General features: G+C 56.1%; 37 protein-coding genes and 1 tRNA gene. 14 read left to right on the top strand and 24 right to left on the bottom strand.

The genetic code is table 11. The annotated features are described in order from the left end of the window. The 8 genes from ACW8F6_RS16635 to ACW8F6_RS16600 form a co-directional block, all read left to right on the top strand. Positions 1-732 (top strand): beta-keto acid cleavage family enzyme (locus ACW8F6_RS16635; RefSeq protein WP_491577006.1); only part of this gene is annotated, 732 nt, incomplete at its 5' end. An 8-nt stretch (positions 733-740) separates the two neighbouring features. Continuing rightward, a complete protein-coding gene (locus ACW8F6_RS16630; RefSeq protein ID WP_491577005.1) occupies positions 741-1,628 on the top strand; it encodes an SDR family oxidoreductase in 888 nt (295 codons plus the stop codon). After that, positions 1,629-3,224, top strand: a complete 1,596-nt coding sequence (locus ACW8F6_RS16625) for an acyl-CoA carboxylase subunit beta (protein ID WP_491577004.1) — start codon at positions 1,629-1,631, stop codon at positions 3,222-3,224. It abuts the gene before it with no gap. A 20-nt stretch (positions 3,225-3,244) separates the two neighbouring features. Beyond that, positions 3,245-4,405, top strand: coding sequence for an acyl-CoA dehydrogenase family protein (locus tag ACW8F6_RS16620; RefSeq protein ID WP_491577003.1), 1,161 nt, complete (start codon positions 3,245-3,247; stop codon positions 4,403-4,405). 3 nt (positions 4,406-4,408) lie between these two features. Beyond that, positions 4,409-5,263, top strand: a complete 855-nt coding sequence (locus ACW8F6_RS16615) for an enoyl-CoA hydratase/isomerase family protein (protein ID WP_491577002.1) — start codon at positions 4,409-4,411, stop codon at positions 5,261-5,263. Continuing rightward, on the top strand, positions 5,260-7,233 hold the full coding sequence (locus ACW8F6_RS16610) for an acetyl/propionyl/methylcrotonyl-CoA carboxylase subunit alpha (protein ID WP_491577001.1): 1,974 nt from the start codon (positions 5,260-5,262) through the stop codon (positions 7,231-7,233). The genes ACW8F6_RS16615 and ACW8F6_RS16610 overlap by 4 nt, the downstream gene beginning before the upstream one ends. A gap of 21 nt (positions 7,234-7,254) precedes the next feature. After that, the gene (locus tag ACW8F6_RS16605; protein WP_491577000.1) at positions 7,255-8,433 is read left to right on the top strand and encodes an acyl-CoA dehydrogenase family protein; all 1,179 of its coding nucleotides are present in this window, start codon (positions 7,255-7,257) and stop codon (positions 8,431-8,433) included. 70 nt (positions 8,434-8,503) lie between these two features. Continuing rightward, the gene (locus tag ACW8F6_RS16600; RefSeq protein WP_491576999.1) at positions 8,504-9,409 is read left to right on the top strand and encodes a substrate-binding periplasmic protein; all 906 of its coding nucleotides are present in this window, start codon (positions 8,504-8,506) and stop codon (positions 9,407-9,409) included. Here ACW8F6_RS16600 and ggt read toward each other — a convergent pair. After that, positions 9,406-11,100 (bottom strand): gamma-glutamyltransferase, encoded by a 1,695-nt coding sequence (gene ggt, locus ACW8F6_RS16595; protein WP_491576998.1) that lies wholly within the window; start codon positions 11,098-11,100, stop codon positions 9,406-9,408. The two genes, ACW8F6_RS16600 and ggt, sit on opposite strands and share 4 nt — an antisense overlap. Positions 11,101-11,247: 147 nt before the next feature. On the opposite strand from ggt, the gene ACW8F6_RS16590 reads away from it, so the two are divergent. Together ACW8F6_RS16590 and ACW8F6_RS16585 are read left to right on the top strand one after the other, a co-directional pair. After that, a complete protein-coding gene (locus ACW8F6_RS16590; protein ID WP_491576997.1) occupies positions 11,248-11,742 on the top strand; it encodes a 6-pyruvoyl trahydropterin synthase family protein in 495 nt (164 codons plus the stop codon). Next, positions 11,743-12,504, top strand: a complete 762-nt coding sequence (locus ACW8F6_RS16585) for a queuosine precursor transporter (RefSeq protein ID WP_491576996.1) — start codon at positions 11,743-11,745, stop codon at positions 12,502-12,504. An 11-nt stretch (positions 12,505-12,515) separates the two neighbouring features. On the opposite strand, the gene ACW8F6_RS16580 is transcribed toward ACW8F6_RS16585, so the two are convergent. Beyond that, positions 12,516-13,238, bottom strand: a complete 723-nt coding sequence (locus ACW8F6_RS16580) for an SDR family NAD(P)-dependent oxidoreductase (RefSeq protein WP_491576995.1) — start codon at positions 13,236-13,238, stop codon at positions 12,516-12,518. Between the two features lie 169 nt (positions 13,239-13,407). Here ACW8F6_RS16580 and ACW8F6_RS16575 point away from each other — a divergent pair, with 169 nt between their 5' ends. After that, a complete protein-coding gene (locus tag ACW8F6_RS16575; RefSeq protein ID WP_491576994.1) occupies positions 13,408-14,397 on the top strand; it encodes a transposase in 990 nt (329 codons plus the stop codon). Positions 14,398-15,124: 727 nt separating this feature from the next. On the opposite strand, the gene ACW8F6_RS16570 is transcribed toward ACW8F6_RS16575, so the two are convergent. From ACW8F6_RS16570 to imuA, 5 genes are all read right to left on the bottom strand, one after another. Further along, a complete protein-coding gene (locus ACW8F6_RS16570) occupies positions 15,125-15,472 on the bottom strand; it encodes a hypothetical protein (protein ID WP_491576993.1) in 348 nt (115 codons plus the stop codon). 276 nt (positions 15,473-15,748) lie between these two features. Further along, complete coding sequence (locus tag ACW8F6_RS16565) at positions 15,749-16,216, bottom strand: hypothetical protein (RefSeq protein ID WP_491576992.1); 468 nt, start codon at positions 16,214-16,216, stop codon at positions 15,749-15,751. 425 nt (positions 16,217-16,641) lie between these two features. Continuing rightward, complete coding sequence (locus tag ACW8F6_RS16560; protein ID WP_491576991.1) at positions 16,642-19,821, bottom strand: error-prone DNA polymerase; 3,180 nt, start codon at positions 19,819-19,821, stop codon at positions 16,642-16,644. Further along, positions 19,811-21,310: a Y-family DNA polymerase gene (locus ACW8F6_RS16555; RefSeq protein ID WP_491576990.1), complete on the bottom strand. Its 1,500-nt coding sequence runs from the start codon at positions 21,308-21,310 to the stop codon at positions 19,811-19,813. The genes ACW8F6_RS16560 and ACW8F6_RS16555 overlap by 11 nt, the downstream gene beginning before the upstream one ends. A gap of 4 nt (positions 21,311-21,314) precedes the next feature. Further along, a complete protein-coding gene (gene imuA, locus ACW8F6_RS16550; protein WP_491576989.1) occupies positions 21,315-22,055 on the bottom strand; it encodes a translesion DNA synthesis-associated protein ImuA in 741 nt (246 codons plus the stop codon). Between the two features lie 309 nt (positions 22,056-22,364). Here imuA and ACW8F6_RS16545 point away from each other — a divergent pair, with 309 nt between their 5' ends. After that, complete coding sequence (locus tag ACW8F6_RS16545; protein WP_491576988.1) at positions 22,365-23,294, top strand: GGDEF domain-containing protein; 930 nt, start codon at positions 22,365-22,367, stop codon at positions 23,292-23,294. 6 nt (positions 23,295-23,300) lie between these two features. Here ACW8F6_RS16545 and ACW8F6_RS16540 read toward each other — a convergent pair whose 3' ends face one another. The 6 genes from ACW8F6_RS16540 to ACW8F6_RS16515 form a co-directional block, all read right to left on the bottom strand. Next, positions 23,301-23,993: a hypothetical protein gene (locus ACW8F6_RS16540; protein WP_491576987.1), complete on the bottom strand. Its 693-nt coding sequence runs from the start codon at positions 23,991-23,993 to the stop codon at positions 23,301-23,303. 72 nt (positions 23,994-24,065) lie between these two features. Then, entirely contained in the window at positions 24,066-25,592 is a 1,527-nt protein-coding gene (locus ACW8F6_RS16535; protein WP_491576986.1) for an alpha/beta fold hydrolase, read from the bottom strand. Then, positions 25,589-26,296, bottom strand: coding sequence for a TIGR01621 family pseudouridine synthase (locus tag ACW8F6_RS16530; protein ID WP_491576985.1), 708 nt, complete (start codon positions 26,294-26,296; stop codon positions 25,589-25,591). The genes ACW8F6_RS16535 and ACW8F6_RS16530 overlap by 4 nt, the downstream gene beginning before the upstream one ends. Further along, entirely contained in the window at positions 26,289-27,002 is a 714-nt protein-coding gene (gene dnaQ, locus ACW8F6_RS16525) for a DNA polymerase III subunit epsilon (protein WP_491576984.1), read from the bottom strand. The genes ACW8F6_RS16530 and dnaQ overlap by 8 nt, the downstream gene beginning before the upstream one ends. Before the next feature lie 50 nt (positions 27,003-27,052). Continuing rightward, complete coding sequence (rnhA, locus tag ACW8F6_RS16520) at positions 27,053-27,490, bottom strand: ribonuclease HI (RefSeq protein WP_491576983.1); 438 nt, start codon at positions 27,488-27,490, stop codon at positions 27,053-27,055. 39 nt (positions 27,491-27,529) lie between these two features. Next, on the bottom strand, positions 27,530-28,411 hold the full coding sequence (locus ACW8F6_RS16515) for a class I SAM-dependent methyltransferase (RefSeq protein ID WP_491576982.1): 882 nt from the start codon (positions 28,409-28,411) through the stop codon (positions 27,530-27,532). 127 nt (positions 28,412-28,538) lie between these two features. On the opposite strand from ACW8F6_RS16515, the gene gloB reads away from it, so the two are divergent. Together gloB and ACW8F6_RS16505 are read left to right on the top strand one after the other, a co-directional pair. Further along, on the top strand, positions 28,539-29,318 hold the full coding sequence (gloB, locus tag ACW8F6_RS16510) for a hydroxyacylglutathione hydrolase (protein ID WP_491576981.1): 780 nt from the start codon (positions 28,539-28,541) through the stop codon (positions 29,316-29,318). A gap of 104 nt (positions 29,319-29,422) precedes the next feature. Next, entirely contained in the window at positions 29,423-31,006 is a 1,584-nt protein-coding gene (locus tag ACW8F6_RS16505) for a LysM peptidoglycan-binding domain-containing protein (RefSeq protein WP_491576980.1), read from the top strand. 136 nt (positions 31,007-31,142) lie between these two features. On the opposite strand, the gene ACW8F6_RS16500 is transcribed toward ACW8F6_RS16505, so the two are convergent. The 11 genes from ACW8F6_RS16500 to fadB form a co-directional block, all read right to left on the bottom strand. Continuing rightward, entirely contained in the window at positions 31,143-33,020 is a 1,878-nt protein-coding gene (locus ACW8F6_RS16500) for a SurA N-terminal domain-containing protein (protein ID WP_491576979.1), read from the bottom strand. A gap of 162 nt (positions 33,021-33,182) precedes the next feature. Continuing rightward, positions 33,183-33,458, bottom strand: a complete 276-nt coding sequence (gene hupB / locus ACW8F6_RS16495; protein WP_491576978.1) for a nucleoid-associated protein HU-beta — start codon at positions 33,456-33,458, stop codon at positions 33,183-33,185. Between the two features lie 242 nt (positions 33,459-33,700). Then, on the bottom strand, positions 33,701-36,109 hold the full coding sequence (gene lon, locus ACW8F6_RS16490; protein WP_491576977.1) for an endopeptidase La: 2,409 nt from the start codon (positions 36,107-36,109) through the stop codon (positions 33,701-33,703). Between the two features lie 205 nt (positions 36,110-36,314). Continuing rightward, complete coding sequence (gene clpX, locus ACW8F6_RS16485) at positions 36,315-37,613, bottom strand: ATP-dependent Clp protease ATP-binding subunit ClpX (RefSeq protein WP_491576976.1); 1,299 nt, start codon at positions 37,611-37,613, stop codon at positions 36,315-36,317. Positions 37,614-37,738: 125 nt separating this feature from the next. Then, positions 37,739-38,380, bottom strand: a complete 642-nt coding sequence (gene clpP, locus ACW8F6_RS16480) for an ATP-dependent Clp endopeptidase proteolytic subunit ClpP (protein WP_491576975.1) — start codon at positions 38,378-38,380, stop codon at positions 37,739-37,741. Positions 38,381-38,596: 216 nt separating this feature from the next. After that, positions 38,597-39,919, bottom strand: a complete 1,323-nt coding sequence (gene tig / locus ACW8F6_RS16475) for a trigger factor (protein WP_491576974.1) — start codon at positions 39,917-39,919, stop codon at positions 38,597-38,599. Positions 39,920-39,973: 54 nt separating this feature from the next. Further along, positions 39,974-40,058, bottom strand: a tRNA-Leu gene (locus ACW8F6_RS16470). Between the two features lie 158 nt (positions 40,059-40,216). Then, a complete protein-coding gene (locus ACW8F6_RS16465; protein WP_491576973.1) occupies positions 40,217-41,092 on the bottom strand; it encodes a TraB/GumN family protein in 876 nt (291 codons plus the stop codon). After that, complete coding sequence (locus ACW8F6_RS16460; RefSeq protein WP_491576972.1) at positions 41,093-42,439, bottom strand: hypothetical protein; 1,347 nt, start codon at positions 42,437-42,439, stop codon at positions 41,093-41,095. A 167-nt stretch (positions 42,440-42,606) separates the two neighbouring features. Next, positions 42,607-43,785 (bottom strand): acetyl-CoA C-acyltransferase FadA, encoded by a 1,179-nt coding sequence (gene fadA, locus ACW8F6_RS16455; protein ID WP_491576971.1) that lies wholly within the window; start codon positions 43,783-43,785, stop codon positions 42,607-42,609. Between the two features lie 15 nt (positions 43,786-43,800). Beyond that, positions 43,801-45,945 (bottom strand): fatty acid oxidation complex subunit alpha FadB, encoded by a 2,145-nt coding sequence (gene fadB, locus ACW8F6_RS16450; RefSeq protein WP_491577007.1) that lies wholly within the window; start codon positions 45,943-45,945, stop codon positions 43,801-43,803. Between the last annotated feature and the right edge of the window lie 72 nt (positions 45,946-46,017).

Below are 46,017 nucleotides of genomic sequence, written 5' to 3'. Positions count from 1 at the left end.
GCCTCGGTCATGCATGTTCACTTTCGCCGCCAGGAAGCCAACCAAGGTCACCTGCCCAGCTGGGAACCCCAGGTGGCCGCCGACATCGCCGACGCCATCCGCACGGCTTGCCCCGGTGTGCTGCTGAATTTTTCCACAGGCACCATAGGCCGGCAGCAACAAGGCCCCATCGATTGCCTGCGCCGCTGCACACCCGAAATCGGCGCCTGCAATGCCGGCAGCCTGAATTATTTAAAGGTTAAACGCGATGGCAACTGGGCCTGGCCACCGATGCTGTTTGAAAACACGGTAGAAAAAATTGAAGAACTGTTAAGCGTTATGCGCGAAACCGGCACCCGGCCGGAATTTGAGTGTTTTGACGTGGGCATCGTGCGCTCGGTGGCGATGTTTCAGCAGGTGGGCATGATTGGGCGCGCGAGCTTTAACTTTGTCATGGGCGTCGATTCCGGCATGCCGGCCGATGCCAATTTACTGGCCCTGCTGCTGAAATACCTGCCGGGCGATAACCCCTGGCAAACCACCCTGATCGGGCGCCAGGATATTTGGCCAGTACACCAAAAAGCGGCGGAACTGGGCGGCCACCTGCGCACCGGTTTGGAAGACACCTTTTACCTACCCAACGGCGAGCGTGCAAAACACAACGGCGAATTAATCCAGGCACTGGTCAGTTTGGCAGAAGACGCCGGGCGCACCATTGCCACCCCCGCCCAAGCCCGCGAACTATTTCTCTAGGACCCACTATGTATCAATCTGTACTTAAACCCGGGTTGTTTAACGGTCAAGTCATCATTGTGACCGGCGGCGGTAGCGGTATTGGTCGCTGCACCGCGCACGAACTGGCGGCACTGGGCGCGACGGTAATTATCACCGGTCGCAAGCAGGAAAAACTGGACAAAGTATGCCAGGAAATTCGCGCGGACGGCGGCCAAGTCAGCAACTGCTGTTTTGACATTCGCGATGAAGTGGCCGTGGTCCAGGCCATTGAATCTCTGACCCAGCAGCACCCGGTCATTCACGGCTTGGTCAACAACGCCGGCGGCCAGTTTCCGGCACCGCTCGAAATGATTTCCGCTAAAGGCTTCGAAGCAGTGGTTAAATCTAACCTGCTGGGCGGCTTTTTAATGGCGCGCGAAGTGTACAAACACAGCATGCAAAAGCATGGCGGCGCCATTGTCAACATTACTGCCGACAACCTCAACGGCATGCCCTCCATGGGCCACTCGGGGGCCGCGCGCGCCGGCATGGAAAATCTCACCAAAACCTGCGCCTGGGAATGGGGTTATTTTGGTGTGCGGGTCAACGCCGTGGCGCCCGGCTGGGTGGCCTCTAGCGGCTTCGACACCTATGACCCGCACTTCCAATCACTTATCAAAGGCGTGAAAGATCACGTCCCACTTAAGCGCCTGGCTTTTGAAGCCGAGATCAGCGCGGCCATTTGCTTTTTGCTCAGCCCCGGCGCGGCCTTTATCAACGGCCACACACTGCGTATCGATGGCGGCTCATCCATGGGGTCTGCGCCGGCCATTTGGCCCCTGCCCCAAGGAGCGGCGGTAAACAGCCATCCCTACAACGGTTTTCACCGCGCCGAACTGCCGGCCATGTTGCGCGACGACCCAGAGGACGCCTGAATGCCCGCCCTGCACAGTTCACTGCAAACCAACAGCGCCGAGTGGCGCGACAATGACACCCACCTGCGTGCGCAGCTAAATGAGGTCAACGCCCTGACCCGGGCACTGCGTGAAGCCGCCGAAGCAAAACGCGAAAAATATGCCAAGCGCGGCATGTTGCTGCCCCACGATCGCCTTGCTCTGCTGCTCGACGACGGCAGCCCCTTTGTGGAAATTGGCAGCTTGGCCGGCTACAAAATGTACGACGACAAAGATGGCACGGGCGCCGGCGGCGGCTGCATTGGCGGGCTGGGTTTTATTGCCGGAACCCTGTGCATGGTGCGGGTGGATAACTACGCGGTAAAAGGCGGCACCATTTCGCCGGCGGGCATGGAAAAAGCGCTGCGTCTACAGCACATTGCCATGGAAAATAAACTGCCCTTTGTGACGCTGGCGCAAAGTGGCGGCGCCAATTTAATGTATGCCAATGAAATTTTTGCGCCCGGTGGCCGCGGCTTTGCCAATCAAGCGCGCATGTCCGCGCAAGGGATTCCACAAATTACCGTAGTGCACGGCAGCGCCACCGCCGGCGGTGCTTACCAACCGGGCCTGAGCGACTATGTCATTCTGGTGCGCAACCAGGCAACTATGTACCTGGCGGGCCCACCCTTGCTGAAAGCCGCCACCGGTGAAATTGCCACCGACGAATCCCTGGGCGGCACCCAGGTGCACGGCGAAATCACTGGCACGGGCGACTACCTCGCCGATGACGATGCCCAAGGCATCGCGCTGGCGCGCGAACTGGTGGCGCAATTAAATTGGTACACACTGCCAGCGCTGCGCCCATCGTCACCGCCCAAGTACAGTACGGACAGCCTGCTTGGCGTAATTCCGGCCAATACAAAAACCCCCTTCGATGCGCGCGAAGTCATCGCCCGGCTGGTGGATGGCTCAGAGTTTTTAGAATTTAAAGGCGCCTTCGACCAACAAACCCTGTGCGGCCACAGCCGCATTCACGGCTTGCCGGTGGGCATCATCACAAACAACGGCCCAATCACCGCCAAAGGCGCCAATAAAGCGGCGCAATTTATTCAGCTGTGTGAACAAAGTCGCACGCCGCTGCTATTTCTCCACAACACCACCGGCTTTATGGTGGGCACCGATGCAGAGCAATCCGGCATTATCAAGCACGGCTCCAAAATGATTCAAGCCGTGGCCAATGCCAGCGTGCCCAAATTCAGCATTGTTATGGGCGGTTCCTACGGCGCCGGCAATTACGCCATGTGCGGTCGCGGTTTCGATCCGCGCTTTATTTTTGCCTGGCCCAACAGTCGCACATCGGTTATGGGCGGCGCGCAGGCGGGCAAAGTATTGCGCATTGTCACCGAGGCAAAAATGGCCTCGGCCGACCCGGCCATGCTCGACAAACTCGAGCAAGACACCGCCGAGTTTGTGGACGCGGCCTCCACCGCCCTGGCCTGCACTGCACGACTGTGGGACGACGGTATCATCGACCCGCGCGACACCCGAGACCTGCTAGGACTGCTGCTGAATACCGCAGCCGCCAGCGACGCCTTTCAACCAGCCCCCAACCATTTTGGGGTTGCCCGTTTCTAACCTAACCGCAGAGAATCGCCATGCAGTTTTCCGAGCAACACCAAGCCACGCGCGACAGCATTGCGCGCTTTGTAAAGGAACAACTCAACCCCCATGTCGACGACTGGGAGAAGGCCGGCCAGTTTCCCATGGGCGAGATTTTAAAAGCGCTGGCCAAGCTCGGCCTACTCGGCATTAGCAAGCCCGAAGCCAACGGCGGCATGGGTCTGGATTTCAGTTACGAAATGGTATTGGCCGAAGAGCTGGGCGCAGCCCACTGCGGTGGCGTACCCCTTGCAATTGGTGTGCAAACGGCCATGGCGACACCGGCACTGGCTCAGTTTGGCAGCGCCGCACTGCGCGAGGCGTATTTAAATCCGGCCATCAGCGGCGACATGATTGCCGCCATCGCGGTATCCGAACCCAATGCAGGCTCGGACGTGGCTAGCATTAAAACCAACGCAAAAAAAAGCGGCGACGACTACCTCATCAACGGCAGCAAGATGTGGATCACCAACGCCTGCCAGGCGGATTTTTTCTGTGTGCTGGCCAACACCTCGGAGGACAAACCCCACCAGAATAAATCGTTGATTATCGTACCGGCCAATCTGCCCGGCGTCAGCGTGGGGCCAAAGTTAGAAAAAATGGGCATGCGCGCCTCCGATACCGCGCCTGTGTATTTCGACAATGTCCGGGTACCGCAAAGTAATCGCATTGGCGACGAGGGCGCCGGTTTTCTCTATCAAATGCTGCAATTTCAAGAGGAGCGGTTGTTTGGTGCAGCGCTCTCACTTAAGGGCTTTGAAGTGTGCGTCAACAGCACCATTGATTACACGCGCGAGCGCCAGGCCTTTGGCAACAGTTTGCTGCACAATCAAGTGATCCATTTTGAATTGGCGGAGCAGCAAACAGAAATTGAAGCGCTGCGCGCATTAATTTATCGCGCCACCGAAAATTATGTGGCCGGCCAAGACGCCACGTTACTGGCCTCTATGGCGAAGTTAAAGGCCGGGCGCCTCTCGCGCACCCTGCCCGATAAATGCCTGCAATTCTGGGGCGGCATGGGTTTTATTGAATCGACGCTTATCAATCGCCTCTACCGCGACTTCCGCCTGACCTCAATCGGCGGCGGTGCGGATGAAGTCATGCTGGGCATTATTTGCAAACTGATGGGCATACTGCCCAAAAAACCCAAGGTGTAAACCATGCTGCCGTCTTCTTTTAGCGCCTTCGATACATTGACCGTCAAGCCAAATCGGGTGGGCGTTACGCTGACTTTGAATCGCCCACAGGTTCGCAACGCCATCAACGCCAAAATGCTCGAAGAAATCAATAAAGTGTTGACTTGGGTAAGCGATAACAGCGCCATTCGGCTATTGATTTTGCAAGGTGCGGGCGGCCATTTTTGCGCCGGCGGCGACCTGGCCGATATGCTGCAAGCGGCAAAGGACTTTGAGGCGGGCGATACGCGCGCCTTCTACCAGCTCAATTACCAATACGGCCAGCTGTTGCTGAACACCCTGCGATTGCCCTGCACAACGCTAGCGCTGCTTGAAGGCAGCGTCATGGGCGGTGGGCTGGGCTTGGCGGCGGTGGCCGATATCTGCCTGGCCAAGACCGATGCCAAGCTCGCCATGCCGGAAGCCTCCCTCGGTTTGCCACCGGCTCAAATCGCGCCCTTTGTGGCCGAGCGCATTGGGCTTCAAAAAACACGACAGCTCGCGCTTACCGCGCGCCGGTTAACGGCAGCACAAGCCCTGGAACTGGGGCTGATCGATCAGCTGGCCGACAGCGAACAAGCACTGCAAGCACTGCTGGATGCTGAAATCAATGCGATTAATCACTGTTCGCCCAGCGCGCTGCGCACCACCAAACAATTGCTGCTGTTGCAATCGCGCTTTCATCCACAGCACGAAGCAGCCTGCAACGCTCAGCTCGCCGCTGCCGCCGAGGCCTTTAGTCACGCGGTTACTGCTGGCGATGGCCCGGAGGGCACCCGCGCCTTTATGGAAAAACGCCTGCCCCACTGGGTGCAGCGCGCGCCGGAGACACCCGCATGAGCCAAAAAATTCGTCGTTTACTGATTGCCAACCGGGGTGAAATTGCCTGCCGAATTATCAAAACCGCTAAAAAAATGGGCATTGTGACCCTGGCAGTCTACAGCGAGGCAGATGCGAGCGCACTGCATACCCAGCTGGCCGATGAAGCTATTGCCATCGGGCCGGCTGCCGCCAGCGCATCTTACCTCAACATCGATGTATTGGTGCAAGCGGCACTAAAACACGGCGCCGATGCAGTACACCCAGGTTATGGTTTTCTGTCGGAAAACGCCGATTTTGCCCAAGCCCTGATCGATAAAAACATAACATTTATCGGCCCCTCTCCCACCGCGATTCGCACCATGGGCGACAAGCGACTGGCCAAAAACATTATGATCGAGGCCGGCGTGCCAGTGCTGCCCGGCTATTCGGGCAGCGATCAATCCGATGCGCAGTTTATTGCCCAGGCAGCGCAAATTGGTTACCCGGTTATGGTCAAAGCCGCCCACGGCGGCGGTGGCCGCGGCATGCGTCTGGTCACCACGGCCGAAGCCTTACCGGATGCCGTCGCCAGTGCCCGCAGCGAAGCCCAAAGCGCCTTTGGCAACGGCGAGCTGCTATTGGAAAAAGCGCTACTGCAACCGCGCCACATCGAGGTACAAATTTTTGCCGACAGCCATCAGCGGTGTGTGCATATCGGCGAGCGCGATTGCTCGATACAGCGCCGCCATCAAAAAATTGTGGAAGAAGCGCCCGCCATTGGCCTGAACGATGACCTGCGCGAAGCCCTGGGCAGTGCCGCGGTAAAAGCGGCACTGGCTGCCGACTATCGCGGCGCCGGCACCGTGGAATTTTTAGTGCAAGACGACGGCTTTTATTTCCTCGAAATGAATACCCGCTTGCAAGTGGAACACCCGGTTACCGAGCAAGTGTTTGGCGTTGATTTGGTTGCCTGGCAAATTACCGTCGCCGAAGGCGCGGCCCTGACAAAAACGCAGTCCGAGCTTTATCCCCACGGGCACGCCATTGAAGTACGCCTATACGCTGAAGACCCAGCGCAAAATTTTCTGCCGCAAACGGGCCAGCTACAGCACTGGCATAGCCCAATTGAAGAGGCGCGCGTGGACCACTGGCTAAGTAACGGTGCCACTATTGGCAATTGGTACGACCCATTGTTGGCTAAAATTATTGTTTGGGGCGAGGACCGCGCCCAGGCCCTGCAACGCCTGCAGGCGCAATTGAGCGACACAGCGCTGTTGGGCATTAATCACAACCTGGGTTTTTTACGGCGCATTGCCAAGCACGAAACCTTTCTTGCAAGCCAGCCAGACACCGGTTTTTTAAACAGATACGCGCTGGCTGAGGCGCCCGCCCAAGAAACCCAGGTGGCGCTGATGATGGCGGCTATCGCTCGCTTTTTGACGCAAACAACAAGCGCTACCTGGCCCCTAGGGCTATCGCACCTCAGTCATCCCAAGCGGCAATATTGGCAATTAGGTGACCACAGCTACACGCTGACGGTTGATGCCCGCCAATGGGCGCAGCAGCAATTGCGCATTCGCACAGCCGCTGGCGATGAGTGTATCGCCACAGACATTCAGCTCGATCGGCAGCAGCTGCAGGTGCGCCTGAATGGCTGCCGATACCAAGCCTTTGTCGCAGTCAGCGAGCAGGCTGTGTGGGTGCAGTTCGCCGGCGATCACCGGCGCGTAGAATGGACTTCAGCCCTGCAACGCAATTCTGCGGCCGGTTCAGACAGTCACCACAAGGCACCTATGAACGGGCTGGTAGTGGCCGTGCGCGCGGAGAACAACAGCCAAGTAAACGCAGGCGACACATTACTGATCATTGAAGCCATGAAGATGGAACTGCCCATCAAAGCCCAGTGCAGCGGGCAAGTTACATTGCTCTGCGCCGTTGGCGACCAGGTTGCCCAGGGCAACCCGCTCGTACACATCGACACTAGCGCCTGTGAAAACGCCACCCACTAACATTTGCATTCAGAGGCCACCATGTTGCAACGCGATGCCATTCGCTTTACCAGTCCCCAAATCACAGCGTCTCATACAGCCTGGCGCGACACGGTGCGCAAGTTTGTAGCACAGCGCATAACGCCCTTTGTGGACGAATGGGAAGAGTCAGGCCAACTACCGGAATCCCTCTGGCAGCAGGCGGCAGATATTGGCTTGTTACAGCTTGGCTATCCCGAGTCGCTCGGTGGGGTTTGCGAGGGCACCGACCTCAATCACATGATTGTGGCCGCCGAAGAAATTTCTGCCTGTGGCGCCGGCGGCGTCTACGCGACGCTATTAGTACACGGTATTGCCCTGCCCCCACTGATCCACTACGGCTCGGCGGATCTACAGGCCGCCGTTGTACCGCAGGTGTTGAGTGGCGAGCGACACATCAGTTTGGCCGTTACCGAGCCAAGTGGGGGCTCCGACGTGGCGAATCTCAGCACCCAGGCAAAGCGCGAAGGCGACCACTACATTGTTAATGGCAGCAAAACATTTATTACCGGCGGCATGCGCGCCCACTGGTACACCACGGCGGTGCGCACGGGCGAGCCGGGTTTTGGCGGCTTATCGCTACTGTTGATACCCGCCGACGCGCCCGGGGTGAGCCGCACTCCCTTGGCGCGCAAACAGGGCTGGTGGTGTTCAGATACGGCCACAATTTATTTTGACAATGTGCGCGTACCGGTAAGCCAGCGCATCGGCGAAGAGAACCAGGGTTTTTTGCCCATAGTGCACAATTTTAACAACGAGCGGCTCGCGCTCACTGCCAGTTCATTAGAAGCCGCGCGCGTGTGTTTTGAAGAGGCCTGGCAATGGGCCAACGACCGCACCACCTTTGGCAAGCCGCTCATTAAGCATCAGGTGATAGGCCATAAGTTTGCGGAAATGCTGCGCCACATTAACGCCACACACGGTTATATGGACAGCTGCATCTGGCAAATCATGCAAAATACCAGCAAGCCCGCCGATGTGGCGCTGCTGAAAGTTCAAGCCACCCAAACTCTGGAGTTCTGTGCCCGCGAGGCCATGCAAATCCTGGGCGGCGCAGGCTATTTGCGCGGTTCTCGCACGGAGCGCATTTACCGGGAAGTGCGCGTGAACGCCATCGGCGGTGGCTCCGAAGAAATCATGCGCGACCTGGCCTGGCGACAACTCATGGCCGCCACCCCCTGAACAACGCACCTGCGGCCTAATTAACTGCTAGACTGATGGCAGCGATAACCCTCTTAACCACTGGATTGTTATGCGTTTAGTAGCCCTTGCATTTCTGACCCTGTGTTGCGGGTTTTCCACAGCCGAAGGCCCAACCCACGCCGAACAAACGGCCGCGGCACAACAGCTGATTACCGTGCGCGTTCCCAAAGACGAGCTCAGCAGCAAGGGCCACACTAGCTACCTGACAACATTACTGCGGCTTGCGCTGGCGCGATCGAAAGCGCCCCACGAAGTAATCAAGCTGCAACCCATTGAAGAAGATTTTACCCAGGCGCGATTAATTTCCGAGTTGCAACGCGGCTATTCCGTTGATGTAATTTGGACGATGACCTCGAAAGAGCGAGAGGCTGCCATGCAGCCCATTCGGGTACCGCTACTAAAAGGGTTGCTGGGGCATCGCGTGTTTTTAATTCGCGAAGATCAACAAGCTAAATTTGCAAATATCCAAACGCTTGAAGAACTGGGGCAATTGATTGCCGGCCAGGGCGCTCACTGGCCAGACACCGAAATATTGCGCGCAAACGGCCTAAAGGTATTGACCTCAACGCAATACGAACTGTTGTTTTCCATGCTGCGGGGTGGTCGCTTTGATTATTTTCCACGGGGCGTTAATGAGGCCTGGGTTGAACTCGCGGCCCATGCCAACGAGGGCCTGGTGGTGGAACCGCACTTGATGTTGTCTTACCCAGCGCCTATGTATTTTTTTGTCCAGACAGGCAATGCCGCCCTGGCAAGGCGGTTAGAACAGGGGTTGGAGGCTATGATTACCGACGGCAGTTTTGACGCACTCTTTGAAAGTCACCCAAGCTTGATTCACTACCTAAAGCAAGCTGATGTACAGCAGCGCCGCGTGTTTCGTCTACACAACCCGGCGCTTCCCATACTCACCCCGCTCGATCAGCCCCGCTATTGGCTACCGGTGCACGGCCGCTAATCTTTATTGCGGGCCTTGAGACGAGGTTCAGCCACGGCAATCAATTTTCCATCAACTTTGACTATGGCCTGTGTTGAACCATAGGGGCCCATCTCCTTCAAGGCGTGGCCTTTGTTTACCAGTATTTGGCGAATCCCTGCGGGCATATTGGCTTCCACAAACAACATATCGGGTCGCCATTGTTGGTGAATCCGGCTCTTTGCCAGGGCGGCGTCGAGCGGCATCCCCAAATCTAAATGATTAATAATCGCCTGCACAACCTGGGTAATAATGGTTGGCCCACCTGCCGCGCCGACGGTCATCACGGGCTCGCCATCTTTCAAAATAATGGTGGGCGTCATGCTCGACAGAGGACGCTTACCGGGCTGTACACTGTTGGCCTCTGTGCCCACTAAGCCGTAAATATTCGGTACACCCGGCTGCGCAGAAAAGTCATCCATCTGATTGTTCATCACCACGCCGGTGCCAGGAATGATGACCTTTGAACCAAAGTCTGTATTTACCGTGGTGGTAATAGCAACCCAATTGCCCCATTTGTCTGCCGCGGCAATGTGAGTGGTATGTTTGGCAAACAAATCAATGTCCACATCCGCGGGCGTCCCTGGTCCCGTCACATCCAGCGCGGCATCCATACTGATGCGCGCCGATTGACGCGCAATATAGTCGTGCTTGATCAAGCCCTTGGGTACTTTGGTAAAGGCCGGGTCACCCAGCCAGTAGGCGCGATCGGCAAAGGCGAGCTTCATGGCTTCGCCTATTACGTGGTAGCGATTGCCATCGTTGAGCGCCTTTAAGTCAAAGGGTTCCAGCATGCCCAATATTTGCGCTGCGTGCACGCCGCCAGAGCTTGGCGGAGGGAAGCCCACCACCGTATAGCCGCGATAGGGCATCAAAATCGGTGCCCGCTCTACCACCTGATAGCGCTCAAAATCCTTGGCCGTAAGTATGCCGCCATTCGCGGCCATCCACACATCCACCGCTTTTGCAAAGGGCCCTTTATAAAAATAACTGCTGCCCTCTTCGGCGATCGCGCGCAAGGTGTTGGCTAGCTCGGCTTGTACCAGCCGGTGGCCCTTGGGCCAGGGGTTGCCTTCTGAATCGAGCAGCACTTTAGCACTGCCGGGGAATTGGCTTAATTTGGGTGCCGAACGCGCCAGCCTTTGGGCGAAAATCCCATCGATGGCAAAGCCCTGCTCGGCCAATTCTGCCGCAGGCAGCAGCGCCTTGGCATAGCTCAGTGCACCCGCCTTTTCTATCGCCAACTCATAGGCCGCAATGGAGCCGGGCACGCCGGCCGCCAACGGCCCTATCTGGCTGAGTGTTGTGTCGGCAACGCCTTCAATCACGTACATGTCGCGATGGGCAGCCATGGGTGCGGTTTCGCGACCGTCGAGCGCCAGAAGCTCGCCCTTAGCCGTGCGAATTAACACAAACGCACCGCCGCCAATACCCGAATTATGACCATCCACCACACCCAGCGTAATGGCGGCGGCAATTGCCGCATCCACGGCATTACCACCGGCAGTCAACGCATTCACGCCCGCTTGCGTCGCCAGCGGGTGCACCGTGGCCACGGCGCCGGTTTCAATGGTCTGTGCATAAGGGGGCGAATCAGTTTCCGCGAATACCTGGCTGACGGATACCGCAAAAAAACAACTCACCAGCAACAGACTGTTGACCACATGCTTCATCTGATCCTCTCCTTTACGCGTATTTAGGCAGCATACTCTGTCTAAGGATCAGTTCAAAGGAACAGGGTACAAATTTCGCGCCCCCAACCCTATACTGATGCCAGTAACCACGCCCCACGTGATCAAATTATAACCAACGGAATCTGGATGAGCAGCCTGACCACCATCGAAGTCAATAAAGAGGACATGAAGTTCTCTGCAGCCCATTTCACAATATTCTCTGCTACGGAGCGAGAGCGGCTGCACGGCCATAATTTTCGCGTGTCCATGAGCATCAGCTCGCCGGCAAATCGCAATGGGCTGGCTTTCAGCTACAAGATTTTAAAAGACAAAATGCGCGCACTGTGTGATGAACTGGATGAATACACCCTGCTGCCAGCCAATTCGCCCTATATGACCATTGCCGAGCAGGGGCTCCACTACCGGGCCGAATTTAATGGCGAGTCTCTGCTTTTTCTGAAAGCTGACTGCAAGCTGCTACCCATTCCCAACACCACTGTAGAGGCCTTTGCCGACTACCTGCTGGATCGCTTTTTACACGATGATGATTTCGTCAGCCGCTACGACATTGCCCATGTGGAAATGAAAGTTTCATCGGGCCCGGGCCAATGGGGCTCTTGCCAATGGCGCGAGGATTGCTGATTGGCTGCTGAACTTACACAAGCGGCGCTGAACTGGCGCCGGGAAAAAGTCTTTCTACTACTGGCGGGCTTTTTCTTAAGCGCCATGACACTGCTCAATGTCATTGGTATTACGCGTTTTATTCAATTGGGCCCCATGGCGCTGGCCGTGGGCGTTCTACCCTACCCACTGACCTTTTTGTGTACCGATTTAGTCAGCGAATTGTATGGGAAAAAGCGGGCCAATTTTATGGTTACCGTGGGTCTTATCATGAATCTGTTTGTGATAGCAGTTTTGTGGCTTGGCAGCCTCGCGCCTTCGGTAAGCCCAGAGACAATGCCGCCCTGGCAGGCGCTGAATTTATCCAGCGAGGTCATTCTGCCCGATGGTACGCTGGTGGCGGGCACCATCGAACTCTACCAATTAATCTTTGCCTGCACCTCCGGGGCCGTTGTTGCCTCCATGCTAGCCTATATGGCAGCGCAGTACTGCGACGTGTATCTATTCCATTTCTGGAAACGCCTGACTCGCGGTAAACATCTGTGGTTGCGCAACAACTTATCAACCTTGGTGAGTCAGGGTGTCGACTCCTTCATGGTCATCAGCGTCACCTTTGGTGCCGCCTACTTTGCAGGCGCCATTACCTTGGCACAACTGCTAGTGCTCATGGGCAGCAACTACCTCTTTAAAATGGCAGTTGCCCTGGCAGATACCCTGCCCTTTTATGTGGCAGTGCACCGTCTCCGTCGTTATTTACACATTGACAACGAAGTAATGCATTAGCGCAATTTTGATTAACGTTCCACTTGCCCTAAATTGGCATGTAGTACCGCGCCGTTAAATACCGGCTGTGTCGCCGCAGCGTAAATTGCGTTGGCCATTTCTTTAACCTGTATCAGCCGATTAAAGGTAACACCACTGGCAATGCTGTCCAATATGGACTGGTCGCCACCTACGTGGGCACGCAGCATTTCAGTGTCGGTAAAGCCTGGACAGACACAATTGGTATGAATACCCTGACCGGCTAAATCCTGACAGGTGGCACGCATCAAACCAACCAGGGCGTGCTTAGAGGTTACGTAGCTGCAGGTATTTGCGACGGCTTTTTCACTCAAAGTTGAACCCACGTACACAATGGCCGAACCAGGCGCCATGGCGGGCAACAGCAATTGATTCAGCTGGCTGGGCGCGATGACATTTAATTGCAGTACGCGACTAAACTCAGCGGCGTGCACATCACTAGCGCGGTCTTTTTGCATTGCCGCCGCATTGTGCACCAATACCACCTGCCCCTTGCCCTCAGGAAAGGCCTGGGCTACCGCACGGCCCAACTCGGTTTTAGCTTTTTCGGCCCAGCTTAGCTCACTCATATCCAGCGCGAGATTAGTCACCTCTGCCAGCGTACAGGGCGAGCGCGATATATTCAGCACCGCAAAGCCATCCGATAAAAAGCGTTCGATAACAGCTCGACCAATACCCTTACTGCCCCCCGTAACCACCAGTAATTTTTGCGCCATGATTCTCCCCCGCACTGTGATTTAATTACCCGGATTATATAACTGGGACAGCCACGTTAATACAATATAACCAACAAGCCCACAAAGAATCATACTAATTAACGCTGGGCGACACAGACCAATTGCAGTATAACTACAGTCAATTGGCAATACCCTTCGGTGATCAAGGATGACAAAGCCGCGCAAACAGCTCATTGATGCTGACACAACCCCCTACTACCACATTGTCTCGCGCTGCGTGCGCCGTAGTTTTCTGTGCGGGCTTGACACACAGGGCAACAACTTCGAACACCGGCGGCAGTGGATAGAAGACAAAATCCTGGCCCTGCCTCAGATCTTCGCCATTCACGTCTGTGCCTATGCCATCATGTCCAATCACTACCATCTGGTATTGGAAATTGATACAGCACAATCTGAAGCCTGGACCACAGAGGAGGTTATCCAACGCTGGCACCAGCTGTTTAAAGGCAACCTTTTTAGCCAACTATTTATCAAAGGTGAACAGCTTGCGCGTGCAGAGCAAGAGGTATTAGACAGTTGCGTGTCAGTCTGGCGCAGTCGGCTAACCGATATCAGCTGGTTTATGCGCCAAATTAACGAGCCCATCGCCCGCGAGGCCAATGCAGAAGACCAGTGTACCGGACGTTTTTGGGAGGGCCGCTTTAAATCCCAAGCCCTGTTGGACGAAAAAGTCCTGGCCGCCTGCATGGCCTATGTAGATCTCAATCCCATCCGCGCCAAGATGGCGAAAACTCCAGAAGAATCCGCCTATACCAGCGCACAGCGACGCACTCACAAAGCTAAGCGCGCCCACAACCCCAACCACACACAGCAACAAGCCAAGTCACTTAGGCCCTTTGCCGGTAATCCAAGGCAAGACATGCCCGCCGGGCTGCCCTTTCGGCTAACGGATTATTTAGAATTACTGGACTGGACGGGTAAACAGGTGCGCGCCAATAAACGCGGGGCCATCTCGGCGGAACTGCCCCCTATTCTGGAGCGACTTGCTATAGACCCAAAGCACTGGCTCTACAGCACCACGCAATTTGAAAGCCGGTTCAAAGGCCTTGTGGGTGGGGTGTACAAGCTCAAGCAAACCTGTGAAAAATTAGGTTATCAACGTACACCAGGCCTGGGCAGCTGCCGACTGCTGAGTTAAACCGCTCATCCGCTGTTAATTTCTTTAACTGCCACCGGCAGGACACACCAATGCCTCAAGTGTCGATTATTGTCGCGTAAACTCTTATTGATAGACCTCACCAAGATTCAAACTCATCTCGCAACAAAATAATGGACACTTTTCCGATTGATTTTTTGTTTTGGATGTCCTGATTATATTATATTATATTGTGTATATTGTGGATGTCCTGATTATACTGATTATACTGATTATAGATTTGATTATAGATTAGATGACATCAACAATGATGAATACAGCGCCGTAAGTTTCATCTGACCCCACTTTCAAAGCGGTTTAGGGCATCGAAGGTTTGAGAAAAACAGGGCTATTGGTTAGAAAGGCTTAGTGTGGATGTCCCGTTAATTCGATAAAGGCTTAGTGTGGATGTCCCGTTAATTCGATGGAAACTTTTCCGAATGATTTTGCGGTGGATGTCCTACCTATCTTTATCTATAACGAGAAAGCCGACATCAACAATGATGAATACAGCGCCGTAAGTTTCATCTGACCCCACTTGACCCAGCGCCGTAAGTTTCATCTGACCCCACTTGACCCGTTGAAGAGATCGCCAGCGATATCATGGCCCGTATTGTCTAGGCTAATGGGCGACCCCTTTATCTTATCTATAACGAGAAAGCCGACACCAACAATGATGAATACAGCGCCGTAAGTTTCATCTGACCCCACTTGACCCCACTTTACTCAGTTAATCCTCAAGCAACTCACCTTGCACGCCAAACTCCTCTACACCGCAAACCTCGAATACGCGCTTAAGGGAATTGATACGCTCACTTATGGCGCCACCGTCAAATATGTCGAAGCGAATGGAATTGCCGTCCATTCTAAAGTTGCTAAAACTTGGCTGCCCGGTATAGCCATCCCAATCATCCAGCATAATCTCAGCAGCCGATTCAGCAGCCGGGCCAAAAGCAGCGATGCGCTCCTCGAAGTAAGCACCGAGCTCACCATTGCACATCCCCTCAATCAATACAGACCACTGATCTCGCATAGCCGAAGGGATATGTACGAAGAGCGTTAAATTATAATCGGACATTTATTCACCTTTTGACTCCTGTTGAATTTCCTGCCACCGCGAGCCTATTAATGATTGCTTATCGAGACTCTCAAATTTATCTCTAAACTCTGCCATCAACGCTTTTTGCAACTTCCCATCTCCCACGTCAACTTTCGGACGGTAATTCAATATTTGTCGCATTATTTCGGAAAGTAGAATATAAATACCCTCACCATCACGAAACGTATCAGGTTCAATTTTAGTAAGGAGGCTAAATAACAAATCTCGCCTATGGAAGATTAATCCACTACCCCCCTACCCAATAAATCTTGAGGCACAAGCAAATATCGACTTCACTTTTCTTTTAAAGTCAACTTCAAACCCATCCAGCCAGAAAGGTTTAACATTTCCTGTAGCGCGCGAAGATCTATCCCCATGAAAATAATCAAAATATCGCAAACTGGCTTCAAGATCTCCAAATCGATCAAACTTTCCATTGATTGACTGGTAGTACTCTGTGTGAAATAGGACTGAGGGGTTTTGGGCCATATATTGAAATACATAGTTCCATCCCTCCGCATTCATGAGAGGAAAATACGACATTTTTGCTGAATCACTGAGCTCCAACTCAGGCAATCGCTCACCGGTAAAAAAATAGTGCCTAAGCTGCTCCAACTCTTTTTTCCTTAAGTCTGTTTTCAGCTCTTTAGCCCAGGGCTCCCACACACGGGTGCGCGCTTCTATCCAGGCGGGGTCTTTGGTAAAACTGAGGTCTATGGTCATAATTTATCCAAACAGGCTATTTTGGGGCGCTGAAACCGTGATCGCGATGGTTCTTTTAATGTACCTTCAGGCTATTTAGTACAATCCACCCGCTAGCCGCCAAATCACAATTAACACTCGCGCTTGCTTCCTTATCATTATCCGTTTTCGTGGGGTCATGCGATAGCATTTCGGTCGTCAAAGGCAGGATCACCAGCGGCCTCTTTATCAGGCTGAATTTTAAGCAGAGCTGGGAAATCATATCTCTTAATTGTTAATGCAAACAACAATATTCAGCGGCTTACTATTTTCAAACGCTCTACTTTATGGCTAAGAGTAAAGATCGGCACAGGCCACTTAATTTGGCCATTTTGATACTCAGCTTCAAACCACCCGCTATGCGCGTTACCGGCTAGGCCAACACTCAGCCTGCAACTATTTTCCATTTAATGAAAATCCCGGGAGCTAAGTAACAGCTCTGGCATTAATGCGGAGTGGTCTTCTATGTGCCCGGCCACCAGGTGCACCACCCTGCCCTCGCGCTCCACCACCCCCTTGACCAGCAGCAACTTGCCGGTGAGGATGGCGCGCCGGCAGCGTTCCTGTAGCGATTGCCACACCACCACATTGGTGTTGCCGGTTTCGTCTTCGAGGGTCATGAACAGTACGCCCGAGGCGGTGCCCGGCCGCTGCCGCCCAGTCACCAAACCCACGGCGCGTACAAAACGGCCATGCCTGCTAGCCAATAGTTCCTGCGCACTTTTACAACCTTTGAACAGCGGCTGCTGGCGCAGCAGGCTGATGGGATGCTGGCCCAGGGTGAGCGTATGGGTCTGGTAGTCGAGCACCAGGGTATCGTAGCTGCTGGCGCTGGGCAGTTGGGCCCGTTCATCAGCGGCTTGTTCCGCCGCGGTTTTATTTTTCGCGGTATCGACTGGCGAGCCCCCTGGCGCGCGCGCTGCCTCGTCGCTGACGGGGCCATCGAACAGCGGCGGCTGCGCCAAATCCAGCACCGCCCACTGGGCGCGATAGCGGTCCGGCTGAAAGGCGTTGAGCGCACCGCAGGCCGCCAGCTGTTCCAGTTCGGCGGTGGACAAGCCCGCGCGCCGCTGCAGGTCTTTGAGCGAGGCAAAGGGCGCGCACGCGCGCGCATCAACGCAGCGCTGCACTGTGTCGGCGCGCAAGCCCTTAACTAAACGAAAACCCAAGCGCAACGCCGGCTGCGCCTCGACGGCGGCCTCGGCCTGTAGATTTTCCAGCTGGTGATCCCAACTGCTGGCGCGCACATCCAACGGCAAAACGGCCACTTGATGACGGCGGGCATCCTGTACTAATTGCGAGGGCGAATAAAACCCCATGGGCAAACTGTTGAGCAGGCCGCAATAAAACGCCGCCGGATAATGGCACTTAAGCCAGGCCGAAACGTACACCAGCAGCGCAAAACTGGCGGCGTGGGATTCGGGAAAGCCGTACTCGCCAAAGCCCTGCATCTGTTTAAACAAGCGCTCGGCAAACTCTTGGCTGTGCCCGCGCGCGGCCATGCCATCCATCAATTTATCGCGAAAGCCGTACAAGTTGCCGTTGCGCCCCCAGCTGGCCATGGCGCGCCGCAGCTGGTCCGCCTCGCCCCCGGAAAAACCCGCCGCCACCATGGCCAGCTTGATCACTTGCTCTTGAAAGATTGGCACGCCCAGGGTGCGCGCCAACACCTGCTTAATGGCGTCGTTGGGATAGCTCACCGCCTCCTCGCCGTTGCGACGGCGCAGATAGGGGTGCACCATGTCGCCCTGAATTGGGCCCGGCCGCACGATGGCCACCTCAATCACCAAATCGTAAAAGGTGCGCGGTTTTAAACGCGGCAACATGGCCATCTGCGCGCGCGACTCCACCTGAAATACGCCCACGCTGTCGCCCCGGCACAACATGGCGTAAGTTTTTGGATCCTCTTGCGGTATCTGACTCAGGCTGATGGGTGGCGTTTGGTAGCTGTTAATTAACGCCAAGGTTTTGCGAATGGCGGTGAGCATGCCCAGCGCCAGTACATCCACCTTGAGCAAACCCAGCGCTTCGATATCTTCTTTATCCCACTGAATCACCGTGCGCTCGGCCATGGCGGCATTTTCCACCGGCACCAGGGTGCTGATGGGGCTTTTAGTAATTAAAAAACCGCCCACATGCTGCGACAAATGCCGGGGAAAGCCCAGAATCTCGTGCACCAAGGTCACACATTGCTGCATCACCTGGCCGTCCACCGGCACTTGCGCCTCTTGCAGACGCGCCAGTATCTGCGCGGGTTTATCCCACCAACTGAGATTAGCGCTGATTTTTTCCAGCAGCTGTGCATCCAAACCCAGCGCCCGCCCCACGTCGCGCACGGCGCTTTTCGGCCGATAGGTGATAACCGTGGCGGCCAGTGCGGCGCGCTCGCGGGTGTATTTTTGATAAATGTATTGAATCACTTCTTCGCGCCGCTCGTGTTCAAAATCCACATCGATATCCGGCGGCTCGTTGCGCTCTTTGGAAATAAAGCGCTCGAACAATAAATCGCTTTGGGCGGGGTCCACCTCGGTAATGCCCAGGCAATAGCACACCGCCGAGTTAGCCGCTGAGCCGCGACCCTGGCACAAAATATTCCGGCTGCGTGCAAAGCGCACCAGGTCGTGTACGGTTAAAAAATAGTATTCGTAGGCCAGCTCTTTAATGAGTGCCAACTCTTTGACCAGCTGTGTTTCCATCGCCGGTGTCGTGCCCTGCGGCCAGCGGCGGCGCGCACCCTCATAGGTTAACTGGGCCAGGTACTCGCTTGCAGACATTGCCTTGGGCACCACTTCGGGCGGGTATTCGTAGCGCAACTCGGTCAGGGAAAATTGACACAGCGCCGCCAGGTGCACACTTTCCTGCAACAGCGCTTCGGGGTAAATTGCCTGCAATCTTTCCAGCGGCCGCAAATAGCGCTCGCCGTTTGACTGGCGGCGCGCGCCCAGGGCCATCACCGTGCAGTTGTGCCGGGTGGCGCTTAACACATCCTGCAGGGGTTTACGGGTGGACGCATGCATGTGCACATCGTTGCAGGCCAGCATGCTCACGCCCTGCACCTGCGCCAGGGCAACACACTGCAAGTAGTGCTCGCGATCGTCGCCAACGCCCAGCAACTCAACCCCCAACCACAGGCGCCGCTTAAAAAAGCGGCGCAACAATGCCAGTTGGCCAGCCTGCTCATCCGCCGTGTGCCTGCGCTCGGGCAAGAAAATGGCCAGGCATTGCTGTGTGCCAAATTGCAGATCCTGCACAAACAATTGGTAACTGCCCTTTGCCGCACGCCGCCGGGCCCGGGTAATTAACGCAGAAATTTCGCTGTAAGCGGTGCGGTTACTGGCCAAAAGCACCAGCTTGCAATTTGCCAATTGGCCCTGCTGATCGGCGAGCTGAAATTCACTGCCCACAATCAGATGCAAGCCCAGGGCACTGGCCGCCACATGGGCTTTCACAACGCCGGCCAGCGAGCACTCGTCGGTTATCGCCAGCGCTGTGTAGCCCAAGGCGTGGGCCCGCTGCACCAACTCCTCTGGCCGCGATGCACCGCGTAAAAACGTAAAATTACTCACGCAGTGCAGCTCAGCAAACATAGCAACCCGCCCCAAACCACTGCCGCCGACGGTGGCAAAAAAACACGCGCAGATAGCGGCAACCAACGCGCGCAATAAAATAGTCCCGCCGCTCGCGCTGCGCCCACCAGTGGCTGTCTATGCGCTCGGCCAGGCTCACTAACTCCAAAGGTTCACCCCGCCACAACAGTGCGTCGCCGCGCACCCTTAAGGGCTCTGGCGCCGGGTAAAGCCAGGGACTCAAGAGGGTCGACGGAGCGCCGGCCGGCGCCACCTGCGCCGGGCGCGCGCCCGCACGCATCGCGCGCTGCTGCAGCTCGGGCAGATGTTCGTCACACAGCTGGTAGCTGAACAGTTGATCGGGCGATAGGCGTTGATACAAGCGGTCGATCAGGCGCGCCATGTCGTCGCCCCGATCGCGCAGCTCGCGAAATAAACTGGCCGCCACCGGTGCCGCCGCCGTTAAATCCAAGGCCTGCAAGGCCACCACTTCAATGGGCGCGGCAGCGTCAAAGGTCTCTAGTTTTAGTTGGCTAAGTCGCAAGAATTCGTCGGTATCGGCATGCGCTCGCTGCACCGACACCGGCAGCTTATGCACGGCGCGGTGCACATCCACAAAACGCCAATACAGCGTGCGCGCAATCAGCTGCCGCTGCTGCAAAAATTGCCGCAGCTCTGCCAGCAGCTGCACCATGGGACGCTGCAGGTGCGCTGCATTTGTTAAGCCGTACATAAAGGCATAGCTGCGATCAAATTCGGGCGCGGGTGCAAAGGTGGGCGCCAGCTCGGGCAGCGCGCCCTGCAACTGCTGCAGCAACTGCACTAAGGCTTTATCAAACCGGCGCCCCAGGCTCGCAAGCGGCACGGCCAGCAGGGGTTTTACAGTGGTAAAACCCGCGCGCGCCAAGCGCTGCACCTGCGCCTTGGGCAAGCCCAGCCGCGCCAGGGGTTGCGCCGCCACCCACTCGCCCCAGCGCGCCTGGGCCAGCGCGTCTATCTGCTGCGCCAGACTCGGCTCACCCGTCTCCGACAGCGCCTGCGCCAGCACCCGCGCCGCCGCCGCCGTGGGGGCAACCCCCAGGGCGACAGTGCAACCCCAGGCCTGCAACTCGGCCTCTATGCGCGCCAGCAATGCGGGCAAACCGCGAAACAGACGCTCGCTACCCGAGATCTCTAGCAGTAGCCGGCGCGGCGGCTCGGGCATGACCAAGGGGGTAAAGCCGTAGGCCCATTGGGCCAGGGATTGCAACAGCGCCTGCGCCTGCTCGGGCTCGTGGGCACGCAGTGTGATGCTGGGCAGCAGTGCCCGGGCACTGGCCAAGGTCATACCGGCCGCTATGCCGGCGGCCCGGGCCTGCGGACAGCACAGCACCAGCTGCTGCCCCTCGTACAGGCCCAGCGCCGGAGGCTCTACCTGCTGACGCTGCCAGTGATCTATTGCCAGGGCCGGAAAATACAGGCACAGCCAGCGTTTGCCCCCATCCAGCCAACGCGGTGTTGCAGTCGCCATCACACTAACCGTTCACCAGCGAGGCCAGCACCGCCGGCCGCACGGGCATGGCGCGCTGGGGCAATTGCGGCAATGGCTCCAGGTGCACCGGCCAATCTGCCAGAGGCGCCAGCTGCCGATCGCTCAGCGCTGGCCACAGGGGCAATACCAGCTGCTGCCCAGCCCAGCCCCCGCGCTGCTTAACAATGGTCAAGGCCAGCCCCTTGGCCACCGGCTCGGCACTGAGCCGCAGCGCCGCCGGCGCCGCCTGCTGGACTGCCGCCGGCGATCTGACCAACACATGCCAACTGTCGCCGCGGCTGGCGGCCTGTTGCAGCTGGCGCAAATCCCGATCGCCGACACCGCGATCGGGTAACCACTGGCACACCAGCGCGCAGCAACCCGCGCGCAAGACCTGATCTGCAGCCCACAGACTGTCGTGCAAGCTGAGCGCACGCATGACCAACAGCTGTTCCGGCGCCACCCCTCGATCGGCGAGGTAGCGGGCGCTGGGGATCAGCGGCGGGTTTATCAAAACCACATAACCCGGCAGGCGAGACACCAGCGCCGGCATTAACAGCGGCCAGTTCAAACCGCTGGCTAACAGCTCGGTGCTGGCCCCCAACGGCCAACCACCATCGTGCAACTGGCTATCCAGGGCCTGAAACCCCGTGGTCAGCACCGGCCGGCTGCGGATGGCAGACCGCGCGCGCCAGACATCGGTGCGCTGGCTCAACAGCTGCTCTAACGGCACAGCCCTACCCATACCCACCTCCAGGACCAATTATTGATGAACGAGCCTGTTAGAATACTGTATATTTATACAGTTTCTCAAGCGGCAATAAATCGCCGCTTACCCCCGCTGCGCGGGAAAGATTGCCGGCAGAGCGTCAAAAATTTGTTCAAAAAAGCGACAAGCGTATAAAAAATCGGCCTAAGTCACTGTTTTATAAATGGTTTTAAATAGATAGAAAAAGTGGCATGAAATTCGCTGAGCCTGCTTATCAGCACCGTAAACAGCTACGGGCCAGATCACTTGCACGGCCAAGGCCGACAGTCACCCGAGGGGTACACCATGCAGGAACCCAATCACGTTACGCAGCTGCACACCCGTGCCGCCAACAAGCGCAAGCTGACCCGCATTGCCATTCAGGACGATCCGGAGCTGCGCCACAAATTGGTCCACGCCTTGCAAACCACGCTGGACCTGCAGGCGCTGCTGGATATTTTCATTAAGTACCTGGATCGCCAGGTCGCCATTGGCGGCCTGAATTACCGGCACCCGGCGCGCGGTATCCACCTCTCGCTGGGCAAAGAAAACCTGCACCACTGCGACTACCGGCTAATTACCCCCAGAGACAACCTGGGCGAAATTCGCTTTAACCGCGCCAAGCGTTTTAGCGAGGCCGAAATGGCCTGCATTGAATCGCTGCTCGGCACGCTGATCTACCCGCTGCGCAACGCCCTGCAATACCAGGATGCACTCAAGGCCGCACTGCACGACCCACTCACCGGCACCGGCAACCGGGTTGCCATGGACACCGCCGTCAGACGCGAATTGCAGATGGCGCAGCGCTACGGACAAAGCCTGTCGCTGATGATGGTAGACCTGGATTACTTTAAGCAAATCAACGATCGCTACGGCCACGCCGTGGGCGATGAAGTACTCCACGAAGTGGCACAAACCATCATGCAGGTGGCGCGCGCCACCGATATGACATTCCGCTACGGCGGTGAGGAATTTGCCGTGCTGCTCAGCAACACAGATTTAGAGGGAGCAGAAATTATTGCGGAGCGCGTGCGCGAAGCGATTGCCGAACTGGACATTCAACAGGGCGATCAGCGTCTGCAGGTAACCGCCAGCCTGGGACTGGCGCAGTGGCAAACGGAAACCAGTGCCAAACAGCTTTTCGAGCAAGCCGACAAAGCGCTGTATCAAGCCAAACACCTGGGACGCAATTGCGTCGCCACCAGCCGGCCCATCAGCACCGCCATCCAGGCATAGCGGGGCTTATACAAACAGGTCTAACTGCTCTTCATCCACTGCCGGGCGCGCTCGGCCGCGCTTGTTGGCTGAGCGGGATTTAGGCACCACCGCCGCAGTTTGCTCTGTGCGCGGACTCTCGTCAAAACAAGGCAACACGGCGGTTTGAGGTGGCGAATGGTGCGGCAGGCTAGCAGGGGCTGATTGAGGCCGCGCTTTGGCTGAGCGCTTTCGCAATTTGGGCCGCACTGCCCCTTCCACCAACGCCCCCGAGGCCGTATCAGGCTCGCTGATCGGAGGGGATGCCTGCAGCGGCTGCCCCGTCCAATCAATTCCCTCGCCCTCTTGCACCGCCGTGGCAAGCTGCCCCTCAAACGGTAGATAGTCGGCCCAGGCTGCCGCCGCATCGCAATAGGCAATGCCCTTGAGGTAGCGAATACGCAGCGCCTGCTGACGCAGCCAATCAGCACTGAAACACACCGCCACCCCCGGCTGCTCACCCCAGGCCTGCACAGTGGCTTCAGTAGCCACCAAAAACCAATGCAGCGATGCGCCGGCCAACTCGTTTGCCAAGCCCCGAGCACACAAGCCGTCCACCAGATTGCGCAGCGCAGGGTCTTGCGCCTCGAGACGACTTTTTACCAGTTCACCACGCAGCGGCGCCAGTGCCTGACGGGCCAGGGTAGATGTTTGGGCTCTGATTGCTACAACGAGATTCATGCTTGCTACAACGGAAAAAAGGCGGCAATTCTAACGACAATTACGCCATTACAACAACCGAAAAACGGCAAATTATTGGATCTGTTCACTGTGCTGCAAGGCAATGCGCTCGGCCGTACAGGCACCGCCCGACAACTGCAATTTTCGCTCGGGGCGGCGTATAAAATTGGCCAATAATTGTTCGGCGCAGACATCGCTTGCAACCACCGCATGGCCCACCTGCTCAAAGCGAGCCGCCTGCCAAAGCGGCAGTGAATTCTGCAGCGGCACCACCCACTCCACGGGCGTAATGGGATCTAGCGCACCGCTAAGCATTAGCACCGGCGCCGACACAGTGGCCGGCAAATCGAGCGACAATTGCTCGGCGCCACGAAGCCCGGAAAAAAGCTCCGCACCACAGACATCCCACTGCATTTGCCCTTCCAGGTAACGCCGGTAATGCGGACTCTGCGCCAACGCCGATTGCACGGCCTCCGACGCAGACGGCGCATTGTCTTTGCACTCGGCGGCATAAAATACCAATTCGGAAAACAGCGGATCAAAGGCATTGTTGATAAAGTTTTCAGCCAGTGTACGCAACGCCGTTTCATTGCGCACGGGCAATTCCTGTAGCGCCTGACCAATATCCGGCCACAGGTACTGGTCGTAAATTGCACTGAAAACAATCTGTAAAAAGCGCTGCCCGTTGACCGTTAGCGTATAGGGTGCCTCGCCATACCAACTGGGCAACGACAAAATCACAGGCCGGCTATCCAGAGCCGAAAGCACCTGCTGAAAATTCTGTTCGCTATTCGCGCTCTGAGCAATGGCGACGGGCAGTTCGCGGGCGCATTGGTGGCGATCGCACCAGGAAAAAAAGCGCTGCATGGCACTGTTCATCAGCGCCGGCCACTCCTCGCTTTGCCCTCGCCCCGGCGGATAAATGGAATCCAGCACCAGCGAGGTGAGTGGTCGCTGGGCAGCCACTGACAGTGCCAGGCGCGTTCCGTACGACACACCCCACACATGCCACTGTGCATAGGGTAAGGCGTCCATCAAGGTGAGCATGTCGCGGGTGTCTGCTGCCGTACCCAGCGCCGACACGGCAATGCGTTCGACCTCTGGCTGCGGGCTTAGGTGCTGATCAAAACAGGCCGTCATCGCCTGAAAAATCAAATCATTTTCGCGGTGCGCGGGTAAATTTTTCGCTAGCGCGCGCCGGTACTGTCGCCGAAACACGTCGCACTGCAATTGCGGTTGTGCAAGCCCGGTGCCCCGCCGATCTACCAACACTAAGTCGGCATCAAGTGCCATACGCTGGTATTGCGCCTGCCAATAAATCATATCCTCGGCCGATAAAAAGGCGCTGCCACCGGGGCCACCCGACAAATACAACACAGCCGATTGCGCCGGCTGTGTTGCGCGCAACACCACCACGGGCAATTGAAACTGTTGCCCTACCTCAGTCACATTTAGGTGATAGCAATCGGCGGGTACTTCCGCACTGAACCAGCAGGTTTGCGCCACCAACTCGATGCCGTCGGCCGGTAAATTCGGCGACCGAGGCTCGCAGGCCGCCAGTAGCATCGCCGACAATAGCAGAGGAAAAATCAACTTCATAAACGTGCGCCGTCAATGTGTTGCGGTAACTGTGGCCACGCCAGGGCACCGGGTGTGTGGTAGTGAGCCAGAGCATCTTGTGCGGCTGGCGCGAGAAAATGCTCGCCCACCGAAGGCTGCACAGAAAAGGACCACGCCCTGCCCGCCAGAGTAAAATTTAACTGAAACGCGTGCAGATAACCGCGGTCTGCCGGCCCGCCACCGTACACATCATCGCCTAGCACCGGGGAACCTAAACTTTTCAAGGCCACCCGCAACTGGTGTGTTTTGCCGGTATGTGGCTTCAGTAGATACAAGCGCCGCCCCGCCCCCAACCCTTGCGAAAAAAATTGAGTGACAGCGGGATTGTCGGCAGAGGCCAAAAGCTTCCAGCTTTTGCGACGACTGCGAACCATGTCGCCGAGGATCAAGCCCTGCTTTTTTTTTGGTTTTCCCTGCCCGATAGCCAGGTAGAATTTATGCATTTGGCGGCGGGCAAAAAGTTCACTTAGCTGACCTGCCGCCGCCACCGAGCGCGCTAACAACACCAATCCCGAGGTCATTTTATCCAATCGATGTACGGGCCACAGGGGTTCACCTAAGGCGGCACCCACCCTAGCCGCCAGGCCGGGCACGCCGTTGTCGGTATGAAAGTCGATGCCAGGTTGCTTATCAACCACAACAAAGGCGGCCTCTTGGGCCACCCAGGAAAAGCCGTCAGTCACCGGATTGCAACCACAGGCACTGCCCGCTGATTTTCTGCAACTTTTCCAGCTTTTGCTGGTGCGCTGCTAGTTCGTCTGCGGCAGCGGCAATCACGGGCAAGGGCGTCCGCTGGCTGTCCAGGCGACGAATCCCCTGGCTGCCACCGGACGACTTCTGCTCACTCGCGCTGGCGAACGACAAAGCCTCTTGACCACCGGTCATTAACAAGTAGACGTCGGCCAAAATTTCGGCGTCGAGCAGTGCGCCGTGCAGATCGCGCTGAGAGTTATCTACGCCATAGCGTTTACACAGGGCATCCAGATTGTTTTTCTGGCCTGGGTGCTTGGCTCTGGCCAATGCCAGGGTATCGAGTATGCCGCAATAGTGTTCGATATTTTGTTTGCCGTCGGCCAGCAAACGAAACTCGTGATTGATAAATCCCACATCAAAGGGCGCGTTGTGAATGACCAGCTCGGCGCCGTCCACAAAGGCTAAAAAGTCATCGGCCACCGCGCGAAACAGCGGCTTGTCGGCGAGAAACTCGTTGGTAATACCGTGCACATCAATGGCGCCCTGCTCTACTTCGCGATTGGGGTTGATGTATTGGTGGTAGTGGCGACCGGTGAGTTTGCGATTGACCATTTCGACACAGCCAATTTCAATAATCCGGTGCCCTTGATTGGGATCGATACCCGTGGTTTCTGTATCCAGTACAATTTGGCGCATAACAATACTTTTTGTGCAGACTAAAACTCTACTAACGCATACAAAAGGCGTCAGCGACTGATTTGTTCAATGCCTAGGTTGGCCAGCTCATCGGCAATCTCGTTTTCGCGATGCCCTGAGTGCCCCTTTACCCAGGCCCAGGTGATGGTATGGCGACCGGCCTGTTCGTCGAGCGCGCGCCACAAGTCTTCATTTTTTACAGGCTGCCGGCTGGCGGTTTTCCATCCATTGCGCTTCCACTTGGCCATCCAGCTGGTAATCCCCTGACGCACATATTGCGAATCGGTGGTCAGCACGACCTCGCAGGGCTCGGTCAGGTGGCGCAAGCCTTCGATGGCCGCCATCAGCTCCATGCGGTTATTGGTGGTATGGGCTTCGCCGCCGCACAGGGATTTCTCTTTATCGCCGTAGCGCAGTAACACGCCCCAGCCGCCGGGGCCGGGATTGCCTTTGCAGGCGCCGTCGGTGAATAGCTCGACCTTTTTCAAACTGGCGTTCTCTCTGCTAAAACCGCAGAGGATACCAGATCAGGATTCTGAGGGCGGGTTTTTGTAGCCGCGATTGCGCTGATGCCCGGCACCGCGCCGCGCAATTTTATTGGATTTGGGCAAGGTGCGGGCCCCCAGGCCCTGCAGCACTTCGCTGGCGGCCCACATTGGGCGCACCGGCGTTAACGGCGTTACCTCTTTGCGCGCCACCAGCACATAGAAGCCGCCTCCCTGCCACTGCCAGCGCTCGCACCAGCTGTCCCAGGTGTGCAACAGCGCCAGTGCCCGCTGCCCCTGCAGTGGCGGGCGGTAAAAGCCACGGCTGAGGCTGGTGGCCTCGATGTCCAGCAGGCGCAGCCAATCCGTTAAACGCCGCACCGACAGCGCCTGATAGCGCCAGTGGGGATCGCGGCTCCACTTGGCCAACATTTTCCAGGCACCCAGCAGGCTCCAGGGGTTAAACCCGACGATCACCAAATGACCGCGAGGAATCAACACCCGAGCCGCCTCGCGCAGCACCTGATGCGGCTTGTTGGAAAATTCGAGAATATGGTGCAGCAATACCACGTCGGTGCTCTCGGCGGGCAGCGGCAATTGCTCGGGCTGCGCCAGGGCTGCGGGGTTGTGGCCCTGAACGGCCTCCGGGGCCAAGGGGTTCAGGCTAAAGCGATGCAATATACGGCTGGTGGCCGTTAACTCTAAATTTCGGCACACGCTCATCTGGCAAAGGTGGTAGCCAAACAGGCATTGCAGCACCTCGTCCACCTGCTGCAGCTCGCGGCTTAACATCTCGCGCCCCACCGGCGTTTTAAACCAGCGCTCCATGGCCGGCACCGCTTCCGACAGCGGCGGCAGGCCCCGGCCCCAGTGGGTCAACCCGGGCAGGCGTTTAAACCGTTCAGGCGGTGTCAGATAGCTCATAGCAACTCCAGCCTGCGCCCTAATCTAGAGCGCGCTTGGTAAACGAGTGGCGCGACTTTGTTATTATGGACACAGGCTCCGGCAGATTGCCACTCCCCACCCACCGTCCCAAGAAGGTCTTCTCACTATGCTGGATATCACCCCTATTCGCGCTTTTACAGATAATTACATCTGGGCCCTGAGCGACAATCAACACTGCTGGGTGGTCGATCCGGGTGACGCCGATCCAGTGGAGCGCTGGCTGGACAGCCAGCAGCTCACGCTGGCCGGGATTCTGATTACCCACCACCACAACGACCACATTGGCGGTGTGGACGCCCTGCGGGCCGGGCGACCAACGCTGCCCGTGTACGGGCCCGACAGCGCAAAGATCCCCCAGATTACCGAAGTACTGGCCGCCGGCAGTGAATTACAGCTGGGACCTTGGACGCTGACAGTACTGGCTGTGCCGGCTCACACACTGGATCATATCGCCTACTACTTGCAGCCCGATACGCACCAGCCAGGCGCGCTATTCTGCGGCGATACCCTGTTTGCCGCAGGTTGTGGTCGACTCTTTGAGGGCAACCCAAGCCAACTCCACAAGGCCCTCGAGGCCTTTAAACAATTGCCACCCGCCACGCTGATTTGCTGTGCCCACGAGTACACACTGGCCAATCTCGCTTTTGCAGCTGCCGTCGAACCAGGCAATCCACAGATCGAGCAGCGCATCACGCAAGAGCAATGCAAACGCAGCGCCGGGCTGCCTACGCTGCCCTCCACACTGGCTCTGGAGCTGGCCACCAACCCCTTTATGCGCACCGACCAACCAACGGTGCAGGCCAGCGCCCGGCAACACGCCCAGCAATTGCTCGCCAGCCCCGCCGACTACATGGGCGCGCTGCGGCGCTGGAAAGACACCTTCTAAAGCAAAAAGTTATTATGGTGAACTAGATTTATGATCGTTTGTTGACCAGCTATGCCGGCATCCCTACAATTCGGGGCAATTACGCAGATAGTTTCCGGCATCAGATGAAATTTACGTTGAAACCCTTGGCCGTGGCACTTGCTGCGAGCGGCTTGCTGTTAGGTTGCAGCCAGATCCCCACCGAGGCCCAGAGCCTTGTCAAAACCCAGAAAACCCAAGTGCTGGATGCCTACTGCCCGGTGGATGAGGCGGCCTGGCTGGTATTCGCACCCGAAGAGCACCCCGACCTCTGGCAGCGCATACGCGCAGGCCTGGAAATACCGCCCGTTCACAACGAGCGGGTCGACACCTATATCAAATGGTATTCAAAAAATAACCGCTATATGGAGCGAGTCGCAGAGCGCGCCAACCGCTATCTGTACCACATAGTGGACGAGCTCGAAGCCAACGACCTGCCTCTGGAGCTGGCCTTGCTGCCCATTGTGGAAAGCGCCTTTGACCCCTTTGCCTACTCCCATGGTCGCGCTTCAGGCATCTGGCAATTCATTCCCGGCACCGGCAAACATTACGGTTTGAAGCAAAATTGGTGGTACGACGGTCGACGGGACATTGAGGCCTCTACCGATGCCGCGATTCGGTATCTGACCAACCTGAACAATCAGTTTGACGGCGATTGGCTGTTGGCGCTGGCCGCCTACAACACCGGCGGCGGCAATGTGCGCAAGGCAATTCGCCGCAATAAGCAAAAGGGCCGCCCCACAGATTTCTGGTCGCTGAAATTACCGCGCGAAACCAGCGCCTATGTGCCCCAATTGCTGGCGTTAGCGGAGCTGGTGCGCAACCCCGACGAGTACGGACTGAGCCTGCTCGAAATACCCGACACCCCCTATTTTGAGCGCGTAGACCTAGATGCGCAGATGGACCTAGCGCAGGCGGCCGAGCTGGCCGATATGTCGCTGGAAGACCTCTACCACCTGAATCCCGGCTACAACCGCTGGGCCACCGATCCCGAAGGCCCCTACCACTTTCTGCTGCCCCTAGAGAACGCCGCAGTATTCAAAGAGCGCATCGCACAGATGCCCCCGCGCGAACGCGTCAGCTGGGCGAATTACACCGTAAAATCGGGCGACAGCCTGAATCTGATTGCCAAGCGCCACCACACCAGCGTCAGCGCGTTAAAAGCGGCCAACAGCCTCAGCTCCAACATGATCCGCAAGGGCCAAACGCTGGTGATTCCCGTGGCTAGTCAGCCTGTGGACAGCTATGCCTACAGCCAAGATCAACGGATCAAAAGCAAACAGGCCCGCTCCAAGGGCAAGGCAGGCAGCCAAAAAGTGTCCTATGTGGTAAAACGCGGCGACAGCCTGTGGAAAATTGCCAATGCGCATAAAGTTAGCGTCAGAGATGTAGCTCGCTGGAACGGCATGGCGCCCAAAGACCCCATCAAACCCGGCCAAAAGCTGGTGCTTTGGTCTAAAACCACAATTGCCAGCAGCACCACCAACAGCAACGGTGTGATTCGCAAAGTAAACTACCGCGTCAGGCGTGGCGACTCACTGGCCCGGATTGCCGGTAAATTTAATTTGCGCGTGGCCGACATTCTGAAGTGGAACACCATGGATACCCAAAGCTACATTCATCCCGGCCAAAAGATCACGCTGTTTGTGGATGTCACGCGGGTGAATTAAAGCGCGCGAATTAAGTACTGCTATACAACAAGCAAACCAAAAAAAACCCGCTAGCGCGGGTTTTTTTTAGTCTGTCAGCCGCGTATTCGCACGGCATTAACGGGCCGGCAACACACCGCTACCAGCCCGCACTGCATCAATAAATCGTTATCTCCGCCTTTTCTTTCAGCGCCGCTTCAAAGGCAGCCACTTCAGCGTTGGCAATTTCATAACTTAAACGTTGGGACAGGGCCTTGCGCTCTTCTTGCGTTAGCGCGGCAAGTTCTCCGTCTACCACCTTAACCAATTTTACCAACACCAGATCGCCGTCTTTGTTGTAGGTCTGACCAAAGGCAGGAGCATCGCCGACTTGTTGCAAGTCAAACACACCCTTCAACAATTCGGCATCATAGCGTGCATCGCTGCGCTTAACGGACTGACTCACCTGCCAATCGTAGCCGGCTGCTTGCGCCAGTGTTTCAACATCGGCGCCAGCGCGGAGATCGGCCAGTAGCGTCTCTCCCTGCTTGGCCAACTGGGCCTTGGCTTTAACTTCTGCCAACTGCGCGCTAATCAGGTCAGACACCTCGCCCAACGGCTTAACTTTTGCCGGAAAGTGCTCGGTTACCTTCAGAACAGCAACGCTGGTTTCGCTCAGCTCAAGTACGGGACTATTGTGGCCATCTTTCAAAACATCGGCCGAAAATGCCGCTTCTACGACGCGGGGATCGGCTGCCAGGCCAGCGCCGCCAGAGCGGGAAAATGCCGGCAGTGTTTGCACAGAAAGCCCCAGCGTCTGCGCAACTTCATCGATGTTTTGATTGTTGTAAGCCTCTTCTTTCAAGCGCTCCAATTTTTCAACAAAAGCCTGCTGAGCTTGCGACTCGGCCAAGGCCATGCGAATCATCGGCGCCTCTTCTTCCAGTGTGGGAGGCTCGGCTTGATCCAGAGCCACCAACTTAATGATATGCCAGCCCGCATCGGTTTCGACGGGCTCGGATACCTGACCAACGTCCAGTGCCGCCAAGGCCGTCTCAAAAGGCTCGGGAAAGGTATCGCCCGATGTAAAACCAAGATCACCGCCTGTCTCACGGGTACCTAAATCATCGGACAAGCGCGCCGCTACCGCCGCAAAATCTTCGCCTGCAGACAGCGCTTCTTGCACTTCAGCTAACTTTGCCTGAGCGGTATCTGCATCTTCCGCTTCCACCAAAATATGCGCCGCCTGGCGCACGGGCGCCGTCTCGTAGGACTTCATGTTTTCGGCATACTGCGCCGCAATTTGCTCGTCGGTGACCTCTACGGTGGCCGCAATATCTGCAACGTTCAGCTCGATCAGTTTTGCCGATACGCGCTCGGGAACCTGGAACTTATCCTGATTTTGCTGGTAGTAAGTTTCGATTTCCTCGTCCGCCACTTCTGTTGCAGCCAAAACCGGCGCCAAGGGCAAGGTGACATAGTAAAAGTCACGGGCTTGCTCACTGAGGCTGACATATTGCGCCAGCTGCTGTTCGGTCACAAAGCCGGTTAAGCCAACAGCGGATACGTATTGTGCAGCAATAATTTCCTGGCGCACCATTTCGCGGTAGCCCGCCAAGGTGTAGCCCATTGACTGCACCATGTAGGTGAAACGCTGGGCGTCAAATTTGCCATCGACCTGAAACGCGGGTGCATTGACGATGAGCTCATCCAGGGCTTTATCGCTAATGGTCATACGCCCCGCTTTAGCGCCCTGTACGCGCAATTGGCGATTGACCAAATTGTCGAGAGCCGGGCCGCGCAGGCGTTCATCGGATAAAAAATCTGTGGGCAACTGGTCGCCAAAACGCTGGGTCAGCTGGTCGCGCTGCATGCTGATGGCACGTCTTAGCTGATTTTCGGAAACAATGTCATCGTTTACTTCGGCCGCTTTACCGGACTGCGTGTCGCCGGTGAACAGGCTATCTACACCAAAGAAGATAAATGGCACTGAAACCAGCAGTACCAAGAACATCGCAACGGTTCCTTTAAGGTTGTCACGAAAAGATTGCAGCATGGTCTACCCCAGCATCTGTCTAACCGCTAAACGCGGTACATGGTCTTGTAAATCCGGCGTTTATCAGTAGCCGGTGATATGAAAAAGGCGCATCAGGGATGCGCCTTTTTCGCGATTGCATGATTGGCGCCTGGCCAATCATCGCTCTGCCTATCGCAGAAATTAACCGTTTACAGCATCCTTCAGCGCTTTACCGGCTTTGAAGCCCGGTACTTTAGCTGCAGCGATCTGAATCTCTGCACCCGTCTGTGGGTTGCGACCGGTACGCGCTGCACGCTCTTTAACTGCGAAAGTACCAAAACCTACCAATACAACCTGATCACCTTCTTTCAAAGCACCAGTGATTGAGTCAACCATTGCATCCAACGCACGGCCGGCAGCAGCCTTTGGGATATCCGCAGAAGCGGCAATCGCTTCGATCAATTCAGATTTATTCACACTAAACCCCTTTTATTATTACAAGTTCCACTATTTACAACGAAAACTGTAACGACTAATGAAAAAACAACGTCTGTTCAAGCCGCGCTCTGCCTGACCATCGCGTAACGAATTGCGATTTATACCAACTGAACCAAGGGCGGTCAAGGCATGAATCGCAGATTTGGCGCGGCCTGCACGGGATTTCACGGTTTTTTTCCGTTCCGCGCAAAGCCTCGCCACAAAGATCAATAAATGATCAATCAATGCGTGCTAATTCGCTTAGCACTGTCCTGCGCCTGCTGCTCCAACGCACGGTATTCCTCATCGGAATACGGCTTGGGAACGTCCTGCAGGGCAATTTCCAAGACCTGGTCTACCCACTTCACCGGCAATATTCGCAAATCAGCTTTGATATTGTCGGGGATATCTCGCAAATCCCGCTCGTTATCGGCGGGGATTATCACGGTTTTAATACCGCCGCGGTGTGCTGCCAGTAACTTTTCTTTCAGACCACCAATACGCAGTACCTCGCCGCGCAGGGTAATCTCGCCCGTCATGGCTACATCCGAGCGCACGGGAATATTGGTGAGCACCGACACCAGTGCCGTGCACATGGCAATCCCGGCACTGGGGCCATCTTTGGGCGTGGCGCCCTCGGGTACGTGAATGTGGATATCGGTCTTTTCGTGGTAGTCGGGCGCAATACCCAACACTTGAGCACGGGACTTCACTACCGTCAGGGCCGCCTGGATAGACTCCTGCATGACGTCGCCCAGCGAACCGGTTTTCACCATGCGCCCTTTACCTTTCACGGCGGAGGACTCGATAGTAAGTAATTCGCCACCTACCTGGGTCCAAGCCAAGCCGGTCACCTGGCCGATTTGATTTTCCGCATCAGCGCGCCCGAAGTCATACTTCATGACCCCCAGATAGTCTTCCAGATTTTTTTCATCGACGGTGACACAACCGGTGGTTTTCTGTTTAACGTGCTCGGTCACCACCTTGCGGCACAGTTTCGCCATTTCGCGATCCAAGCCGCGCACGCCGGCCTCGCGGGTGTAATAGCGTACAACGCCCAAGATAGCTTCATCGGTGACGTTAATTTCCTGCTCTTTTAACCCATTGGCTTTCAATTGCTTGGGCACCAGATAGCGCTTGGCAATATTGAGCTTCTCGTCTTCGGTGTAACCCGGAATTCGAATAACTTCCATGCGGTCCAATAGCGGGCCGGGAATGTTCATGGAGTTAGAGGTGCACACAAACATCACGTCAGACAGGTCGTAGTCAACTTCCAGGTAGTGGTCATTAAATTTTGCGTTTTGCTCGGGATCGAGCACTTCCAACAGTGCACTGGCGGGATCACCGCGATGATCCATGCCCATCTTGTCAATTTCATCGAGCAAAAACAGCGGGTTTTTGACGCCCACTTTCGACATTTTTTGCACCAGCTTACCGGGCAAAGAGCCGATATAGGTGCGGCGATGACCCCGTATTTCCGCTTCATCGCGCACGCCACCCAAGGCCATACGCACAAATTTCCGGTTGGTAGCTCGCGCGATGGATTCACCCAGAGAGGTTTTACCCACACCGGGCGGGCCCACCAAACACAGAATTGGCCCCTTCACTTTTTTGACGCGTTTTTGTACGGCAAGGTATTCCAGAATGCGTTCTTTCACTTCCTCTAGGCCGTAGTGATCGGCCTCTAAGATTTCTTCGGCACGCGCCAGATCGTGGCGCACTTTGCTGCGCTTGTTCCAGGGAACATTCACCATCCAGTCGATATAAGAGCGCAGTACCGATGCCTCTGCAGACATGGGCGACATCATTTTCAGCTTGGCCAGTTCAGCCTTGGTTTTTTGATCGGCATCCTCAGGCATTTTGGCATCGGCAATCTTGCGCTCGAGCTCGTCAAATTCGTTGCCCTCTTCGCCAATATCACCGAGCTCTTTCTGAATGGCTTTCATTTGCTCGTTCAGATAATACTCGCGCTGGCTTTTTTCCATTTGCTTTTTCACGCGGCCGCGGATGCGTTTTTCCACCTGAAACAAATCGATTTCCGCTTCCATTAACCCCAGCAAATGCTCCAGTCGCTCGCGCACTGAAACCATCTCGAGAATGTCTTGCTTTTGGGCAAGCTCCAACGACATGTGAGCCGCCACAGTATCCGCCAGGCGACCCAGATCGTCGATGCCCGACAGCGAGGTCATTACCTCGGCCGGAACCTTTTTGCTGAGCGTGACATACTGTTCGAACTGGGTCATCGCCGAGCGCAACAGCACCTCGGCCTCGCGCTCGGGAACTTCGTCTGAAGGCAAGGTGGCAATATTGGCTTGGTAGTAGCCGCCCATGTCGGTAATGTCGTTCAGACGCGCGCGTTCGCCGCCCTCAACCAACACCTTAACCGTGCCATCGGGCAGCTTGAGCAGCTGCAAAATGGTGGAAACCGTACCAATGCTGTACAGGTCTTTGCCATCCGGATCATCGTCGGCCGCGTTTTTCTGCGCCACCAACAAGACTTGCTTGTCGGCCGCCATGGCCGCTTCCAGGGCTTCGATAGACTTTGCCCGCCCCACGAACAGCGGAATGACCATGTGGGGGTATACCACCACGTCGCGCAGGGGTAACAGGGGTAAGTCAGCGTGCGTCTCTGCAGGTGCTTGGTGATCCATAAGGTGCCTCTTTAATCTATGCCGTCCGTTGAACACGGCTTGCAATCAAGCCTAGCAGCTCTGTAAGTGAGTCAGCGGTACAGTCGTAATCGATTTTACGTTAATCAATCAGTGGGGGCGATGTCCACTGTTTACAAGCAAGCGATGGCATCACACATAAAAAAAGAGCCTGAACGGCCCTTTTTTTATGCTTTTTGATGGCTTTTTAGTCTTGCGGTGCCACCTTTGCCGGTTTTTCCTGATTCTCGTAAACCAGCAACGGCTCAGATTCGCCGCGAATAACCGATTCGTCAACCACTACCTTTGAGACACCCTCTTCCGACGGAATTCGGTACATGGTGTCGAGCAGCACGTTCTCCATGATAGAGCGCAGGCCGCGCGCGCCGGTTTTGCGGTCCATGGCTTTTTGCGCCACAGCGTCCAGCGCATCGGGTCGGAAATCCACCTCGACGCCTTCCATTTCAAAGAGCTTGGCATATTGCTTGGTGAGCGCATTGCGGGGCTCGGTCAGAATGGTGATCAAGGCCTCTTTATCCAGCTCTTCGAGCGTGGCAATGACTGGCAAACGACCGATAAACTCGGGAATCAGACCGTAGCGCACCAGATCTTCCGGTTCTACGTCACGCAGCACTTCGCCCACGTTACGCTTGTCGTCTTTACTCTTCACCTCTGCGCCAAAGCCGATACCGCCCTTTTCCGAGCGATCGCGAATGACCTTATCCAGGCCGGCAAAGGCGCCACCACAGATAAAGAGGATGTTGGCGGTGTCCACCTGCAGGAATTCCTGCTGCGGGTGCTTGCGACCACCCTGTGGGGGCACAGAGGCCACCGTGCCTTCAATCAGCTTCAACAGCGCCTGCTGAACACCCTCGCCGGAAACATCGCGGGTGATCGACGGGTTGTCTGATTTGCGGGAAATCTTGTCGATTTCATCAATGTAAACAATGCCTTGCTGGGCCTTCTCTACATCGTAATCACATTTTTGCAGCAGCTTCTGGATGATGTTTTCAACATCCTCACCCACATAGCCCGCTTCGGTCAGCGTGGTGGCGTCGGCGATGGTGAACGGTACATTCAGCATCCGCGCCAGGGTTTCGGCCAGCAGCGTTTTACCGCTTCCGGTGGGCCCCACCAGCAGAATGTTACTCTTGCCTAGCTCGACGGGCTCTTTTTCCTTGCCGGCCTTTTCGCCAGTGCGCAGGCGCTTGTAGTGGTTGTAAACTGCCACAGCCAGCACTTTCTTGGCGATTTTTTGGCCAATGACATACTGATCGAGGGTTGCCGCTATCTCCTGGGGCGTCGGCAGCTTGCCGCTGTCACCCTCAGCTACAGCCTCTTGAATTTCCTCGCGAATAATATCGTTGCAAAGATCCACGCACTCATCACAGATGAATACGGACGGACCGGCAATCAGCTTGCGAACTTCATGCTGACTTTTGCCACAGAAGGAGCAATACAACAATTTACCGTTGTCGTCTCCACCTTCTTTTGTGCGATCGGTCATCGACCCACTCCACTTACCACAGTTCTAATGATACAAGATGCAAGCTTTGCCTTGGATTTTCAAGTGCAAAGGCCCTCTTTAAGGGAGTTTAGCCCCCGAGGGCGCATTGATCCTGCCGTTACGGATTATTTTTCAGCCTTTGGCCGGCTGGACAGCACCTTATCGATCAAACCGTATTTCATGGACTCTTCAGCGCTCATGAAGTTATCTCGCTCGGTATCGCGTGCAATCTCCTCCACTGTACGGCCTGTGTGCTCGGCCATAATTGTGTTCAAGCGCTCGCGGATTTTAAGGATTTCCTGCGCCTGAATATGAATATCACTCGCCTGACCTTGGGCACCGCCGCTTGGCTGGTGAATCATGGTACGGGCGTTTGGCAAGCAATAGCGCTTGCCCTTGGCACCGGCGGCCAGCAGGAACGAACCCATGCTGCAGGCCTGACCCAGGCACATGGTGCTGACGTCTGGCTTAATAAATTGCATAGTGTCGTAGATAGACATGCCCGCAGTAACGGAGCCACCGGGCGAGTTAATATACAAATGGATATCTTTATCGGGGTTTTCCGCTTCCAGGAACAATAGCTGCGCAACCACCAGATTCGCCATATGGTCTTCCACCTGGCCCACCAAAAAGATCACGCGCTCCTTCAACAGGCGCGAGTAGATGTCATAGGAGCGCTCGCCGCGTGCGGTTTGCTCCACCACGATGGGGACCAGGCTGTTAGTTACAATGCCCGAGGCACTGTTGGCTGCATCAAAACTTGCCATCTTGATTGTCAATTCCTTGTTCAGTCTGAAATATTGCCTTGGGAAACGAGGCTGCAGCTACCTATACCAGTGATCATTTTTTGACCGGAGTAGCGATTCTGGTTTCCATTGCACTGGAGCTTAACCCGAGATAAGGGCGCCTGCCAACACAACAAGCATAGCTAAGAAAAGAAAGCCGCGAGTTTTACGTCGCGGCTCCGTCTATCAGATCAATAATTAGGCGTCTTTTTCAGCCGGCTTGATGACTTCGTCATAGGTGCTGGCCTCTTCTTTCACCTTACCTGCAGCGAGCAGGAAGTCTACCACCTGATCTTCCAGCACTGCAGACTCGACGCTGGCGAGCAGCTCGCGGTTGCTGTAGTAGTGGTTAATTACTTCTTCAGGCTCTTGATAAGTGCTGGCCAATTCCTCCACCATGGTGCGCACGCGATCGGCGTCCACCTTAATTTCATTGGCTTTTACAATTTCACCCACAACCAAGCCCAACTTCACGCGACGCTGAGCTTGCTCGGTAAACATATCGTCGGGTAACAGTGACGCAAAATCCAGCTGCGCGTTGTTGGCTGCACCGCCAAAACGCTGCACCATCTGATTGCGCAGCGCGCCAATTTCAGACTGCACCAGCGCCTTGGGCAAATCAACTTCGTGCTTGCTAACCAGCGCATCCATAACCTGAGTTTTGACTTTGGCTTGCGCTGCATTTTTCAGCTCGCGCGCCATATTGTCTTTTACTTCGGCGCGGAATTTTTCCAGACCGCCTTCAGTAACACCGTATTTTTCAAAGAAAGCGTCGTCCAGTTCCGGCAATTTCTGCGCCGACACGCCATTCACTTTCACGGTGAACTGCACGGCAGCGCCGCGCAAGGCTTCAGCTTGATAGTCCTCGGGGAAAGTCAGATCCAAGACGTGCTCTTCGCCAGCTTTACAACCGATCAGACCCTTTTCAAAACCGGGGATCATTGAGTCTGAGCCCAGCACCAGGAACTGGTTTTCAGCTGAACCACCCTCAAAGGGCTCGCCGTCTTTGGTGCCCACGTAGTCGATATTTACGCGATCACCTTTTTTCGCTTTGCGCTTAATTTCTTCCCAGCTCGCCTGCTGCTTTTGCAGCACTTCGATCATCTTGTCGATATCGGCGTCGGTAACCTCTGCGGTTAAACGAGTAACTTCCAAATCGCTAAAATCGGACAGGGCAACTTCTGGGTAAACTTCGAAAGTGGCCACGAACTCAAGGTCTTTGCCCTCTTCCATCTGCTTGGGCTCAATGCTCGGCTGGCCGGCAGGCTTCACGTCTTCTTTTCGAACAGCGTCATAGAAAGAGCGGCTCATTACTTCGCCCACAACTTCCTGGCGCACACCGGCACCAAAGCGCTGCTTAACGACTTTCAAAGGCACCTTGCCTTTGCGGAAACCGTTAATGCGCACGGTTTTGGCTGCTTGCTGCAAACGCTTGTTCACTTCGCTGTCAATTTGATCGGCGGGAACGCCCACAGTCAAACGACGCTCTAGACCGGAAGTCGCTTCGATAGAAACCTGCATTTTTATCCTCGTGAAATCTGGGAGGATGCGCACGCATCCCGGTATCTCAAAATATGGTGCGGAAGGGGGGACTCGAACCCCCACACATTGCTGCACCAGAACCTAAATCTGGCGTGTCTACCAATTTCACCACTTCCGCATGGTTAGTTCAGCACTAATTAGCAGTGCTTAAACTGATCAAATCTTGCGCTAACTCTTTGTTTTTACTGGATTAATTATAAAAATAAACCAGTGGCCGCGCTCAAGGGGTGCTGATTGTGCCACAGTCGATTGCACGGTTCAACAAACTTGAAACAACTAAAGCGGGTTAACACTAAAGCCCTGTGTGCGCAGTAATGAAGGCAGGCCGTCATTGCCCAACAGGTGCCCTGCCCCCACTACTACAAACGTCGTATCGTGCACCTTTGCCAATTGCGCGATGCGCTCGGCCATGGCCTGATTACGAACAACAAATAGCGACTGATAGAGGCTGGCGCCGCCCGCACCAAGCCGCACCGGCTCGAGCACCAATTCGCTCAGCACAGCATCGTCACCGCGACGCCAGGCCTGCACCATATCGTCTAAGTATTCCATAGAAGCCTGGGGCTCCATCAAAGTGCTATCCAAAAGGTGTTGCTGCGCTACCTGGGATAAACCGGCAAAAATACCCATTTGGCGCTCTAGCGACTCCAGCTCTACCAGTGTCTTATCACCCCTGCGGGCCAGAAAATAGCGATCCACGCCCAGTGCCGGCTGGTATTCAGATTGCGCCATTAAATGGTTGGTAATTTGCAGCGATAACAACCAAGGGCGCATGCGCTGGCGCTCAGCGGCCGGTGGACACACCGCATACAGTGCGCAAAAGTCTTGTAATTTGGCGGCCAGAGCGGGTGATAAGCCCTCGTTAAGCCCGGCCTGCCCCGGCGCAAAAAAACCCAAGCGCTGCATCAGCGCAGCCACCGGGGCTGGCTCCAGCTGGGTGATATCAAGCTCTACTGCCAGCACATCCGCACTGCGAAAGGCGCGCTCCAGCGCCGGGGCCAAAGGGTAAAAAGACGCGGTCCCCAGATGCACACTGCCCACCAAGTAGACCTGCTGCCCCGAGGGGGATAGCGCCAGCCACGCCGAAGGGTTGGCACCGGCCCAACAGCAACCGGCACTCCAGCACCAAAAAAGAAGGAGTAAACGCGCCATTTAGCGCGGCACCGACACAAGTGCCACGGCGGGCTCGGCGCCGTCGTTATGTAAGGTAACATCCTTGCAGGAAGCCGCGACAAAATGCGCCTCCGAAGCCGGCAGCGGCCTATTGGCCAACTGCAGGGAACCCGTCACACCCATAATCAAGCAATAGCGACCTGCCAGAGAAATTGTTAGCCCGGCACCCGGCTGCAGCTTAACGCGCTCGACGGTAAAGTCGTCAAATGCCACCACCCGCTCGCGCCGACAGCCGGCGTGTTCGTCCAACAGTGGCAGCGCTTCGGGTACAGGCGCTTCCAGGTTGACCGCCGCCATCGCCGCCTCGGTGTCCCAGTGAGATTGGGTCAAGACCTTTTGCGCGAAAGATAGAATCTGGCGCTCATACACGGGGGTTTGAAATTCAACGGTAGTCACGCCGTGCAATAGCGAGTGCGGTGTATAACAGGGCACGCGCACCACATCTCCCACCTTGAGCGGTCTTACTGCGGCAAAGCTATCTAGCTGCGCGCGCAACTGCTGCTCCTGCTCGGCCAGCGATTGCGGTATATCTTTCAGCCAGGCCTTTAGTTGTCCCGCGGGAACAGCGGCGTCTAAGGCGATACCCGCACGCAGACGCCGCTGATCCAACAGGCCATCGATCTGGTTGCGCACGCGCTGGTAGTCCCGCACCGCTGCCAAATACGCCGACTTAAATGCCGCATCGCCGTCGTATTCCGCGCGTTTAGCCTGGCAAAAACCCAAGCGTATGCCGCCCTCGCCGCTAGGCCAAGACTGGGCGTCTACATGGGTCACCACATACACCTCTTGTTTTTGCTGATGCATTTCGAAGTAGAGGTCGCCAAAAACCGGCTCGGGAAGCGGGTCTAATATTTTAAGCAAAGTGACGCTGCGAGGCTGGCCAGCCGTCAGAAACTCCGGCAGTACCGCCAGCAACCAAGGCAGCGGTACACAGTGACCGCGCGCATCGCGCACGCCCGACTGACCGCGACTTTCGATGCCGGTAAACCAGATTTCCCGCCCCCAAGGCTTTGGAATGTGGACGGGGCTCAGCACCAAGGGCCGGGTAAGGTCGATACAAGCCAGCTCGCGCGCCTGGGCCCAGTCGCTCAGTGTTTGATGGTTCACTGGCACTGAGTCCAGCGAAAACCGACCCGCCTCAAACACGACAACGGCCACCGGTAAACACCGACGATGGGCCAACAGCGCCATTAACTGAATGCTGGGGGCACCGGGTAAATAATAGGGATCGTGGGCAATGCGCAGGCACACGCAGCCATCATCGCGCGCTGTTTGAGCGGCCAACCACTGGGCTGCATCCTGATGTATGTCTGTTGGCGCCGGCAAACCACTCTCCACCCTGTGACCAAATAGGCACGGCAGTTTATCAGATCGCCCACGCCACGCCACGGCGAATCCGCCTGGCAAATCGTGCGCCCATAAAAAAGGGCCCGCGCAACGGGCCCTTGGGTTCAGCTACGCAGGTGCTGCGCAGCGAATAACGCCAGTATCGTTTAATTAAGCCGCTCGATCACGGTGGTAATCCCCTGCCCCAAGCCGATACACATAGTCGACACGCCGATGGCGGCATCTTTATTTTGCATAGCCGTGAGCAGCGTGCCCGTAATACGCGTACCCGAGCAGCCGAAGGGGTGCCCAAGCGCAATGGCACCGCCAAACAGGTTTACCTTTTCATCCATGACCTCTAACAGCTTCAGGTCTTTCAACACGGGCAGCGCCTGTGCCGCAAAGGCTTCGTTAAGCTCGACCACCTGTACATCGTCGATGGTCAGGTTGGCCAGCTTTAATGCCTTCTCGGTGGCGGGCACAGGGCCATAGCCCATGATGCTGGGATCAACCCCAGCAAGCCCCATAGAGGTGATACGCGCAATGGGCGTTAAACCCAGGGCCTGGGCTCGCTCGGCGGACATCACCAGCATAGCCGAGGCACCGTCCGACAATTGCGACGAGGTCCCGGCAGTGACTGTGCCATTGCGCGGATCGAATACCGGGCGCAATTGTGCCAGCGCTTCCACGGTGGTATCCGGCCGAATAGTTTCGTCCTCTGTTACAAGCACCGGAAAACCCTGGCTGTCGTGGCCTGGCACCGGAATAATTTCACGATTGAAAATACCCGACTGCGTTGCGCGGGCGGCCAATTGATGGGAACGCGCACCGAAGGCGTCCATTTGCGCGCGAGTAATGCCATGCAACATAGACAAATACTCTGCGGTCATACCCATATTGCCCGCCGCTTTTGCCACCGAGAGCCCCAGCAAAGGATTTGGGTCTACCGATTCGTACATAGGTAAGTGGCCCAAATGTTCGACACCGCCCACCAAATACACATCGCCTTGGCCCGCGCGAATATTCACCGCCGCCGTGTGTAACGCACTCATAGACGAACCACACAGCCGGTTTACGGTTTGTGCCGGCACCGAGTGTGGTAAGCCCGCGCGCAACACCACATTGCGTGCGATATTAAAACCCTGCTCCTCGCGCTGCAGCACGCAACCCCAAATCACATCGTCAATTTCTGCGGGATCTAATTCCGGATTGCGCGCCAATAGCCCCCGAATAACCACCGCCGATAAATCGTCGGCCCGCACATTGCGAAAACAACCATTTTTTGAGCGCCCCATGGGGCTGCGACCGTAATCTACGATAACTGCATCTTTCGGATGTAAGCTCACTCTGAATCCCTCGCCTTATGCGTAGTATTTTTTGCCAACCAACGCCAGCATACCGGGCGTTGGCTCGTACAATTCACCCAGTGCACGATGCTCATTGGCCATGGCAATGACCGCATCGATACCCACACTGTCCACCCAGCGGAAAACACCGCCCCTGAAGGGCGGGAACCCCAAGCCATAAATAAGCGCCATATCGGCTTCGGCCACAGAATCGACAATGCCCTCTTCCAAGCAGCGCGCCATTTCTGTGACCATGGGCACCATCATGCGCGCCACAATCTCTTCGTCGCTGAATTCGCGACGCTCTGCGCAATGGGGTGCCAGTAACTCATAAGTCTGCGGATCGACGAGCTTGGCGGGTTTGCCTTTTTTGTCGGCCTCGTAGCGATAAAAGCCCAAATTATTTTTTTGGCCGTAACGCTTGGCCTCGTACATGATGTCGGTGCAAGCTCTAAAAGTTTTGCCCATGCGCGTGGGAAAGCCCTCAGCCATTACTGTTTCGCAGTGTGCCGCTGTGTCGATACCCACCACATCTAGCAAATAGGCGGGCCCCATGGGCCAACCCCAAGCTTGCATTACCTTATCTATCTGCTGGAAATCGGCGCCGTCGCGTAGCAACATTGAAAAGCCCGCGAAATACGGAAACAGCACTCTGTTCACCAAAAACCCAGGGCAGTCTTTTACCACAACGGCTTTTTTGCCCATGGCATTGGCGTAGGCCACTGTGCGAGCCACCGCGGTATCGGAGGTTTTTTCGCCGCGTATCACTTCTACCAGGGGCATGGCGTGCACGGGATTAAAAAAGTGCATGCCACAAAAATTTTCCGGGCGTTTGAGCGCCTCTGCCAAGTGAGTAATAGAAATAGTCGACGTGTTCGACGCCAAAATGGTGTCGTCTGTCACCTTGAATTCAACGTCCGCCAATACCGCGTGTTTTACCTTGGGGTTTTCAACCACCGCTTCAACCACCATATCCACCTGATCAAAGCCGTCGTAGCTCAAGCAAGGTTCAATGCGCGTTAGTACTTCAGCCATTTTGGCCGGGTTCATGCGCCCTCGCTCAACCTGTTTGGTTAACAGCTTGGCGGCCTCGTTCAACCCGAGGTCAATACCCGCCTGGGCGATATCTTTCATTTTTATGGGCGTACCCTTAAGAGCCGATTGGTAGGCGATGCCACCGCCCATAATGCCCGCCCCTAAAACCGCCGCACGCTCAATTTTTTTGTCGGCCTGTTTTTCCCAACCCTTGGCCTTTTTGCCGATCATTTGGTCTGACAAAAACAAACCCACCAGCGCTGCAGCTTGTGGACCCTGTGCGAGATTTGCAAAGGTGCTGGCCTCCTCTGCCAGGGCCTCCGCCCGATCGCCCTTTGCCGCTTTTTGCATGGCCTTAAGTGCGGCAATTGGCGCTGGATAATTTTTACCCGCCTGCGCTGCAACAAAGGACTTTGCCGTCTCAAAGGCCATTAATGCCTCGGTATCGTTGAGCTGCATAGGGCCGGTTTTCTGTTGTCGACGAGAGCGATAGTCGAGCTTACCGTCGATACATTGTTTTACCGTGTGCAGCGCGCACTCGCGCAATTGTTCTGGCGCCACCACCGCATCCAGTACGCCGGCTTTTAGCGCCGCATCTGGCCGCTGCTCTTTCCCCGATGCTATCCAGTCAGCCGCCGTGTCAACGCCTGCAATACGCGGCAAGCGAACCGTACCACCCCAGCCGGGGATCAATCCCAATTTTGTTTCTGGCAAGCCAATTTTTGCAGCACTGCTGGCCACGCGGTAATCGCACGCCAGGCAAAACTCCAAACCTCCGCCCAATGCAAAGCCATTGATGGCCACCACCACGGGTACCGCCAAATCCTCCAGGCGATTATTGTTGTCATTGTTCTTTCGCAGGTGCTCAACAACAGCCTCTGGACCACTGCCAAACACACTGCCAAATTCCGTGATGTCAGCACCGACGATAAACACCCCTTTAGCCGAGGTAGCAATGACACCGGTCAGGCCGGGCGTCGACTCTAAAGCGCTAATGGCTTCAGCCAGCTCATGTACCGTCTGCAAATCAAACTTATTGACCGACTCGCCCACCGCGTCAAAACACAGCTCGGCAATACCTGCCGCCAGCTGGGTAACCGATAACGATTTGCCGTGGTAGATCATGGAACGTCTCCAATTTCTCAGTGCTGACATTGCATGCGCCTGACGTCTCACACTCTGTCGCCGAGACATTAA

The organism is Simiduia sp., assembly GCF_058345725.1.
The sequence above is the reverse complement of the archived record's forward strand: the minus strand, read 5'-3'. Positions and strand labels throughout refer to the sequence as shown.

What these genes read in the sequence shown, in the direction of transcription:
- ACW8F6_RS16630 (WP_491577005.1), top strand. Translation starts at nt 741, where the DNA reads ATGTATCAATCTGTACTTAAACCCGGGTTGTTTAACGGTCAAGTCATC.
- ACW8F6_RS16625 (WP_491577004.1), top strand. Translation starts at nt 1,629, where the DNA reads ATGCCCGCCCTGCACAGTTCACTGCAAACCAACAGCGCCGAGTGGCGC.
- ACW8F6_RS16620 (WP_491577003.1), top strand. Translation starts at nt 3,245, where the DNA reads ATGCAGTTTTCCGAGCAACACCAAGCCACGCGCGACAGCATTGCGCGC.
- ACW8F6_RS16615 (WP_491577002.1), top strand. Translation starts at nt 4,409, where the DNA reads ATGCTGCCGTCTTCTTTTAGCGCCTTCGATACATTGACCGTCAAGCCA.
- ACW8F6_RS16610 (WP_491577001.1), top strand. Translation starts at nt 5,260, where the DNA reads ATGAGCCAAAAAATTCGTCGTTTACTGATTGCCAACCGGGGTGAAATT.
- ACW8F6_RS16605 (WP_491577000.1), top strand. Translation starts at nt 7,255, where the DNA reads ATGTTGCAACGCGATGCCATTCGCTTTACCAGTCCCCAAATCACAGCG.
- ACW8F6_RS16600 (WP_491576999.1), top strand. Translation starts at nt 8,504, where the DNA reads ATGCGTTTAGTAGCCCTTGCATTTCTGACCCTGTGTTGCGGGTTTTCC.
- ggt (WP_491576998.1), bottom strand. Translation starts at nt 11,100, where the DNA reads ATGAAGCATGTGGTCAACAGTCTGTTGCTGGTGAGTTGTTTTTTTGCG.
- ACW8F6_RS16590 (WP_491576997.1), top strand. Translation starts at nt 11,248, where the DNA reads ATGAGCAGCCTGACCACCATCGAAGTCAATAAAGAGGACATGAAGTTC.
- ACW8F6_RS16580 (WP_491576995.1), bottom strand. Translation starts at nt 13,238, where the DNA reads ATGGCGCAAAAATTACTGGTGGTTACGGGGGGCAGTAAGGGTATTGGT.
- ACW8F6_RS16575 (WP_491576994.1), top strand. Translation starts at nt 13,408, where the DNA reads ATGACAAAGCCGCGCAAACAGCTCATTGATGCTGACACAACCCCCTAC.
- ACW8F6_RS16570 (WP_491576993.1), bottom strand. Translation starts at nt 15,472, where the DNA reads ATGTCCGATTATAATTTAACGCTCTTCGTACATATCCCTTCGGCTATG.
- ACW8F6_RS16565 (WP_491576992.1), bottom strand. Translation starts at nt 16,216, where the DNA reads ATGACCATAGACCTCAGTTTTACCAAAGACCCCGCCTGGATAGAAGCG.
- ACW8F6_RS16560 (WP_491576991.1), bottom strand. Translation starts at nt 19,821, where the DNA reads ATGTTTGCTGAGCTGCACTGCGTGAGTAATTTTACGTTTTTACGCGGT.
- ACW8F6_RS16555 (WP_491576990.1), bottom strand. Translation starts at nt 21,310, where the DNA reads ATGGCGACTGCAACACCGCGTTGGCTGGATGGGGGCAAACGCTGGCTG.
- imuA (WP_491576989.1), bottom strand. Translation starts at nt 22,055, where the DNA reads ATGGGTAGGGCTGTGCCGTTAGAGCAGCTGTTGAGCCAGCGCACCGAT.
- ACW8F6_RS16545 (WP_491576988.1), top strand. Translation starts at nt 22,365, where the DNA reads ATGCAGGAACCCAATCACGTTACGCAGCTGCACACCCGTGCCGCCAAC.
- ACW8F6_RS16540 (WP_491576987.1), bottom strand. Translation starts at nt 23,993, where the DNA reads ATGAATCTCGTTGTAGCAATCAGAGCCCAAACATCTACCCTGGCCCGT.
- ACW8F6_RS16535 (WP_491576986.1), bottom strand. Translation starts at nt 25,592, where the DNA reads ATGAAGTTGATTTTTCCTCTGCTATTGTCGGCGATGCTACTGGCGGCC.
- dnaQ (WP_491576984.1), bottom strand. Translation starts at nt 27,002, where the DNA reads ATGCGCCAAATTGTACTGGATACAGAAACCACGGGTATCGATCCCAAT.
- ACW8F6_RS16515 (WP_491576982.1), bottom strand. Translation starts at nt 28,411, where the DNA reads ATGAGCTATCTGACACCGCCTGAACGGTTTAAACGCCTGCCCGGGTTG.
- gloB (WP_491576981.1), top strand. Translation starts at nt 28,539, where the DNA reads ATGCTGGATATCACCCCTATTCGCGCTTTTACAGATAATTACATCTGG.
- ACW8F6_RS16505 (WP_491576980.1), top strand. Translation starts at nt 29,423, where the DNA reads ATGAAATTTACGTTGAAACCCTTGGCCGTGGCACTTGCTGCGAGCGGC.
- ACW8F6_RS16500 (WP_491576979.1), bottom strand. Translation starts at nt 33,020, where the DNA reads ATGCTGCAATCTTTTCGTGACAACCTTAAAGGAACCGTTGCGATGTTC.
- lon (WP_491576977.1), bottom strand. Translation starts at nt 36,109, where the DNA reads ATGGATCACCAAGCACCTGCAGAGACGCACGCTGACTTACCCCTGTTA.
- clpX (WP_491576976.1), bottom strand. Translation starts at nt 37,613, where the DNA reads ATGACCGATCGCACAAAAGAAGGTGGAGACGACAACGGTAAATTGTTG.
- clpP (WP_491576975.1), bottom strand. Translation starts at nt 38,380, where the DNA reads ATGGCAAGTTTTGATGCAGCCAACAGTGCCTCGGGCATTGTAACTAAC.
- tig (WP_491576974.1), bottom strand. Translation starts at nt 39,919, where the DNA reads ATGCAGGTTTCTATCGAAGCGACTTCCGGTCTAGAGCGTCGTTTGACT.
- ACW8F6_RS16465 (WP_491576973.1), bottom strand. Translation starts at nt 41,092, where the DNA reads ATGGCGCGTTTACTCCTTCTTTTTTGGTGCTGGAGTGCCGGTTGCTGT.
- fadB (WP_491577007.1), bottom strand. Translation starts at nt 45,945, where the DNA reads ATGATCTACCACGGCAAATCGTTATCGGTTACCCAGCTGGCGGCAGGT.